Annotated in this window: 48 protein-coding genes and 1 riboswitch (1 of these 49 running past the window's edge); of the genes, 36 read left to right on the top strand and 12 right to left on the bottom strand. The window is 43.0% G+C overall.

Annotated elements, in window-relative coordinates; all coding sequences use genetic code 11:
• Positions 1 to 1,140, bottom strand: the 5' portion of a protein-coding gene (locus RB622_RS18020; protein WP_308047987.1) for a hypothetical protein. Its footprint begins 540 nt before the window's first position; the window shows 1,140 of its 1,680 coding nt (coding positions 1-1,140); the start codon lies at positions 1,138 to 1,140; the stop codon falls past the left edge of the window.
• A 110-nt stretch (positions 1,141 to 1,250) separates the two neighbouring features.
• Positions 1,251 to 2,597 carry a D-arabinono-1,4-lactone oxidase gene (locus RB622_RS18015; protein ID WP_308047986.1) on the bottom strand — a complete coding sequence of 449 codons (1,347 nt, stop codon included), beginning with the start codon at positions 2,595 to 2,597 and terminating at the stop codon, positions 1,251 to 1,253.
• A 220-nt stretch (positions 2,598 to 2,817) separates the two neighbouring features.
• On the opposite strand from RB622_RS18015, the gene RB622_RS18010 reads away from it, so the two are divergent.
• From RB622_RS18010 to RB622_RS17965, 10 genes are all read left to right on the top strand, one after another.
• Positions 2,818 to 3,981 carry a heparan-alpha-glucosaminide N-acetyltransferase domain-containing protein gene (locus tag RB622_RS18010; protein ID WP_308047985.1) on the top strand — a complete coding sequence of 388 codons (1,164 nt, stop codon included), beginning with the start codon at positions 2,818 to 2,820 and terminating at the stop codon, positions 3,979 to 3,981.
• A 151-nt stretch (positions 3,982 to 4,132) separates the two neighbouring features.
• The gene (locus RB622_RS18005; protein WP_308047984.1) at positions 4,133 to 5,254 is read left to right on the top strand and encodes an AI-2E family transporter; all 1,122 of its coding nucleotides are present in this window, start codon (positions 4,133 to 4,135) and stop codon (positions 5,252 to 5,254) included.
• Between the two features lie 139 nt (positions 5,255 to 5,393).
• Positions 5,394 to 7,334, top strand: a complete 1,941-nt coding sequence (locus RB622_RS18000) for a TonB-dependent receptor (RefSeq protein WP_308047983.1) — start codon at positions 5,394 to 5,396, stop codon at positions 7,332 to 7,334.
• 158 nt (positions 7,335 to 7,492) lie between these two features.
• Positions 7,493 to 8,245 carry an alpha/beta hydrolase gene (locus RB622_RS17995; RefSeq protein WP_308047982.1) on the top strand — a complete coding sequence of 251 codons (753 nt, stop codon included), beginning with the start codon at positions 7,493 to 7,495 and terminating at the stop codon, positions 8,243 to 8,245.
• Between the two features lie 129 nt (positions 8,246 to 8,374).
• Complete coding sequence (locus RB622_RS17990) at positions 8,375 to 9,151, top strand: hypothetical protein (RefSeq protein ID WP_308047980.1); 777 nt, start codon at positions 8,375 to 8,377, stop codon at positions 9,149 to 9,151.
• Between the two features lie 69 nt (positions 9,152 to 9,220).
• On the top strand, positions 9,221 to 9,754 hold the full coding sequence (locus RB622_RS17985) for a sigma-70 family RNA polymerase sigma factor (protein WP_308047979.1): 534 nt from the start codon (positions 9,221 to 9,223) through the stop codon (positions 9,752 to 9,754).
• A 6-nt stretch (positions 9,755 to 9,760) separates the two neighbouring features.
• Positions 9,761 to 11,332 (top strand): hypothetical protein, encoded by a 1,572-nt coding sequence (locus RB622_RS17980; protein WP_308047978.1) that lies wholly within the window; start codon positions 9,761 to 9,763, stop codon positions 11,330 to 11,332.
• A gap of 186 nt (positions 11,333 to 11,518) precedes the next feature.
• Positions 11,519 to 13,945, top strand: a complete 2,427-nt coding sequence (locus tag RB622_RS17975) for a TonB-dependent receptor (RefSeq protein ID WP_308047976.1) — start codon at positions 11,519 to 11,521, stop codon at positions 13,943 to 13,945.
• Between the two features lie 114 nt (positions 13,946 to 14,059).
• The gene (locus RB622_RS17970; RefSeq protein WP_308047975.1) at positions 14,060 to 15,205 is read left to right on the top strand and encodes a PepSY-associated TM helix domain-containing protein; all 1,146 of its coding nucleotides are present in this window, start codon (positions 14,060 to 14,062) and stop codon (positions 15,203 to 15,205) included.
• A gap of 119 nt (positions 15,206 to 15,324) precedes the next feature.
• Positions 15,325 to 15,768 (top strand): GNAT family N-acetyltransferase, encoded by a 444-nt coding sequence (locus tag RB622_RS17965; protein ID WP_308047972.1) that lies wholly within the window; start codon positions 15,325 to 15,327, stop codon positions 15,766 to 15,768.
• A gap of 48 nt (positions 15,769 to 15,816) precedes the next feature.
• Here RB622_RS17965 and RB622_RS17960 read toward each other — a convergent pair whose 3' ends face one another.
• Complete coding sequence (locus tag RB622_RS17960) at positions 15,817 to 17,124, bottom strand: AarF/UbiB family protein (protein WP_308047971.1); 1,308 nt, start codon at positions 17,122 to 17,124, stop codon at positions 15,817 to 15,819.
• A gap of 3 nt (positions 17,125 to 17,127) precedes the next feature.
• Positions 17,128 to 17,781, bottom strand: coding sequence for a TetR family transcriptional regulator C-terminal domain-containing protein (locus RB622_RS17955; protein WP_308047970.1), 654 nt, complete (start codon positions 17,779 to 17,781; stop codon positions 17,128 to 17,130).
• A 248-nt stretch (positions 17,782 to 18,029) separates the two neighbouring features.
• Between RB622_RS17955 and RB622_RS17950 the strand changes: the two genes are divergently transcribed.
• On the top strand, positions 18,030 to 18,725 hold the full coding sequence (locus RB622_RS17950) for a CPBP family intramembrane glutamic endopeptidase (RefSeq protein ID WP_308047969.1): 696 nt from the start codon (positions 18,030 to 18,032) through the stop codon (positions 18,723 to 18,725).
• A gap of 2 nt (positions 18,726 to 18,727) precedes the next feature.
• On the opposite strand, the gene RB622_RS17945 is transcribed toward RB622_RS17950, so the two are convergent.
• Positions 18,728 to 19,729, bottom strand: coding sequence for an NAD(P)H-quinone oxidoreductase (locus RB622_RS17945; protein WP_308047968.1), 1,002 nt, complete (start codon positions 19,727 to 19,729; stop codon positions 18,728 to 18,730).
• Between the two features lie 60 nt (positions 19,730 to 19,789).
• On the bottom strand, positions 19,790 to 20,158 hold the full coding sequence (locus RB622_RS17940; protein ID WP_308047967.1) for a YccF domain-containing protein: 369 nt from the start codon (positions 20,156 to 20,158) through the stop codon (positions 19,790 to 19,792).
• 88 nt (positions 20,159 to 20,246) lie between these two features.
• On the opposite strand from RB622_RS17940, the gene RB622_RS17935 reads away from it, so the two are divergent.
• Positions 20,247 to 22,136 carry a hypothetical protein gene (locus tag RB622_RS17935; protein ID WP_308047966.1) on the top strand — a complete coding sequence of 630 codons (1,890 nt, stop codon included), beginning with the start codon at positions 20,247 to 20,249 and terminating at the stop codon, positions 22,134 to 22,136.
• A 36-nt stretch (positions 22,137 to 22,172) separates the two neighbouring features.
• On the opposite strand, the gene RB622_RS17930 is transcribed toward RB622_RS17935, so the two are convergent.
• The 3 genes from RB622_RS17930 to RB622_RS17920 form a co-directional block, all read right to left on the bottom strand.
• Complete coding sequence (locus tag RB622_RS17930) at positions 22,173 to 23,891, bottom strand: GMC family oxidoreductase (RefSeq protein WP_308047965.1); 1,719 nt, start codon at positions 23,889 to 23,891, stop codon at positions 22,173 to 22,175.
• 6 nt (positions 23,892 to 23,897) lie between these two features.
• Positions 23,898 to 24,653, bottom strand: coding sequence for a glucosamine-6-phosphate deaminase (locus tag RB622_RS17925; RefSeq protein ID WP_308047964.1), 756 nt, complete (start codon positions 24,651 to 24,653; stop codon positions 23,898 to 23,900).
• Between the two features lie 308 nt (positions 24,654 to 24,961).
• On the bottom strand, positions 24,962 to 25,567 hold the full coding sequence (locus RB622_RS17920; protein ID WP_308047963.1) for a pseudouridine synthase: 606 nt from the start codon (positions 25,565 to 25,567) through the stop codon (positions 24,962 to 24,964).
• Positions 25,568 to 25,836: 269 nt separating this feature from the next.
• Between RB622_RS17920 and RB622_RS17915 the strand changes: the two genes are divergently transcribed.
• From RB622_RS17915 to RB622_RS17900, 4 genes are all read left to right on the top strand, one after another.
• Positions 25,837 to 27,180 carry a deoxyguanosinetriphosphate triphosphohydrolase gene (locus RB622_RS17915; RefSeq protein ID WP_308047962.1) on the top strand — a complete coding sequence of 448 codons (1,344 nt, stop codon included), beginning with the start codon at positions 25,837 to 25,839 and terminating at the stop codon, positions 27,178 to 27,180.
• A gap of 192 nt (positions 27,181 to 27,372) precedes the next feature.
• Complete coding sequence (locus RB622_RS17910) at positions 27,373 to 27,597, top strand: CDGSH iron-sulfur domain-containing protein (protein ID WP_308047961.1); 225 nt, start codon at positions 27,373 to 27,375, stop codon at positions 27,595 to 27,597.
• A 2-nt stretch (positions 27,598 to 27,599) separates the two neighbouring features.
• A complete protein-coding gene (locus tag RB622_RS17905) occupies positions 27,600 to 27,803 on the top strand; it encodes a hypothetical protein (RefSeq protein WP_308047960.1) in 204 nt (67 codons plus the stop codon).
• A complete protein-coding gene (locus RB622_RS17900) occupies positions 27,800 to 28,684 on the top strand; it encodes an alpha/beta hydrolase (protein ID WP_308047959.1) in 885 nt (294 codons plus the stop codon). The genes RB622_RS17905 and RB622_RS17900 overlap by 4 nt, the downstream gene beginning before the upstream one ends.
• 681 nt (positions 28,685 to 29,365) lie before the next feature.
• On the opposite strand, the gene pdeM is transcribed toward RB622_RS17900, so the two are convergent.
• Positions 29,366 to 30,010: a ligase-associated DNA damage response endonuclease PdeM gene (gene pdeM, locus RB622_RS17895; RefSeq protein WP_308047958.1), complete on the bottom strand. Its 645-nt coding sequence runs from the start codon at positions 30,008 to 30,010 to the stop codon at positions 29,366 to 29,368.
• Positions 29,997 to 32,459 (bottom strand): ligase-associated DNA damage response DEXH box helicase, encoded by a 2,463-nt coding sequence (locus tag RB622_RS17890; RefSeq protein WP_308047957.1) that lies wholly within the window; start codon positions 32,457 to 32,459, stop codon positions 29,997 to 29,999. Before RB622_RS17890 ends, pdeM begins: the two co-directional genes overlap by 14 nt.
• Before the next feature lie 290 nt (positions 32,460 to 32,749).
• Here RB622_RS17890 and RB622_RS17885 point away from each other — a divergent pair, with 290 nt between their 5' ends.
• The 19 genes from RB622_RS17885 (at position 32,750) to RB622_RS17795 (ending at position 53,676) form a co-directional block, all read left to right on the top strand.
• Positions 32,750 to 34,681: a magnesium chelatase subunit D family protein gene (locus tag RB622_RS17885; RefSeq protein ID WP_308047956.1), complete on the top strand. Its 1,932-nt coding sequence runs from the start codon at positions 32,750 to 32,752 to the stop codon at positions 34,679 to 34,681.
• 278 nt (positions 34,682 to 34,959) lie between these two features.
• On the top strand, positions 34,960 to 36,438 hold the full coding sequence (locus RB622_RS17880; protein ID WP_308047955.1) for a cobyric acid synthase: 1,479 nt from the start codon (positions 34,960 to 34,962) through the stop codon (positions 36,436 to 36,438).
• Between the two features lie 9 nt (positions 36,439 to 36,447).
• A complete protein-coding gene (locus RB622_RS17875; RefSeq protein ID WP_308047954.1) occupies positions 36,448 to 37,467 on the top strand; it encodes a pyridoxal phosphate-dependent class II aminotransferase in 1,020 nt (339 codons plus the stop codon).
• Entirely contained in the window at positions 37,449 to 38,381 is a 933-nt protein-coding gene (gene cbiB / locus RB622_RS17870) for an adenosylcobinamide-phosphate synthase CbiB (RefSeq protein WP_308047952.1), read from the top strand. Before RB622_RS17875 ends, cbiB begins: the two co-directional genes overlap by 19 nt.
• 1,128 nt (positions 38,382 to 39,509) lie before the next feature.
• Complete coding sequence (locus tag RB622_RS17865; RefSeq protein ID WP_308047951.1) at positions 39,510 to 40,067, top strand: AAA family ATPase; 558 nt, start codon at positions 39,510 to 39,512, stop codon at positions 40,065 to 40,067.
• 40 nt (positions 40,068 to 40,107) lie between these two features.
• A riboswitch (cobalamin riboswitch) is annotated at positions 40,108 to 40,395 on the top strand.
• A gap of 30 nt (positions 40,396 to 40,425) precedes the next feature.
• The gene (locus RB622_RS17860; RefSeq protein WP_308047950.1) at positions 40,426 to 41,667 is read left to right on the top strand and encodes an ABC transporter substrate-binding protein; all 1,242 of its coding nucleotides are present in this window, start codon (positions 40,426 to 40,428) and stop codon (positions 41,665 to 41,667) included.
• Positions 41,668 to 41,728: 61 nt separating this feature from the next.
• A complete protein-coding gene (locus RB622_RS17855) occupies positions 41,729 to 42,793 on the top strand; it encodes an iron ABC transporter permease (RefSeq protein WP_308047949.1) in 1,065 nt (354 codons plus the stop codon).
• A complete protein-coding gene (locus RB622_RS17850; RefSeq protein WP_308047948.1) occupies positions 42,790 to 43,821 on the top strand; it encodes an ABC transporter ATP-binding protein in 1,032 nt (343 codons plus the stop codon). Before RB622_RS17855 ends, RB622_RS17850 begins: the two co-directional genes overlap by 4 nt.
• Before the next feature lie 11 nt (positions 43,822 to 43,832).
• Positions 43,833 to 44,417, top strand: coding sequence for a cob(I)yrinic acid a,c-diamide adenosyltransferase (locus RB622_RS17845; protein ID WP_308047946.1), 585 nt, complete (start codon positions 43,833 to 43,835; stop codon positions 44,415 to 44,417).
• A complete protein-coding gene (locus RB622_RS17840; protein WP_308047945.1) occupies positions 44,414 to 44,920 on the top strand; it encodes a bifunctional adenosylcobinamide kinase/adenosylcobinamide-phosphate guanylyltransferase in 507 nt (168 codons plus the stop codon). Before RB622_RS17845 ends, RB622_RS17840 begins: the two co-directional genes overlap by 4 nt.
• A gap of 111 nt (positions 44,921 to 45,031) precedes the next feature.
• The gene (gene cobT / locus RB622_RS17835; protein ID WP_308047944.1) at positions 45,032 to 46,063 is read left to right on the top strand and encodes a nicotinate-nucleotide--dimethylbenzimidazole phosphoribosyltransferase; all 1,032 of its coding nucleotides are present in this window, start codon (positions 45,032 to 45,034) and stop codon (positions 46,061 to 46,063) included.
• A gap of 130 nt (positions 46,064 to 46,193) precedes the next feature.
• Positions 46,194 to 46,601, top strand: coding sequence for a hypothetical protein (locus RB622_RS17830; RefSeq protein WP_308047943.1), 408 nt, complete (start codon positions 46,194 to 46,196; stop codon positions 46,599 to 46,601).
• Positions 46,602 to 46,650: 49 nt separating this feature from the next.
• The gene (locus RB622_RS17825; RefSeq protein ID WP_308047942.1) at positions 46,651 to 47,049 is read left to right on the top strand and encodes a nuclear transport factor 2 family protein; all 399 of its coding nucleotides are present in this window, start codon (positions 46,651 to 46,653) and stop codon (positions 47,047 to 47,049) included.
• A 138-nt stretch (positions 47,050 to 47,187) separates the two neighbouring features.
• Positions 47,188 to 47,778 (top strand): GNAT family N-acetyltransferase, encoded by a 591-nt coding sequence (locus RB622_RS17820; RefSeq protein ID WP_308047941.1) that lies wholly within the window; start codon positions 47,188 to 47,190, stop codon positions 47,776 to 47,778.
• A gap of 111 nt (positions 47,779 to 47,889) precedes the next feature.
• Positions 47,890 to 48,783 (top strand): carbon-nitrogen hydrolase family protein, encoded by an 894-nt coding sequence (locus RB622_RS17815; protein WP_308047940.1) that lies wholly within the window; start codon positions 47,890 to 47,892, stop codon positions 48,781 to 48,783.
• Between the two features lie 32 nt (positions 48,784 to 48,815).
• Positions 48,816 to 49,607 (top strand): adenosylcobinamide-GDP ribazoletransferase, encoded by a 792-nt coding sequence (locus RB622_RS17810; RefSeq protein WP_308047939.1) that lies wholly within the window; start codon positions 48,816 to 48,818, stop codon positions 49,605 to 49,607.
• Positions 49,592 to 50,134 carry an alpha-ribazole phosphatase gene (gene cobC, locus RB622_RS17805; RefSeq protein ID WP_308047938.1) on the top strand — a complete coding sequence of 181 codons (543 nt, stop codon included), beginning with the start codon at positions 49,592 to 49,594 and terminating at the stop codon, positions 50,132 to 50,134. Before RB622_RS17810 ends, cobC begins: the two co-directional genes overlap by 16 nt.
• A gap of 561 nt (positions 50,135 to 50,695) precedes the next feature.
• Positions 50,696 to 52,123 (top strand): T9SS type A sorting domain-containing protein, encoded by a 1,428-nt coding sequence (locus tag RB622_RS17800; RefSeq protein ID WP_308047937.1) that lies wholly within the window; start codon positions 50,696 to 50,698, stop codon positions 52,121 to 52,123.
• Between the two features lie 287 nt (positions 52,124 to 52,410).
• Complete coding sequence (locus RB622_RS17795) at positions 52,411 to 53,676, top strand: site-specific integrase (protein WP_308047936.1); 1,266 nt, start codon at positions 52,411 to 52,413, stop codon at positions 53,674 to 53,676.
• A 271-nt stretch (positions 53,677 to 53,947) separates the two neighbouring features.
• Here the strand turns inward: RB622_RS17795 and RB622_RS17790 are convergent, their stop codons facing one another.
• Complete coding sequence (locus tag RB622_RS17790; RefSeq protein WP_308047935.1) at positions 53,948 to 56,389, bottom strand: ATP-binding protein; 2,442 nt, start codon at positions 56,387 to 56,389, stop codon at positions 53,948 to 53,950.
• Between the two features lie 376 nt (positions 56,390 to 56,765).
• On the opposite strand from RB622_RS17790, the gene RB622_RS17785 reads away from it, so the two are divergent.
• Complete coding sequence (locus tag RB622_RS17785) at positions 56,766 to 57,578, top strand: hypothetical protein (protein WP_308047934.1); 813 nt, start codon at positions 56,766 to 56,768, stop codon at positions 57,576 to 57,578.
• Positions 57,579 to 57,671 lie beyond the last annotated feature (93 nt).

Below are 57,671 nucleotides of genomic sequence, written 5' to 3'. Positions count from 1 at the left end.
CACCGCATTCTGATATTTCACATACGCCAACAGGTTCAGCGTTAACGTTCCAAAAAGAAATGCAAAAAAGAGCAGGTTTTGAAATCGCCCGGCTTTGAGATGGCTTAATACGAACAGATAAAACATGATAAAAATACCCGCTGAATAGATCTGAAACCGGATCGACAAAATACTTTCCGGGTTATCGCCTGAGCGCCCCAAGGCAACCATTAAAACGCAGGCCAGCAGCTTGTAAAAACATATTTCAGTAAGACTGATTGAAAAAACCCAGTTGGGTTTCCTGATCAGGTTCCAATATTTGATTACGGTGAAGACGCAGGAAGTCAATAAGATTATCCCGCCAAATGCAATCGCCATCAAATAGCCATGTGAGTCGGACAATACTTTGACGATTGAGCCCGAAAGTCCTACAAACCCCCTGAATACGATGCGTACAAACTGGGAAATAGACGGAAAATGGGATGCAGATGAAAATCGAAAATTGACAAAAAACAGGTAAATGTAAACCACTGAAAACGCGCCAAAAATCCAGCTTTCCTTCACACGTTTCTGGGTTATCAGCCAAAAAAGCGCAATTGGAATTACACTCACGCCATCCAGATTCGCAAGCGTGGCAGCAATGGCCAGCGGAATAGACCAAAGCCAGGTTTTCTTTTTTTCGGGTTGTAGAAAATAAAGGCAGTATAACGAAAAAGCGATGGACAAGTTCTGTTCAAAAGCGGTGATACTCCATAGCTGCGTAGCATATACAATGGGCGAAAACAGTACGACGGAGACCGGAAGAAACAAAAGCAGGTTTTTACCAAATGATCTGTAAATCAAGTAAAACGAATGCCCTACCAGGATGAGGTTTATGTAACCAAAAATAATCATGGTACGAAAATTGATTTTTCCATACCAAAAATCAATCACTACCCCTGCCAGTCGTGAAAAGAAGATCCGGTGGTCGTTGTGCTGCTGGATGAGACTTTTAAAAAGTCCGGAACCCTGTTCGTGGATGTAATTGATGGTAATGAGTAAGGCTTCATCATCGTTATACGGTACATTGATGGCGTTTACCCATATATATGTACCAAACGTAAACACGGGAATAAGCAATAAAATAATGTAAGGCCAGGAACGGGAGGGTAACGAATCCATGATAAGCAATTTTAAATTTTGCAAAAAAACTTCACTACCGTTATAAAAAATAACGGCACAATTCACGCTAAATTCTATTAAGTAGTTTGTTGATTTTGAGCTACTATTGACTAGCTCTGATAAATATAAGTATTCAAAAATCCGTTGCGAAGTTTTCCTTTCGGGTCAAATTCTTTTGCCAGTTTTTGAAAATCCGGCAGTTTCACGTACAGGGATTTTAACTTTTCCGGGGTCATCGTAAAGAGTTTCCCCCAGTGTGGACGCGCATGAAACGGCGCCAGTTCTTTTTCAATGACTGGCAATAACCTGCGCACCGCCGGCCAGTCCTGTTTCCACGTAAAATGTATCGCCACACTATCCTGCCCGTAACAAGGGCTCATCCAAAAACCATCCGCGGCAATAGTCCTGATTTCCGACGTTAACAAATGCGGACCAACCTGATCAGCCAAACGGGAAATAGCCATAATCGCTTCAACGGCGTTTTTTCTAGGAACAAAGTACTCTGATTGTAACTCTTTTCCGCTGCTTGGCGTGAAACCCATTTTAAAATGCGGCATTCTTTCATACCAGGGGCCTGGCACACCCATTTGCTCCGTGCAGTTCTCAGCGGATAATTCCGGAATCGGGTGCAGATTTTTCGTGGCCAGCTTCGCGCCAAAAAGTGTTGGTCCGGGCTTGTAATTTTCTCCTTTCTCAATCTTTCTCTTCACCCATACTTCTGCAATATCCCTGCTTTGCCAGTTTGTAAAAAGACTGACACTATATCCGGTTGACTCAATCTCATCAAAATGCTCTTTCAGCTGCGTCATTTGTAGATTTTCGTATACAAACTGGTTCATCTGAAAGGTCGGCTGAATGTCCAGCGTTATCTTCGTTACCACGCCAAGCGCACCCAGATTCACCACAGCCGACAGAAATTTCTCACCATCTTTTTCTCTTGAAAGTTTTACAATGTCTCCTGCCCCCGTCACCATTTCAAAGCCGGAAACAGCGGTGGCAAGATTTCCATTTTTCTCTCCCGAGCCGTGCGTCGCCGTAGCACAGGCTCCTGCCACCGAAATGTGTGGCAATGAAGCCAGATTATGCAGTGCAAGTCCTTTTTTATCCAGATACGGACTCAACTGTCCATATTTCAATCCTGCATTAACCGTAACCGTTTTTCCATCTGCATGAATCTCAATATTTTCCTCAGCCTGCACCACAGAAATAAATGCATCGGTGCTATCCGCTATTTTATTGAAACAATGACGGGTACCAAGCACTTTAAACTTAGTATGCTTCTTTACAAAATCCTGAACCTGCGCCGTGGGACCAGCCTGAAACAATTTCGTGGTACCATATTCCAGATTTCCCGCCCAGTTTTTTAATTTTTCACCGGTTGCCCAACCAGTCAAAGGAGAAAACAAGGGTGCTGTCATTAGCGCAGATGATAATTTGATAAAGGTCCTTTTCTTCATATGCAACAAAATTAGAGATAAAAAGCCCGCGAAAGCCCCTCTGAAATATGATTTCATTACAAATTAATAGAATTATCAAAAAAAGCAATTAATTTCTTATCTAACGGGAATCCCTTGAGCGGCTATTCGTCTCCCCGATCTCCCTCTTTTCAACATGCCGCTGCCACCAGTAAACTTTCCACTTTTATACTTTTGGTAATAACCGCAACCCTTTTCCGGCATGAAACGCATTGATACCATTGATTTTACCCGAGGTCTGGTTATGATTATTATGGCGCTGGACCATGTCCGGGACCTGACGCACACCACGGCATTATCCGATGATCCAACGAACCTGGATACGACGACGGCGACTCTATTTCTCACCCGATGGATCACCCATCTCTGCGCGCCAACTTTCGTGTTTCTATCCGGTGCATCGGCTTTTATCTCCCTAAAAAACAACACCAATATTGCACAGTCCAGGAAATTTCTGGTGACCAGGGGCCTATGGCTGATCGTTCTGGAATTTACAGTCATTACTTTGGGATTGTGGGCCGATATCCAATTCCGGATGATGGTTTTTCAGGTGATCGCGGCCATCGGGCTTGGGTTTATTATCCTTTCGTTTCTTTTAAAAATCCCACCAAAAACACTTGGCATCTTAGGCCTGCTCATTGTCTGTGGGCACAATCTGGTACAGGGTGTTAATTTCAACGACAATGTCACACTGCGGGTAATCTGGTCGTTTTTCTTCCGGCTGGATGTGTTCCCGGTCACGCCAAATTTCACATTCGCTGTTTTATATCCGTTTCTTCCCTGGTTTGGCATCATGCTGACGGGTTATGCCTGCGGACAAATATTTTTGCAGGGAGAGGCCAGGCGCCGCAGAACCTTATTCCTGACCGGACTTGGTTTGCTCGCTTTTTTCGTTGTGCTCCGGTTTGCTAATTTTTATGGAGACCCGTCCCCATGGAAAACCCAGAAAACTCCGCTTTTCACGTTGCTGTCTTTCATCAACATATCCAAATATCCGCCGTCCCTATTGTATGCTTCGCTTACTTTGGGAATCAGTTTTCTGGTCATGGCGCTGGCGGACGGAGCAAAAAACAAGTTTGTTTCCATCATCTCTGTGTATGGAAAAGTGCCTTTATTTTATTATCTCCTACATTGGTATCTCGCTCATTCACTGATGTTTGCTTTAATGTTTTATCAGGGATTCACCTGGAAGGACCTTCCTTTTGGTCCTTTCCAGTTCGGACGACCGGTTAATGGCTCCGGCGTTGCGCTTCCGTATGTATATATGATCTGGGCATTCGTGATCATCGTACTTTATCCGCTCTGCAAATGGTATTCGGGGTATAAATCGGCACATCGTGAAAAAAAATGGCTCCGGTACATCTGAACGTCGGCTTCTCGTATACCTTATTCAGATAAATCCAGTGGCTTCGGGCTGATCTGATTTAATAACTATTGTTTAACTTACCAATATTTCGCTTCGGCCGATCCTTTATTCAAAACCGAACCCTGATTTGTTGCTTTTTCCATAACGTCATATGAGTCCACTTGCGCCGCAGCCCTTTTATCATAAGCTTTCACATTCTCTGATCGCGCTGGCTCTGATTACGCTTGCAATCTACCTCGGACAGGACATCATTGTGCCTCTGGCCATGGCCGGACTACTGGCGGTATTGCTCCGCCCGATCGAAGGCTGGCTCCTCCGTATGGGAATCCCGAAAGTACTCGCGATTAGCGTCACCGTTACGCTGGCCATCCTGCTCGTTACCGGGCTGACAGTCGTACTTTCCATGCAGATCGCTGATTTTTCGGACGAATTGCCCAAACTGAAAAAGAATATCAACGATTTTTACCGGGAAATACGGCGCTGGATCCGCCGGGAATATAGCGTCAGTTATCGTCAGCAGGATCAATATCTTCAAAAAGCACAGACACAAACACTGGAAAATTTTCAGGGCGGCGACACACTTGGTGTTGTAACCGGACCGCTCGGCACCTTGGTTTTATTACCCATCTATATCTTTTTGCTTCTTTACTACCGCGCCATGCTTTTACACTTTATGGTCGAGGTTTTCACGCAAAAACACAAAGCCAAGGTACATGAGATATTAAGCGAGATCAAATCCATTATCCAGAGTTATATGGTTGGTTTGCTGCTGGAAACCACCTGCGTTGCCGTCCTGAACTGCATAGGTTTGCTGGTTTTAAATGTGCAGTATGCTATTTTACTGGGCATTATGGCTGCCATTTTGAATCTTGTTCCCTACATCGGCGGGTTGGTTGCGATCGTGCTGGCTGTGCTCGTCACCTTCATAAGTCATCCGGAAATCGATACCATTTTAGGCGTTGTCGGAATATTTCTGGTCGTTCAGTTTATCGACAATAACTTTCTGGTTCCCCTGGTTATTGGTTCTAAAGTAAGGATCAACGCTCTGGTTTCAATCATTGGCGTGTTGGTTGGCGGTGCTATTGCAGGCATTTCCGGCATGTTTTTATCCATACCAGCCATAGCCATGTTAAAGGTTATTTTCGACCGGGTTGAAGGGCTTGAACCCTGGGGAATCCTGCTCGGGGACCAAACCCCGGTTGAAGAAAGGGGCCATATTTTCAGATTTGTTAAAAAGAAAAAGAACGAAATTACCGACGATCCTGCCGAGTAATGACACCGTGTAACCAGATTAAACTAAAAATCCAGGAAGCATTCCCCCTTCCCGGACTACCATATATCTTAAAACCGGAGTAAATAAAGAGTCCGGACCGGCAATACTTTTGCAGTGCATTTATCAAAAATCATTGTTCATGAATTTGTCTAAACTTTACATTTCGTTCTTTCTTTTTATCGCTGTGCAAGGTGTCAAAGCACAGGAAATATCGCTTGACCCAGTTACGATCACTTCTTCACTCATTGAAAAAAGAGCCTCTGAATCTGGCAGAAATATCGCGGTAATCAAAGGGGATTATTTCCAGAATCTTCCCGTCCACAGTATTGACGATTTGTTGCGTTATGTTCCGGGTGTGGAAATTCAGGCCCGTGGACCGATGGGATCTCAAAGTGATATCGTTCTTCGTGGTGGTACCTACCAGCAGGTATTGGTGATCATGGACGGACTAAGGCTTAACGATCCGAACACAGGCCATTTCAGCAGTTATATACCGATTGCTCCTTCGGAAATTGAACGTATTGAAGTATTAAAAGGCGCGTCCTCGGCAATATATGGCTCGGAAGCAGTTGGCGGTGTGATCTACATCGTTTCAAAAACTTTTGCTGCAAAACTGGCTTCCGAAGACGAGGATGCGGTTAAAAATAAAACGATTGTTAACGCCTCCGCATCGGGTGGACAGCACGGATTTTTCGGTACCAATGTCGGCGCATTTATCCCGAGAAACAAGTTAGCGGCTTCTATCGGCGGTGTCACCAACAACGCCGATGGTGTACGCCAAAGAGGAACTAACGGCTATTTCCACAACAACACCTTATCGCTTTCGGCCAATTATGCGCTCTCACCGGCATGGAATGTTGCACTTCGTTCTTCGTTTGATCACCGGGATTTTTCAGCTCAGAATTTCTATACGACATCTAAAGCTGACACTGCTCAGGAACAGGTTAAAACCTTCTGGAACCAGATTAAAATTGGCTATAAAAAAGGTAAGTCTGCCTTCTCCTTCGACGCCGGGTATAAGTTTGTACAGGATTATTACCTTTTCAATTCGGCTTCGATCCGTAACAACAGCAAGTCGAAACTTTGGCAGGGATTACTTACCTGGCAGCAGATTTTGACGCCAACCACAACCATGGTAGCCGGTCTTAATTTCCAGAACAAAAATATTGTATCCAACGACCGTGGAGATCATTCGATCAATCAGCTCGCTCCGTTTGTAACATTTTCCCAGCGAATCGGGGAATCCTTTACCGTGACCCCGTCCATCCGTTTCGACTGGCGCGAAAATATTGGAACCGAAGCCGTGCCTCAGGTAAATATTTCTTACAAAAAAGAGCACTGGCAGCTGCGTGGCAGCGCCGGAAAAACAATTCGGGATGCTGATTTTACAGAACGTTATAATAACTACAACAAACCCATCGTAAGCAATGGAAGCAGCGTGGGCGATCCCGCATTGAAAGCCGAAACATCATTCAGTTATGAGGCCGGGGCAGACTGGTTTCTGACCAATGTGAAAATTTCAGGAACATTTTTCCAGCGCCGCCAGAATAACCTAATTGATTATACGTCAACGCCGTATGCGCAGATGCCCCGTAAGGATAATCTTTCTCCAACCGGTACCTACGGACTGGCAAAAAATGTTGCCAGCGTGAACACCACCGGTGCCGAACTGGATTTCCAATATTCAAAATCACTGACAGACAATCAAAAACTTTGGTTAACCACCGGATTAACCTGGCTTAACAGTGAAAGCAGTGAAGCAACGCCTTCTTTTTACATCTCCTCACATGCCAAATTTCTGGGGAATTTCTCGGCCTTATACCAGATTTCCAACCTCTCTTTCAGCGTGAACGGAATTTATAAAAACCGTGCAAAACGTGAAGCAACCGCGATTGACGCAACCATTACCAGAGAATATTTTGTCCTGAATGTGAGAGCCGAATATGCTGTGATCAAAAAAACGCTTTCCGTTTTTGCGCAGGCTGATAACCTTGGCGACAGAAAATACAGCGATTTGCTTGGTTCAAAAATGCCCGGCAGATGGTTAATGAGCGGCTTAAAATACAGTTTCTCAAAATAGATTAAATCCACAGATCAAAACCCGCAGCAAGATTCTCACCGAGAATTATTGCTGCGGGTTTTTCTTTATAACAAAGTAATACCAATCCATACTAAAAGTCCATTCGTACATTTGTAAAAGCAATGTAAACCAGTATCTTCCACGGAAATAATTTTCCTATGCTACGTCTCTTTTTGGTGTTTTCTATTTTTTCTGCCTTTGTTTCCTACGGACAATCTGAAAATGATACGCCTGTTATCTCAAAATCTACTACGATGAATATTTATTTTTTAAGTGGATTAGGGGCAGATAAAAGGGTTTTTAGCAAATTAAAACTGGACGAGCGTTTCAACGTTCATTACATTGACTGGATCCGGCCAAAGAAAAAAGAATCACTTCATCGCTACGCGTCCCGGTTAACGGCGCAGATGGATACGACCAAACCCTTCCAATTGGTTGGACTTTCTTTCGGCGGAATCATTGCCTCTGAGCTTTCGTCTATCGTGCACCCGGAACAAATCATCCTTATTTCCAGTACACCAACGAGCATTCCGGTTTCAAAATTCAACCGTGGACTTATCAAATTTCTACTGTTAAGTCCGTTCGCTGCGCCTGTACTCAAATCAGCCAATTCGTTTACCTACAAATTTTTCGGTGCTGACACGCCTGAGCTGAAAACACTGTTAAAACAAATTCTGCATGACACCGACAGTAAGTTTTTGAAATGGGCACTGATCTCCATGAGTGCGTGGAAGCATCCCGTTAAAGCTGATCATTTGTACCACATGCACGGCGCCACGGACAAGTTAATTCCGCTCAAAATTGTGAAGCCGGATGTGGTCATCGAAGGTGGCGGGCATTTAATGGTGTATGCCCAATATGAAGAAATTTCAAAAATCCTGAATGCACAACTAGCCTCCAAGATGCGGTAAAGGCATTTTTCTTAAATATTTCAAATTAATATTATCTCCCACCCAACCTTCCTCCTATCCCTTGTAGTTTATTTTATTGACAGGAAAAGCTTGTCTTTCTTCTCTTCTTAAACTTTACTACAAATTGTCATGAAAGGAAAATTAGCCGTAGGAATTATTTTGCTGGCGCTGATGCAGCTGGTCGCCTGTGAGAGAAACAATGTTGACGTAGCTGCCGACAAAGTAAAATCTTCAAAACTGAATGGGCTGGAAGCCTCCAAAGTTACCGGAATTAAGAGACAGGAACCGGTTATCTTCACACTTGCGGGAAACCTTACTCCCACCAATTACCGCTGGAAAGTTACGCCCACGGCATACAGCATCATCAACAAAGGCAGCGAAAGTACAGCCATTACTTTTCTTAAAGCCGGCTCGTACTCAGTCGTGGCGCAGGATAGTATCACGCTTGACTCTGTTTTTATCCGTGTGGAAATTGGCTCCGAAATCTATCAGGATGAAAGTGTAGCAATTGACCAGGATGTCAAGGAAAGTCTCACTGCTGATGAGGTCATCAGTCTCACGCCGATCATCTATGCCGACTCTGCAGCACATCTTGATTTCTCGGCTATCACAAAAAATAACTATTCGTGTTCGAATAATTCACTAACTTATTCTTTAGGTAAAAACGGTGACACATACATCATCAATTTCCTTGATGTAAATGTCCCTGCTGGCTGTTCCGGTGGCCCTACCAAAGCCAAAAACGACGTTATGCTCTATTGGCCAGTCGGTGAAAACAAAACTTACAACCTGGAAGTAACATTAAACAACACGACCTATAACGGAACTTTTGAACGAAAAGGAGCCAAATACGAATTCACCTGGCCTCATACGACAGGCGTGGTCCTGACAAAAAAGTCATTGTAAAAAAATCTGACAAACTGATCACCAAATCGCCGGCAGTTGCTCAACATTGCCGACGTCTAAAGCATAAGCTTGGATAAATTAGAGGATATATTAGCCGGTTGTAAACGCAGAGAGCGACAGAGTCAGGAAAAATTGTATCGTCAATTTTATCCTGTCCTGTTCGCTTTGTGCAAAAATTTCTTTGAGGACAAACACGATATTGTCACGGCCATAAACAATGGCATGATGAAAGTTTTCAAAAATCTCGATCAATTTGACTCGCAAAAAGGTGAATTTTTCAACTGGATGTATACAACCGTGAGGAACGCCGCACTCACCATGTTACGAGACCGCAAAACCCAGTCCTTTGTTTATGATGAAATCAAAGAAAACATGTTTTTTGAAGCGCGGGAAAATCCCTTTGAAAAATTGGAATACGACGATATTGAAATTTATCTGAATAGATTACCATTGGCAACCCGTCGGGTTTGCTGTCTTTTTTATCTGGATGGATTTTCGGTAAAGGAAATTACGGAATCATTGGCGATCAGTGAAGGCACGGTGAAATGGCATCTGAGTGAGAGTCGCAGCAGATTGAAAATTATTTTTGAAAAGTCACTTTAGAGGATTGTGAGTAAGAAAAACCTACATATCAAAAAATACCTCAACGGGAAATTATCGGAACCGGAAGTTCAGGCGGATGACGCGTGGGCGCAAATGAATGATATGTTGGATAATGATAGCCAGACACCTGTGCCCTCGGTTCCGGGTACGCATAAGTCCAATGCCGTGTTAAAAGGCGGTCTGGCTGTTATCGCAGCATTGGGTATTGCTGCTTTAATCTGGCTTTTTCTACCGGGTAATCCTCAGAAAAACAAGGCAGGTATCACCTTAGAAAAGCTTTCGCAGGACAAAAACACAGCCATCATCCCCGCACACAAAGAAGACAACAAAAATACGCTAACGAATCAAGGGACAGCCAAAGACAGTACCGACTTATCTTTATCACCAGCTGAAAACAAAATTGAAACAGATTCCACCGTTTCAATTGGTAAACAACAAGACAAATTATCATCTGACAAAAATTTAGCAATTACTACACACCCATCCACGGACTCTAAAACAGGCAAAAAAAACATCAAAAACCGGACAGATCAGGCAGGTCGTTTCGAACCTAAAACCAATAAACCCTCCGCTGTCAAATTTAAAACCCTGCTAAAAAACGAAGCTGGCATAGCCGGAAATAGCACTGCAAAGAATACCCGAAGTGAAAATCTATACCCGAAAAGCAACGTCGGAACTGATCTATACGATAAAAATCAAAACAGATCGAAAAAAGAAAAAGCAACCGGAGATAATTCCGATTATGCGGTTAGTCCGGAAAATTCTCAAACTTATAACCTCAGTAGACAAACCATTTCTAAAATCAGTAACAACCCGGATATGGCCATAAAGAGGATCGCATTTTCTGTTCAGAATTTAACGCCAAAATCTACGCAATTCAACAATTTAAGCAAAAATTTGGCAAAAACTGTAAAGTATAACGCCATTCTGCCGCAGCAAAAGGCGAGCCCTTCCAAAGAGAAAAAAGCATTATTTAAAACGCTCCACGCTGGTCTGGAATGGAATGTTACCGCTGCATTGAATAACACCCAATACATTTTCACGGCCACAGACAGTACGAATAAGCCGTACATGTTGCTGATTCCGGGCATTTGGCTAAGCAAGGATCTAACCGAAAACCAATCTCTCACACTGAGCTTTTATGCAAATCAGGCATATTTTGGCGGATTAAAACGCATTCGGCGGATTGATGCCGATTCGGTGTTTCACAATAACATCAATCTGATCAAGGCGACAGGGATCAATCTTTCTTTGCAATACAACTATCGATTCATTTCAAAACTGGGTATTTCAGCAGGCATTTCTTACAGCCCGCTTCGGAGTGCGCTGGCGCAGAATGAGGAGGAAAATTATCAGGGTAAAATTATTTCGGGCTCCAAACTTGTGCTGAAAAAAGACAACATGGATCAGTACATGAAAACGAATCTCTTCGTGGTAAAAACCGGCCTGACTTTCACACCCGGCCGGTACCAGTTCGGAATAAATCTGCTTATTCCGCTCTCAAACCTTTCCATTACGCCTACATCTTCACTAAAAACGATGAACGGACAGCTCTTCTTCCGGTTCAGGATTAAGTAAAGAAAGATCCTACCCAGCCCTATCTCTCGTTGCATCAGCCAAAAACCGGTTTCCTACCGCCCTAATATTACTATCTCAAAATATAATTATACTAATACAAGAACCATTATTTTAATTTGGATTCAATCTAATCTATCAATAGATTTGTTTCTTATTAAGACTAATTATATTTAAGTAGACTACAAAATGAAACAATTCTCCATAATATTATCCTTAACGCTGGCCGTTTGGCTAATATCCGCCCCTGCCTTCTCGCAATCCCCGGGTCGGATTAAAGGCATTATTAAGACTTCTGACGGTATTGGGGCCGAATTTGTAAATGTCGGTTTGAAAGGCATTGCAAAAGGATCAACAGCCAATGCAAAAGGAGAATTTGAAATTAAAAATATTGAAGCCGGGAAATACATCCTGATTGCCTCTTTCATCGGCCTTGAAACGAAGGAGATTGTCGTGCAGGTGAACGCAGGCCAAACGACAACTTTGGGTGATATCACGCTTGCCGAAAACGCGAAGACTTTAACCGAGGTTGTGATCAGCGCGCAAGGGAAACTGCAACGTGAATCGAGCGAATACGTTTCTAAAATCAATTTGAAAAATTTAGAAAATCCACAGGTTTATTCCACGATCACAAAAGAATTATTAAGAGAACAACTCGTTTTCAGTATCGATGACGCGCTCAAAAACGCCCCTGGTATCAGCAAAATGTGGGAAGCAACAGGCCGTAGCGGTGATGGAGGAAGTTATTACGGTTCCCGTGGCTTTATCGTGCAAAGCAAGTTGAGAAATGGAATTGCAGGAAATGTTTCTACAAAAATAGATGCGGCAAACCTTGAAAGTATCGAAGTCATTAAAGGCCCGTCGGCGACATTGTTCGGAAGTTCCCTGACTTCTTATGGCGGTTTGATCAACCGGGTTACTAAAAAACCTTATGCCAAATTCGGCGGCGAGATTGCTTATTCAACAGGAAGTTTTGGATTTAACCGGATCAGCGCGGATGTGAACACGCCTTTGGATTCCGCTAAAAACATTCTGCTGCGTGTGAATACGGCTTATAACTATGAAGGAAGTTTCCAGGACAACGGTTTCGGCAAAATGTTTGCCTTCGCTCCGAGCCTGACTTACAAGGTAAACGAGAAATTATCTTTCAATATTGATGCTGAACTTTACAGCGGACAAAATCAGGGCAATACAATATTCTTCTTCCCTTATGGTCAGACGATCGCAAGCCTGGGCGTGAACAGAGCCAACCAGATGGACATCGATTACAAACGTGCTTTTTCAAGAGGCGATCTTTCCCAGACTTCAAGAAACACGAACTTTTTCGGTCAGATGAACTACAAGATTTCCAATAACTGGACTTCGTCAACCAATTTCACTTCCACGAACAGCTACTCAGACGGAGCAAATCCATATTTCTACTTACTGAGTAAATCAACTGTAACAAAAAATCCGTCAGATATTGGCAACGGTTATATTTCCCGGGAGGATCAGTCTACCTCGAACAGTAAAGATCGCGTTGTTGAAATTCAACAAAACTTTAACGGCAATTTTGAGATTGCCGGCATGAGAAACCGCTTTCTGGGCGGGCTTGATTTTTTCCGTAACAATTCGAATCAGGTTTTCAAAAGCATAAATATTGATACCGTCGCAACGACGGGCACTATCCCAACTTATGAAAATTTCAATGATAAAACACTGGAAGCCGTTTACTTAACCGGCAATGCCCCTGTTTATCCATATAATTATGCAACCAACACATACAGCGCTTATGTATCTGATGTGCTGAATGTTACCGACAAACTAATTATTTCTGCCGCCTTGCGCATTGACCATTTCGACAACGAAGGAAATTACAGTCCAACAACGGGCAAAAAAACAGGCGGTTATAGCCAAACCGCTTTCTCTCCTAAATTTGGTTTGCTCTACATGCCAATCAAAGATGTTGTTTCGGTTTTTGCTAACTATCAAAACGGATTTACGAACAAGGTCGGAAGTAGCTTCGCAGGAAAAGCCTTCAAGCCGGAGCATGCCAATCAGGCAGAAGGAGGTGTAAAACTGAATGCGTTTAACGGAAAACTGAGCACAACGTTAAGTTATTACGACATTCAGGTTTCAAATCTGATCCGTGCCGATGTTGCCCATCCTAACTTTTCAATTCAGGACGGAACGCAGCGCAGCAAAGGTGTGGAAACGGAAATCATCGCTAACCCGCTGCGTGGTCTTAACGTGGTTGCAGGTTTCGCTTACAACGATTCGAAATTTGAGAAAGCGGATGAAGATGTTGTCGGTTTACGTCCTTCAACGGCCATGTCTCCATACACGGCAAATTTATGGCTTAGCTATCGGATCCCTTCGGGCATGGCCCGCGGACTTGGGTTTGGTTTTGGCGGAAATTATGCGAGCGACAATAAGGTTGTGAACAGCAGAAGCCAGGGCGTTTTCATTTTGCCGGAATACACCATTTTAAATGCCACGGCATTTTACGAGCAATCAAAATTCAGATTTGGGGTGAAAGTGGATAACCTCACAGATAAGAAATACTGGATCGGTTATACGACCATGAACCCACAAAAATTGAGAAGCATAACAGCCAGTCTTTCGTTCAGGTTCTAAGCGTCGACAGACTGATTATCAGGAAAAAAATATAGGTTTTACTTCCCGTATTCCGGTTTCAGCCGGGATACGGGATTCGTGTTAAAGGTTGCATACATTTCAAATTCACTCACCATGAAAAAGGTAATACATTTTCTCCACCTATGGCTCGGACTTGGTTCGGGACTGATCGTGTTTATTCTTGCTGTAACAGGCTGTATTTATGCCTTCCAGGAAGAAATACAGCAGGCAACACAATCTTATCGCTATGTAGAACCTCAGAAAAAACCTTACCTGGCTCCGTCTCAGTTCAGAACCATCGCTGAAAAAGCATTGCCAGACAAAAAGATCCACAGCGTTCAGTATGCAGATTCCAAAACCGCGGTGGTGATCACGTTTTTCAGTTTTGAACCTGAATATTATTACCTGATGTATGCCAATCCATACACGGGTGAAATATTAAAAATCAAAGATATGGACAGCGACTTTTTTCGGTTCATTCTGATGGGGCACTATTATTTATGGCTTCCTCCGAATCTTGGCCAGCCTGTCGCGGCCTCTGCCACGCTGATCTTTGTTTTGCTGCTCATCTCAGGTTTCGTGCTTTGGTGGCCGAAAAACAAGGCCGCTATCAGACAACGATTCAAGGTAAAATGGAACGCACAGTGGAGAAGAAAGAATTATGACCTGCATAATGTACTTGGGTTTTATGCTATCCCCGTCGCCATTATTATTGCCTGCACAGGCCTGATTATGGGCTTCCAGTGGTTTTCAAAAAGTGTATACTGGGCAACATCCGGTGGAAAATCATTGACTGAGTTTTACGAGCCTGAATCAAAAGGGAAACCTGTTTTGGATTCAACGACATCTGTCGTCGACTTTTTATGGAAAAAAACGGTAGCGGAAAACCCGGCCGCGGAAACCATCGAAATGCATTTCCCGGAAACCAGTAAATCGACCATTGCCGCTGTTACCAACACCATTGCCGGTACTTACTGGAAATGTGATTATATTTATTACGACCAGTATAGTCTGAAACCGGTCCCGGTTACACACAATTTCGGACGTTATCACGACGACCTGACGCTGGCAAACAAGATCATGCGGATGAATTACGACATTCACATCGGTGCCATCCTTGGTTTACCTGGAAAAATACTGGCATTTATCATCTCATTTATCACAGCAAGCCTACCCATAACCGGATTTATTATCTGGTGGGGACGCCGAAAAAAGAACAAAAAACCAAAGGTTAGATTGGGTAAAAAGGAGTTTGTTTAATTTTTTTAAACGCAGAGGTAAATGAGTTTTACACAGAGTTGTGATGAGTTTTTTTTATATTGTCTCTGCGAACTCTGCGTCAAACTCCCATTTAACTCTGCGTTTAACATCAGTAAATAATGATATTAAGAACAAACAGCGAAAACCCGGATTTCTCTAAATTAACGGAAAAGCTTGATATTGAGCTTTGTAGAATTTACAATACCAATCCGGAGGATTACGAAGATTTTAACAGGATCACGGATCTTCACACGGTCGTTGTCGCCTATGAAAATGGAGAAGCTGTTGCTTGCGGCTGTTTCAAAATTTTCGATGAGAAAACGATTGAAATTAAACGCATGTTTGTTGATGACAATCATAGAGGAAAAGGAATTGCGTCTGCTATGCTGGCAGAACTGGAAACCTGGGCGAGAGAACTTGGTTATACAAAATCAGTGCTTGAAACCGGGAAAGGGCAGCCTAATGCGATAAGACTTTATCAAAAACAGGGTTATCACATCATTGAAAATTACAACGGTAGTGATAATTTAGAGATCAGCGTTTGCTTTGCGAAAACACTGTAAAAGTGCGTAAAACCAATGATTTTACGCACTTTTAATCCTTTGCTATTGCTAAGCCAGATTTGCAAACTGGTTAATGCTAACCGTTGCTTTTAAATCGTGCAAAAGGCTGAACAATCCGAAAAAAGTACGGTTGATATAAATAAAATGCTTGGAACCACGGTTCACATTCATCTTTCTCAACTGCTTGTCATTCGCGTATTTCTCGCCCAGTGCAACCAGTTTACCAAAGAATACTTCGTCTGCAAAATCAAATGTTTCTGCCTGAAAAGGTTGGGTAAACAAGGTCAGGATTTCGTGAAAAAGCTTCGCAAAATAAACGGTTTCTTCCCCCGTATCTTTGTCCGTCAGAATTTCCAGTTCAAATAACCGGCTGCGGAAAAATTCAGGATTATTGATATTTTCCTTCTCAGCGAGTTCAAAATAAGGCGTGTAAAATGCTTCTGGAATTTCCTTCATACAGCCAAAATCGATCGCAATCAGATTTTGGTCCTTATCAACCAGAAAATTTCCCGGATGCGGATCGGCGTGAACCTTCCGCAGCTGATGCACCTGGAACATATAAAAATCCCAAAGCGCCTGCCCGATCTTATTCAAAGCTTCCTGTGAAGGCTTGCTTTTGACAAATTCAGATAAGTGAATCCCCGTCATCCAGTCCATCGTGATCACGCGCTCGCAAGAGAATTCCGCATAATATTTAGGAAAAACCAAATTGGGGATATGTGCACAGGCATCGCCTATTTCCTTGCTTTGGTCAATTTCCAGGATGTAATTGGTTTCTTCGGTAAGCTTATTTTCAACTTCCTTAAAATATTTGTCCGAATCCTTACTCTGGATATTGAACATCTTCATGGCGATCGGTTTTACCAATGCCAGATCAGACGTGATACTTTCCGCCACGCCCGGATATTGAATTTTAACCGCCAGCTCCCTGCCATTGGACGTCGCCTTATGCACCTGCCCGATACTCGCAGCGTTAATCGCATTGGGATTAAACGAATCGAATAAATCCAGCGGCGATTTCCCGAAATACCTCCTGAACGTTTTGATCACCAACGGAGCCGACAAAGGCGGAACCGAAAACTGCGACAGCGAGAATTTTTCCACGTAAGCCTGCGGCATAAAACTTTTCTCCATGCTAAGCATCTGAGCCAGTTTCAACGCACTGCCCTTTAGGTTTTTTAAGCCATCGTAGATATCTTCAGCGTTGTTGGAATTCAGGTTATCCCGTGCCGATTCAGGGTTCGTTATTTTCTCTCCGTAATATTTCAGATAATTCCCTCCGATCTTTACACCGGTGGAAATCAATTTGGAGGCACGCTGAATTTTTGAAGTAGGTATGCTGTCTATCGTCTCCATTCACTACCTCAATTTTTCTTTAATTAAAAATTTCCCAAAGTCGATCACACTTTCCAGCGGGGTCGTATCAATCAGATCAAAAGTGGCGCGGATTGATTTCTCGATGAAAAGATCCGTTTTTTCAAATGCAACGGATTCATCGTCCAGCCAGAATTTAAGTGTCACCAAAAGTTGTATCCATGCGCCTTCTTCCAGACCGTCCTGCTGCAATTTAAGGACACGTTCGCTTTTTACTTTCAGATATCCCTGACTGATTCCCGCAATAAAATCCTTGAAATGCGTTCTCAATTCTTTTAGCTTCAACAACCCGTTCAGCTTACTCTGATCACTTTTCAAGGCGAAAACAACATAACTTCTGTTCGCGGCCAGGATTTCGAAAAATGTATAATAATATGTCAGTAATTTATCCTTAAAGTCAAGCACATCTGCCTCGGTGCTTTTGTTAATAAGTTCAACCGTCATGCTGTGGAAATTCACAAAAACCGATTTCTCAATCGCTTCAATTGACGAGAAGAATACGTAAAAATCTTTCTCAACCATTCCGTTTTTCTTACAGAACAAATAAACTGACTGAGGCTTTTCGTTATTTTCCAGACAGTAATGCATGTACATTCCTGTGATACTGGCGGCTGTAACTTCTTTAATTTTTGTTGCCATCTTTTTTTGAATTAGCACATCAACACGATGATTTCCACTAAATTTAAACGAAAAAAGGATACTATTCTTATTGTCTAGTCCTGATCAGATCTAGAATTTCTGATTAAAATACAACAGATACCAACCACTTAAATCAGCAACATTATGCTGAACAAACTTACGCTAACAGACTATTAACCATACCTATGCGCTTTAAATATCTGGTAAGAATACTTTTGATATGCTGCCTATTTGCTAACACCATCGGCTTGATTTTCATTACAGAATGGGTCCAAAAAGTTTTTGTCAACTGGCAACAGGCCATCCTGCTGGGTCTTTTTATTTGGGGTATAGAATGCCTGCTTTTCGTCCGATTACTTAAACCTTATCAGTCAGAGTTTTCTTACCGTAACCTATTTTCCTGGAAGAAACTCTCCACTGCCCTCATTATGGGGCTTATCGTGTGGACAGCACTGCAATTATGGACCTCCAGTGTCTTCGGCACCGCTCCCGAATTTCCTTCGACGGAACGGGTCGTCAAATATGCGCTTATTTTCCTTTTCAACACCTTCCCGAACGCACTCATTGAAGAATTTATCTTTCGTTTTTTACCAGCACATTACGCCGAGAAAAAGGGGATTTCCCGGCAAAAACTTATTATCCTGGGCATAGCATCAGCGATCATTTTTAGTCTTGGCCATGTCTCTGTCTATATCCTTCGCGATCATACCGCATGGGCAGACTTATATGCGACCTTAATGAACGTCTTCTTCTACGGAATGGTCTATTTCTTCATTTACATCCTGACGGACAACCTGTTTTTCACCGCGCTTATTCACGCTTTTGGCAACAATCAATTGCTCCTGATTAACACGCCCGGCTTCGAACCTTTTTTCTTTTATACCTTTATTTTCATCACATTAGTCTGGTTCGCAGGCAAAACGTTCAGGAAAGGATTCAGCTAAAATCACCAGGAATTTGTCAGAATAATTTTGCCGATATGTCCGCTATGCTCCATCAGCGCGTGGGCTTGTGCAGCCTCGTTCAATGGAAATTCACGAAAAACAACGGGTTTAAATTTACCATTATTCATGAAAGGCCAAACATTTTCAAGGATTTCCTCCGTTAAAGTCGCTTTAAATGCAACATCCCGGTTGCGAAGCGTGCTACCGGTTAAGGTCAACCTGTTTCTCATGATCAGACCAAAATCAACCTCATCCAATGGCTGTCCTTCCACCTGCCGCACCTTATTCCCCTTCATGGTATTGATAAAAACCAGCCGTCCGTCAACACGTAAGAGCCTTATATTTTTAGGGATATAGTCGCCTCCGACCATATCCAGAATCAGATCCACGCCTTCGGTTTTAAGCACTTCTTCAAAATTTTCCTTTTTATAATTAATACAAAGATGGGCTCCAAGAGCAACACAGGCCTCACATTTTTCATCAGATCCCGCCGTAGCGAAGACTTTTGCTCCCAATCCTTTGGCCAGCTGAATGGCCGTAATACCAATGCCGCTGCTTCCGCCATGCACGAGAAAGTGCTCTCCCTTTTTTAGATTTCCCCTTTGAAATACGTTATGCCAAACCGTAAACACGGTTTCCGGCAAGGAGGCCGCCTCGACAAAACTAAAATGATCGGGAACCGGCAAACAATGACGCGCATGCACAACCGCAAATTCTGCATATCCGCCACCGGCCAGCAGCGCGCAAACGGCGTCTCCCTTTTTCCAGTTCTGCACCGAAGATCCGCATAGTTCAACGGTACCGGCAACTTCCAGTCCCGGAATATCCTGTGGTGCGCCCGGCGGCGGCGGATAGTTTCCCTTCCTCTGAAAAACATCCGGACGGTTTACCCCGGCCGCATAAACCCGGATCAAAACCTCGTCATGTTTAACGACGGGCACCGGCCTGTCTTCCACAACCAAAACCTCCGGCTTCCCGGGTTTTGTAATAACCACTGCTTTCATAACGGTTCTATTTCTTACATCTCATCTTAGGGTACTCGTGAAAATAAGATGATGTATCATTCAATAAATATCCTTCCCGAACGGCGTAAACGATAAACGCATCAGCTTGAAATGCTGTTTCGCGAAAGGTAAACCGATGATGGTAATCGCCAGTAAGATACCGAAGATAAGATGTGTCAATGCGATCCAGATACCTCCCAGAAAGATCCAGACGATGTTAAAAATCGTTGATAAACAGCCGCTTTCTCCCGGCACTTCACGTACCTCGCGACCAAAAGGAAGCAAAGTAAGTATGCCGATCTTAAAACACTGAATGCCAAACGGAATACCGATAATGGTTGCACAAAGGATCAGACCCGATAGAAAATATTCGAGAGCGACGATCAATCCTCCGAAAATCAGCCAGATAATGTTACCAATTAAACTCATAAGTTACCATTAGATAAGTTAGATAAATGATTCTTTTTTTTCCTATGTAAACACCGTATTCTTGTAAATTCAATAACCCGAGCCTATAATGTCTGCATCCAAACGCTACGAACGTGTTATAGAAGAAATCACAGCATTCAGGGTATTAACCTTTTTTTCAATCGTATTATTTCTACCCAAGGCCCTGATTGAAAATCCTGCCGGCGGTGTTGACCCATCCTGGAAGATCAGCATCAACATGGCTTTGCACCAGGGTTTGATTTTTGGAAAAGACTGGGTTTTCACCTATGGCCCCCTGGGGTTCCTCAGCACACGTGTACCGGCTTATATCGGGATCATGCCGATACTAATCTATGATATTTTTGTGACAGGTGTACTTATTTATATTCTCAGATACACCTTCAAATCACTAAATAATACGGTCAAATGGCTTGCCGTGCCGTATTTCCTTATGCTGATTTCTCATAATTCAGAGGCAACCTTTCAGCTTTTCACCTTATTCATATTCCTGGTTTTTCATCACTACCGGACCCAAAGCCTTATTTCCCTCGCACTTGCAGCAACAATTTCGGTGCTGATTTTTTTCATCAAGTTAAATCTGGGAATCGTAACTTCCGTCATTTTGTATGCCTATTTTATCCTGGCGATCATCCCGGATATAAAATCCTCGCTGAAAATCATTGCTTTCTGGGGTTATCACCTGGGACTTATCTTATTATTGGGCCAAATTTTCCATGTTGACCTGATCAACTACGTCAAAGGCGCGCTCAGTATCATCAACAACTACAATGACGCGATGTTCACCGTGGATTTTATAAATCTGACAGCCCGGTATGCGTATTTTAACATTGCGCTGGCCGTCATCATTGTCCTTAGCTTCGCCGTTTTCTTTATTTATTCATTGCCCCTCATTTTTAAAAGTCGTTCGGATATATTTATTCTGCTCGTGATGCTTTTTGCCTGGTATCTTGGATTCAAGCAGGGATTTACCCGATTTGGCTTTGCAGGCATGTCTTATCCATTTTTTTATGGTGCACTTTTCGTGGGGATAGCCTATCTCTTTATTGAAAATACAACTTTAAAAAGCAGGCTCGGGGATGTATTTATGGTTTTTTTGCTCATTTCCCCCTTTGTTAGCACAGGGATCGGATTTGCATTTAACAAAGTAACGCTGCCTTATCAGGATGTGATTTTTTCAAATCTTCCATTCCAGCAGCAGATTAGCGACGAAAAAAATCGGATTGAATATCATATCGATTCCAAAATCAGCCAAAATTTCAAAGGCAAAACCGTTGATTTTGTGCCCTATGAAATCTCCTATGCTTTTTTTAACGATTTAAGTTACAATCCACGACCCGCAATTCAATCGTATCAGGCGTATAACAATTACCTGACCAGCCTGAATTATGCAAAATATCTCTCGCCAACTGCCCCGGATTATGTACTTCATACCGTACCAGGCCCAACGGATGTACAGCGATACAATTTCTGGAGTGACTCTAAAACCACATGCGCCATGCTTCTGAACTACGACTACGATACGACCACAATCAGTAAGGATACGCTTCAGGTCGTAAAAAAGCGCAGTCGGAGTTTTCAACTTGTCAAATCCAATATTAAAGATCTGGCATTTAAAATCGGCGAAGAAATCCAGGTTTCCCAAGCCAACAAATTAACCTGGATTGAGATCAAGGTCAACTATTCGCTTTGGGGGAAAATCACGCGCGTGCTCGTTCAGCCGCCTGTTTTACGCGTAAAAGCTACCTTCGAAGACGGAAAAACAGAAGTTTTCAAAGCGATTATTTCTGAAATTGAAGGCGGGATATTTTTAAAGAAACTTAAGACCAACATGGAGGCGGAACAGTTTTTCAGAACGAGAGGGCAAAATAAATCCATCACCCACCTCCAATTTATCCAAAACCATGCCGGCTTTGAAGATAATATCACGGCCCATCTTTACGATGTTTCCTTTCGCTAAGCTCGCTTTTTGAAACAAATTCCGCAGTCTGTAAATCTACAAATTACCGCTTTTTATTTCCTTGACGGCATGATCCACGGCCCTGGCTGCAAGCGCCATGTATAACAACGAAGGACTTTGATTACCCGTACTGGTCATACAGGCGCCATCGGTCACGAAAACATTTTTGCAGTGATGCAGCTGGTTCCATTGATTCAGCATGGAAGTTTTGGGATCTTTTCCCATCCGGCAGCCGCCCATCTCATGAATATCCAGTCCAGGAGCCTGTTTATTGTCATGCTGGGTGATGTTTGTACATCCTGATTTTTCCAGCATTTCGGCACTTTCTTTCAGAAAATCTTTGATCATTTTTTCGTCATTATCGTCATAACCAACCGAGGTCACCAGCAGCGGAATTCCCCATGCGTCCTTTTGGTCCTTACTGAGCGTCACCTGATTTGATGCCTTTGGAATCGTTTCTCCCTGCATGTACATATACACTTTCCAGCCCCCCGGCCTGCTCATATCTTCTTTAAAACCTTTGCCAAAGGTCTGTTCCGATGCTCCGTTTCCTCTCGTCCGGTAAGCGCCCATGAACGTTGTAAATCCGCCTACATAATCGGTATCCTGCTTGTGCAGATTTCGGTAATTGGCCAGGATAGGCTCCGTCGGGTTTCTGCCAGCATAATATTTATCCTCAAAACCATCCATATCTGCCCCGACCGAAGCCCGGTAATTGTGAAAAGCGATATATTTCCCAAGCACGCCAGAATCATTGCCGAGGCCATCGGGGAAACGTTCTGATTTGGAATTGAGTAAAATGAGATTGCTGTTCAGCGCCGAAGCGTTCAGGAAGATCACTTTGGCTTTGTATTCAATAACCGCTTTCGTTTGAGCATCAATCACTTTAACACCACTTGCCTTACCGGTTTTTGCATCATAAATAATAGAATGCACCACGGAATGCGGTCTGACGGTGAGATTTCCGGTTTTCTCAGCCCATGGCAACGTGGAACTTACGGAGCTGAAATAACCTCCATAAGGGCAGCCGCGCATGCACAGGTTCCGGGCCTGACAAGAACCCCTGCCCTGCTGCAGGTGAATTGCATTGGGCTTCGTCAAATGGGCCCATCTGGCGTGCACCACAAACCGGTCTTTGTAATGTTCCCTGATCTTATCCCTTATTTCTGTCTGCACACAATTCAGTTCGAAAGGGGGCAAATATTCACCATCCGGCATGGATTCAATCCCGTCTTTATTGCCGCATACGCCAATAAATTCCTCCACATGACTATACCAGGGCGCCACATCTTTATAACCAAGCGGCCAACCAATACCGTAACCAAAACGCTCTGGAGCCGTAAATTCAAATTCACTCCAACGCTGACAAGCTCTGCCCCAGGTCAGTGATTTTCCCCCGACCTGATAACCCCGGATCCAGTCAAAGGGTTTTTCCTGGATGTACGGATGATCCTTATCCTGCACGAAAAAATGTTTGGTATCATCGCCAAAACCGGCTGCTTTGCTGATCAGCGGGTTTTCATCCAAAAATTTTTTCGTCAAATTACCACGGTGCTCAAAATCCCAGGGATTCAGGTGTGCCGTTGGATAATCCTTGTTATGTTCCACATTTCTTCCGCGCTCCAAAACGAGGGTTTTTAATCCTTTTTCACAAAGCTCTTTCGCAGCCCAGCCACCGCTAATACCGGAACCGATTACGATCGCATCAAAAATATTTTCCGAAACAGTCTGGAAAGTTTCTATCTGAACAGCCATAGTCTTTTATTTTTGATCACGAATTAGAGAAGTCGGCGTTGTCAATTTGGAAGCTGCATCCTGGTCCGAAAAAACAATGGCGTTGGAATGCAGCTGGATGATCGTGCCCGGAATCTCGCTGGTTACTTTCTCTTCCAAAATATTCACCAGAATATCGGCTTTTTTGGAGCCTGAAATAATTAAAATAGCCGTTTTAGCTTCCGTAAAATGCTGTAAACCTAACGTGAGGCCACCCGTTAACGCCGTGTCTTTTTGAAAATATTTCTGCGCTACTTTTACCGTAAGCGGATCCAGTTCTGCACGGTGGGCATATAGGTTGAAATCTGTTCCCGGCTCGTTCAATCCAATATGTCCGTTCATACCCAAACCAACCATCATGATGTCAATCGGGCCGTTTTTAAGAATGTAGTCATTCATTCTGGCACATTCATCATCGACATGATCGGCAAGACCGTTGAAGAAAACAATCTTATCCGGTTTGATGTTCAACGGTAGGAAAAAATGGGAATTCAGATAATGCCTGCAACTTCCTTCATCGTTTTCATCCATGCCTATCCACTCGTCCAGTCCCACAAAACGGCATTGAGCAAAATTCACAGCGCCTTGCAGGCCATATGCAACCAGATATTTCAGGACCAGCGTTGGGGAGTCTCCCGAAGGAAAACATACTAAGGAATCCGGTTTCAAACGGATCTGTTCCACAATCAGATCTGCTGCTGCCTTCGAGCTGGTTTCCTTATCGGGATATATATTCAGTTTCATAAAGTTCTTTTTTCAAACAAAGAACTTTATGGAGTTTTATTACTAATAAACCTTATCACGATTTCTATTGCAGTGCTATAAAAAATCCATCAGCCCACAAAAATCCCGGAGGGATGGTATTATTGTAGAAAAGGCCGGAATTTTTATATCATATAGGACTTTGGGGCGGCGTTGTCAATTCGATTCCAGAAATGGTTATGTCACCCTTTCAGGGTTATGACCTGACTGTTTGCTGGCATTTTCTAGAATACTATCATCTCTTCGGGATTATCCATAAGTTTAAACAACTTCAGTATCTCCGATGACAATTACCGCCAGTTATCAATTTTAAGTCTCTGGAAAAACTCTGCTTCTTCCAACTCCCGGACTTCCCCCGGTTTCAGACCGTCAAGCAGCATATCTTCAATGGAGATGCGGATCAGTCTCTTGCAGCGGTGACCGGCCGTATGAACCATTTTTCGCACCTGATGATATTTACCTTCCGTCAGCGTAATGCTCAGCCAGCTATGCGGAACGTCGTCCCTTTCCGTATAACGATTGATCAGACCTTCTGGTTTTTCTACAATTTCCACTTCACAGGGTGTTGTCGTCCAGAATACATTTCCCTTAATCAGGATCGGAATACCGCTTCGAAGCCGATCCAATGTTTCTTCACTGACCACATTTTTCACATGTACAATGTAAGTTCTTTTGTGCTGTACTTCTCCCTGGAACAATAGCCGCGTAACTTTTTTGTTGGTTGTCAATAACAGCAGGCCTTCCGAGTGACTATCGAGCCGACCAATCGCGTGTGTTCCCTCCGGAAAATCATAGTCAAGATCGCCAAGCAAACCCACGCTGTCGGGGCTGACAAATTGCGAAACCATATTGGCAGGCTTGTTCAGAATAAAATAACGACGTTTCGATTGGGTCATGAATCCTCAAAGTACTTCGGCAGATCCTCCCGCCCTATTTTCACGCAAAGATTGTTCATTTTTATAAGAAAATACGGCATTAAGTTTATGCCAATGATTTCAAAACAGCCGTGATTCGTACTGATCATAAATGCATATGACCTGATCCGATCTACTGAGTCGGGTATTTTAACGTCATCCTTAACCTTTCCATTTACAACTGAATACCAGTTCTAATTCGTATTATTGCGAATGGCAGGCCACATTTTCATCGCATTATTTATTGCAAAATGAATTGGGAAACATTACTCTCGGCAAAACGCTGGGGAAGCGAAGACAAAAACATCGAAGACCAGGCGGAAGCCAGATCTGAATTTCAACGTGATTACGACCGGTTAATCTTTTCCTCCCCATTCCGGAGGCTTCAGAATAAAACCCAGGTATTTCCCTTACCCGGAAGTATTTTCGTTCACAACCGGTTAACACACAGCCTGGAAGTTGCCAGCGTAGGCCGTTCTCTTGGACGAATTTTCTATAACCGGCTAAAAAAGAGCCGCCCCGGTCTGGATGATGAACTTCCGCTGATCAGTGAGATCGGAAACATTGTCGCGGCGGCATGTCTGGCGCATGATCTGGGGAACCCGGCTTTTGGGCATTCGGGCGAAGCAGCCATTTCATATTATTTTACCCATGGCGCAGGAGCTGTTTACAAGGATAAAGTAACCGGAGCACAGTGGCAGGACCTTACCAATTTTGAGGGTAACGCCAATGCCTTCCGCATCCTGACACATCCGTACGCGGGAAAAGGTTATGGTAGTTTTGCCTTAACGTATTCGACGCTTGCATCCATTGCAAAATATCCCTGCGAATCGCTGGCGGGTCATGACAAGTCGAAGATTTACAGAAAAAAGTATGGTTTTTTTCAATCTGAACAGGCCGGTTTTGTAAAAATTGCGACAGCATTGGGTTTAACAAAAGTTGAAAATGAGCGCCTGATTTATAAGCGGCATCCGATCGTATACCTGGTGGAAGCTGCGGATGATATTTGTTATAACATTATCGACCTCGAAGACGCACACAGGCTCAAAATCCTTTCATACCATGAAGTCGAAGCACTGCTTTTGCCGCTTTCCAATGATCCGCAGATAGAAGAGCGGCTGGCAGATATTGATGATGATGATGCGAAAATAAGTTTGCTGCGTGCCAAAGCCATCAATACGCTGATCGGCGTCTGCTCCGAGCTTTTTTATAAGGAACAGGAATCAATCCTGGCAGGTGATTTCAATAACAGTCTGATTGACCGGATCGATGAGCCTTTGCGCACGGTCATGAAAAATATCGAGACGATTTCAATCAGGAAAATCTACAATTATTCTTCCGTGGTACAGATCGAAGTGGCGGGCTACAAGGTGATGGGCGGACTTTTGGAAGAATTTATTCCGGCTTATCTGAATAATAATTCGCATTATTCCAAAAAGCTGGTCGAGCTGATTCCCAAACAATTTATCACGAACACGACGGACGAATATTCAAAAATCCAGACCGTTTTAGATTTTGTCTCCGGCATGACAGATCTTTACGCCGTCGAGTTATTCCGAAAAATCAAAGGAATTTCGTTCCCTTCCATCGGCTAAGCGGCCATGTAAATCTGGGCAAAAAACCGAAAAATTCAGCCGTTAAGTGCATTTTCCAGAGCATTTAAAAGATAGACCGGAACAACACCGGCCCTTTATTCAAGCGTAAATTAGATTTGTACTCATGCTAAATTAGCTTGCCAGTATGCCTCCAACCAATGGGATTACTACCTTTGGGCAAAATTATTCACCATGACAAAAGTAAAGCTTACCGTTAACAACAACGGCTCTCTGAAAGTTGACGGAGATTTTGAAATCGTAGATGCACAGGGAAATGCATACGGATTGGAAGGAAGAACAGTGCTTTCCGTCTGCCGCTGCGGACTTTCTGCTAACAAACCATTCTGCGACGGTTCTCATAAAGGACATTTTGAGCACAATGCGGTTGCATTTGACCTGCCTCCGAAAAAAGTTTAGATATGAAGCCTGAACCCGGGCGCAAGAAAAGTCCGGGTATAGGGAAGTTTCGAGAGGAGTCAACACTGGGCCTGCCCTTTTCAAAACTTGACTCCTCTTTCCCTCGCAAAAACCCGCTCACGATTGCCTCTTCTCCATTGCCGCAATCCACAGACAATATTTCCACGTATGTCTTTCAATCATTTCATGAAAGGCATTTATCGTGAATTCAGAAACCCGGGTATCCCGCATCATTCTTTTTATACTGTTCGGAGCCGCGCTTCTTACACTTTCGGGCTGTGCATTTACAGGCAGCCGAGCGCATAAAAACATTACGTATGCCGGGGATTCAGGTAAAATTCAGGATCAGCAACTTAATATCTTTGAACCCAGGAGGCCAAAATCACCCACGGATGTTTTAATTTTCATCCACGGTGGAAACTGGAATTCCGGTAAAAAGTCCCAATACAACCTGTTTGGCAGAAACTGGACGAAGAAAGATATCGTCGCGGTCATCCCCGATTATCCTTTAAGCCCGACCGCCACGTACAAAGAAATGGCGGAGTATACCGCGAGATCTGTAAAATGGGTCAAAGAAAATATTCAGCATTACAGTGGAGATCCGGATCGAATTTTTATTTCAGGTCACTCAGCAGGTGGACATCTGGCCGCACTTGTCGCCATTGACGAACAGTATTTCAATAAACTGGGCATAGAAAATCCGGTTAAAGGGCTCATCCTGATTGACGCGGCAGGATTGGACATGTATGGTTATTTACTGGAAGAAAAATTCCCAAACGACAACACCTATCTGAAGACCTTTACTTCCGGACAAAAAATATGGAAAGAAGCATCTCCGCTTTATCATTTGCATAATAACATGCCTCCAATGACTATTTTCCTGGGCGGCAAAACATATCCTTCCATTGCAGTCAGCAACGATAAATTCATTAAATCCCTCCAAGAATTCGCGCCAGGCACACCTTTTCAAATTCTGAAAAACAAAAAACACATTCCCATGATCACCCAGTTTTTCAACCCCTGGAATAAAAGGTATAGTCAAATTCATACGTTCATGGAAAATGTCAGCAAAAAACAGAAGTTGTAAAACATTGACCGGCGATATTTATCTAAATTCAGGAGACGCACAGAGCGATGCGATGTGGCTTAATGATTATTTTATTCCCAACGCAATTATCCCAGTCCCAAGAAGTTTTCTCTTCACGCCAATAAAATCTTACCTTAAAAATTATTATAAGTATCAAATTATTTGTATATTTGTGATACTATTAGTATCATCAACAAACGTTATAGAATACGGATATGTCGGAAAGACTTCATGAGAAGCTTCAGATGCTCGCTGATGCGGTCAAGTACGACGTATTCTGTTCTTCCAGTGAAAGCGAACGAATCATAACAAGGGATTAGGAGAAGCAACCGGCAGCGGAATTTATTAGAGTCAGGAAAAAATAGCAGAAATAACCTTAAACTTTTCAGATGATATTCATTCCGGGATTGCTGTTAAGGAAATTTTTCATGATTCTGAGACTTTGTATCAGGCGCTGTGCCAAGATTATTGCAAATATGTGAAAATTCGATCGTAGTTCCGGGCGTTGTTATATCACCCTTTCAGGGTTTTGAATTACCAGTCAGCAGATTGTTTCCAGCATACTTTCGACCCTTCGGGTTTAGTTCCAAAAGAAGCAATGGGTATGGAAATCTCCTCCGCATTGTCGGGGATTAATCCCGAAAGCAATGACACATGGCTTGATTAAATTCGCCGATGCTGTCATCCCACGACAAAAACACGCTCCTCCGTTAACATATAGATCTTCCTTCCCGCAATCAGATTCACACCAAACCCGCCTGTAAAAACGCCGAAACTTGGTAAAATCGCCTGGCATTTATCCACAACAAAACAAGGCAGCCTGAAACTTTGCCGCCCCTTTCCGTAGGATGTAAAAACAGGATGAACGTGCCCTGCAAAAACAAATTTCGACGGATCCAATTCTACCTTCGGATGGTGCGTAAAAATGAAATGATCTTCTTCAAAATCATTTTTATAAACATCAATATTATTTTCCAGGAACAGACTTACAGGTAAAACATCATGGTTTCCGATCACGATGATCATTTCAATAAAATGATATTTAGCACGCCATGCCGAAAACATTTCCCACTCTGCATTGTACTTGTTATGAAAAAGATCGCCCAGAAAAATAATTCGGGACGCTTTTGTATTGTCTGCCAATTCGTCCAGCCTTTCAAAATTATTCTCTGCTGCAATCTGCGGGACAGCTATCCCCTCTTTTCTAAAATGTGTAATTTTCCCAAGGTGTAAATCGCCAATGAGTAACGTTCGCTTTTCTTGCCAGAAAATGGCTTTTTGGGTCAATAAATCAAAATGGTTGTTTCTTATTTCAATCTGCGTCACGATACTGTTTGAGCATTTTCTGGATCCGGTCTTCCAGTTTTTCGGAAGTAAGCTGCTCGCGGAGCCGGTCTACCATGATAGGGAACGAAAAAGGCGTAGGTTTTTTCGTTTTTTTAACCACTATTTTTTGTGTCGCAATCCGGTCAAGCGCCTTCCGCATCCTGACTTCTTCCAATTGATAAGTCAAAACTTCCTGGTACGCCTGATTGACCAGTAAATTATTATTTTCATATTTGGTCATCACCGTAAACAGCAGCGAGCTCGAAGCCTGCACCTGCTTTGCTTTCATGTATTTTCCGGGATAACCCTGAAACATCAATCCCGCGATCGCCGCAATTTCACGAAATTTGCGTTTCGCCATCTCCGTCGCATTGACGCTTTTATAAATATCATCCACCAGGTGACGGGTTGAAAACAGATCAACGTCCTGCATTATTTTTTGTAAATCGACATATTGGTCGCTCAACAGCTCAAAACCGTAATCATTCATCGTCACGGAGAAGCTGATCGGGCTTAATTTACTGATGCGATACGCCAGAATAATCGACATCCCTTCGTGTACCAATCGTCCTTCAAAGGGAAAAATAAAGATGTGATGCCCTTCCCTTGTCTCACATTGTTCAATTAACAATTCAGAAGTTTGCGGAATTATCGACATTTCCGTTTGCAGTTCCAGCAGTGGTTTTAACTTCGACAATTCCCTTTCTTTGTGTGGGTTATCCATCGCGTCGGATAATCTGTCGCGGATAAAAGCGGATAATTGAGAAGATAACGGCATTCTCCCACCCGCCCATCGAACCAAAAAGCCTCTTTTCCCCTCTGCTTTTTTAACGGTAACTGTCATTTCATGAATTCTGACAAATTCGACACTCAGCCCCGCAAAGACAAAAACGTCTCCCGCTTTCATGCGCGTCACAAAAGATTCCTCCACAGAACCCAGGTATTTCCCCTGCTGTAATTTCACTTTCAACGAAGTCTCGGAGACAATCGTACCCATGCTCAGCATGTGACGGTGCGCAACCCGCCGACTCGTTACCACATAACGGCCATCAATTCTTTCCACCTTTTTATACTCATCATAAACCACCAGCGACGAACTTCCGGTCGTAATATACCCCAGCAACCACTCCCACTCCTGACGATTAATAAACTGATAACCATAACAATTGCGAACTTCCTCAAACAATTGCTGCTCTTCAAAACCACCTCCCACCGCCAGGGTGATCATCCATTGTGCCAACACATCAAAAGCCTGGATAACCGGTCGGCGGTCTTCGATCAGGTTTTTTTCAACGCCATCACGAAGCGAAACCGCTTCAATGAGTTCAAGCGCGTTGGTTGGGCAAAAATAAATTTTGCTGGCTGCACCAGGCTGATGTCCGCTTCTGCCCGCACGTTGAATAAACCGCGCTATACTTTTGGGGCTTCCCACCTGAATAACCGTATCCACCGGACGGAAATCTACGCCCAGGTCAAGACTTGCCGTACAAATGACCAGTTTCAATTTCTCTTCATGCAAAGCCTCTTCCACCCAATCACGGATTTCGCGGTCGAGCGAGGCGTGATGCAAAGCCATAATGCCAGCAAATTCAGGATACTTTTCAATAATAATCCGGTACCAGATTTCAGTCTGCGAGCGGGTGTTGGTAAAAAGCAGGGTCGTTTTACTTTTCCGCACAATTTCAACAACATAATCGATAAGCTTCGTCCCCATGTAACCTGCCCAGGGGAGCGTTTCAACTTTTTCAGGGAGAATGCTTTCAACAAGGATTTTCTTTCGCGTTTCTGCCTTGATGATAACCGTATCTTCCTCCGCAGCATCCATCCCGACCAATACCTGTTTCGCCTCTTCGAGATTGCCAATCGTTGCGGATATACCCCAGGTTTGCAGGTCAGGATTAATCGTTCTTAGCCGGGCGAGGGCAAGTTCGGTCTGGGTTCCCCGTTTGCTGCCCATGAGTTCGTGCCATTCATCCACAACAACCGTGTGGAGATTTTTAAAAATTTCTGCACTATTCTTCTGGGTAAATAAAATATGAAAGCTTTCAGGCGTAATCAGCAACGCTTCCGGCATTTGCTTTTTCTGGCTGGCTCTTTCATGCGTGCTTGTATCACCCGAGCGCACACCGACGTGCAGGTTCAGATTCATTTCCAAAGCGGCCATTTCCATATTCCTGAAAAGGTCCTTCGAAAGCGCACGAAGAGGCGTGATCCACAAAACCTGTAAACCGTTGCTTCTTTTGGCAGGCTGCCTGGGCAAAGAATTGATATATCGAATAAGGATCGGGATCCACAACGCGTACGTTTTCCCACTGCCCGTCGGCGCATTCACCAGTCCGCTTTTCCCCGAAAGGTAAGCTGCCGCCGCTTCCTTTTGAAAAGCGGCCCATTTCCAGTTTTTATATTTAAACCACTGCTCAACAGTGATATGTCCGCGGGATTTTGTCAAAGGACTTCTTGTTGAAATTTCTGTGATTTAATTTCCAGTGTACTTCCCGGTCATTTTAAAATATGATACCAATTCTGCTCCTCAATAAGGTCTAAAACTGATTTTCTAAAGTATTAATTAAATCCATGAAACAGTATATTTCGTCATGACTAAATGTGACTACCGGGCTTGTCATGAAAACATTTCTTAAAACGGTCAGATCACTTTAAATAACAAAGTTTCCCTAATTTTACCTTCCCTTCACGCGATCATCCGTTTGCAAGGAAGGTAATTTTAATTTGGTCTTCTCTATGAAATACCCGTTTGCAGCCCTTGTCGGACAGGAAAAATTAAAGCGCGCGCTTTTGTTGTGCGCTATCAATCCTTCCATCGGAGGTTTACTGATCAGAGGAGAAAAAGGTACGGCAAAAAGTACAGCCGCCAGAGGATTGGCTGAAATTATGCCGCCAATTCCTAAAAATGAGGTTTTGAAAAATATTCAGGAAAATGATTCGCAGGATATCTGCGGAGAATGTCCTGTTGATATTGATGAAATTCCGGTACCGTTTGTGAACCTTCCGCTGGGCGCAACCGAAGACCGCGTATTGGGCAGCCTGGATCTGGAAGGGATTTTATCAGAAAAAAAGAAAAGATTACAACCCGGGCTATTGGCTACGGCACATCGCGGCATTTTATACATTGATGAAGTAAATCTACTGCCGGATCATCTCGTAGATGTTTTACTGGACGTTGCCGCCATGGGTGTAAACACAATCCAGCGCGACGGACTGTCGGAAAGTCATCCTGCAAAATTCACTTTAATCGGCACCATGAACCCGGAAGAAGGAAATCTTCGTCCGCAATTCCTGGATCGTTTTGGACTGATGGTGGATGTGGAAGCGCCCCGTGATGTGGCTGAAAGAACGGAGGTTGTTCGCAGAAGAATTACTTTTGAAAATAACCCCGACGCATTTTCAGCGCAGTGGATTAATAACCAGAAAGCGTTACAAAATCAGATCAAAACCGCTCAGAAATTACTGCCGGACGTAGTCTTGCCGGACGGTTTGCTCACATTAATCAGCCAGCTTTGTGCAGAACTGAACGTAACAAGTTTACGGGCAGATATTGTAATGTACAAAACGGCAATAACCCTGGCAGCGCTGGACAAACGAACGACGGTAACTTCGGAAGATGTACGGCAGGCGGCAGCGCTTGCATTGGTACACCGCCAAAGGAAAAAGCCGTTTGAAGGAAATAGCAAAGGGGATAACCGGCTTGACGAACTGATGCAGCAAGAGCAGCCGGAATTACAAAATAAGCCTCAGCCTCAAAACCAGCCTGAATCAGAGGAAGAGCCACAGATGAAGAGTCTGTTGCCTCAGGATGATCAGGACGAAAATCAGGAATTACCGTCGTCAAAACAAGAGCAGGTTTTTGGCATAAACCCTGAACTAGAAGCGCCTAATTTCAAATGGGATATAAATCCTGTCGCGCATCAAATGCCGGAAGGACGGCGCAGTCAGGCAATCCATACCAATCGTGGCCCTGAACTCAGGGCCATACCAGACCAGTCACCGAGCGACATCGCTGTGATAGCAACCGTACAATCCGCGATCATCCGCGATCAGGAGGGTTTTCAGATCACCCGAAACGATCTCCACCAGAAAGTTCGGAAAGGGAAAACCGGGAATTTAATTCTTTTTGTTGTGGACGCTTCGGGATCGATGGCCGCCAGCAGCCGTATGGAAGCCGTGAAAGGAAGCGTTCTGAGTCTTTTGACCGATGCTTATCAACGCAGAGATATGGTGGGTGTGATTTCCTTCCGCGGCGTGGAGGCGCAGTTACTTTTAGAACCTACTTACAGCGTCGAGCAAGCGGAACAGGCCATGCAGCATCTGCCCACCGGCGGCCGAACACCCTTGCCTCATGCATTGCAATTGGCCGCGCAGGTGATCAGTAAATTAAATCCGGACAAGGATTTAAAACCACTTTTGGTTGTTTTAAGCGATGGAAAAGCCAACGTTCCGCTTCCCGGAGGTGGCGATGCCTGGCAGCAAACGCTCCAATTATCAGGACAATTGTTTCAGGCGAACATTCCTGCTCTGGTGCTCGACACGGAAAACGACTATCTTCGTTTTGGAAGAGCAGCGGAAATGGCGAAGGTGATGGGTGCTGAATGCCTATCACTTGAAGCATTGTCTTCTGAAAATATTACGGTGACTGTATCCGGGAGAATTGCATAAAGGTAAAAAGGATAATAGGAGTTAACAACAAGAATCACAGCTGCTAAAATCCCGAAGGGATGACAGTATTATAGCCGTGTAAAAATCAGAGAGAAATTTAAACCCGGAACGGGTGACAGAGCCGAGTACAGGTAAGTAACATCTGCCACCCGTTCCGGGTTAAGACTTCGCCTACTCTGACCTTTTGGCTATAATACTATCATCCCTTCGGGATTTTGAAACGCAATCATGTTATTGGAATCTAAAAGAACAGTAAATTTTAAGAATAACCTTATCTAATGTCCAAACCCCGCGTCCTCACCAAACCAATCATGTTCGTCGGCACCGCTTCCGATGTCGGGAAAAGTGTTATTTGCGCAGGATTTTGCAGAATTTTCAAACAGGATGGTTATTATCCGGCTCCGTTTAAGGCACAGAATATGTCGTTGAACAGTTATGTCACGCCGGAGGGTCTGGAATTGGGCAGAGCGCAGGCCGTTCAGGCGGAAGCTGCCGGTATTCCTTGCCACACGGATATGAATCCTGTTTTATTAAAACCGACCAATGACCAGTCCTCCCAGGTTATCCTGAATGGAAAACCCGTCGGCAATCAGTCTGCTTTTGAATATTTTAAAACAAATGACAGAAAGGAATTATTTCAGGCGGTCACCCAGGCATACGACAGATTATCGGCACGATACGCACCCATCGTTATGGAGGGCGCGGGTAGTATTTCCGAGTTAAATCTAAAAAAAAGAGATATTACAAATTTGCGGATGGCGCTTCACGCCGACGCGGCCACGTATTTGATTGGTGATATCGATCGGGGTGGTATTTTCGGCAGCGTGTATGGAACCATCGCTTTGTTAACACCGGAAGAACGCCAGTGCATTAAAGGGATTATCGTCAATAAATTCCGGGGCGATGCCCGGCTTTTCGAAGACGGAAAGAAAATGCTGGAAGAATTAACCGGAGTTCCGGTGGTTGGTGTGCTGCCCTTTTTTAAAGACATTCATATCGAGGAAGAGGATTCCGTTTCGCTTCAAAATAAGTTTAATACGACAACGGAAGGCAAGATTAATGTGGCCGTGATCTTGTTAAAACGACTATCCAATTTCACTGATTTTGACAGACTGGAAAAAGATCCGCGGGTTCACTTGTTTTACACAAATCAACCGGAAGAAATTGCCAAAGCAGATATCATCATCATTCCGGGAAGTAAAAATACCCTTGACGATTTGTTGACCATTAAGAATAACGGTGCGGCAAAGGCTATCATCACCGCCCATAAAACCGGCAAAAGAGTCGTCGGTATTTGTGGTGGTTATCAAATGATGGGCGAAAGTATTGCAGATCCTGATCAGGTGGAAGGATCTCTGGAATCCATGCCCGGACTTGGTTTATTACCCGTAAAAACAATTTTAAAACCTGTAAAAACCACCGTACAGCAAGTGTTCAGCTTCCGTGGCCAGCCTGAAATGTGTACGGGTTATGAAATCCATATGGGCGAGACAACTTCTTACTTGAACGCTTCCGTGGCCATGTTAGCAAACGGAAAGCCGGATGGTTATTATCTGAACGAAAACTGCTGGGGAACTTACCTGCATGGAATTCTGGATAATGAGACGGTTGTTGAAGCTTTGCTTGCCGGATTTTTGACCGAAACCAAACGCCAGGTTTTTGACTATGCACAATTCAAAGAATTACAATACGACCGTCTGGCAGCGCATATCCGTACCCATGTGGACATGGAAATGATTTACAGCAGTCTGGAATAAGAGAAAATTATGCTACAAGGCCATGGCGACGACGCCTACCGTTACCCCAATCCAATAATCGCAGATTTCAGTACCAATGTCTGGTATGGTGGCGAACCGTTGGGTTTGAAAGATTATATCTTTGACCAGTGGGCAACGATTAACCGTTATCCTGAGGTGATGGCTGAAAGTCTGACCGAAATGGTGGCAGCGCATCATCAGTTAAAATCCGGGCAGGTTTTAATTAATAACGGTACCACCGAGACTATTTATTTGGTTGCCCAGGCTTTTGCCGGTAAAAAAACGACGATTGTAACACCGGCTTTTTCCGAGTATGAAGATGCCTGCACGTTATATCAGCACCGTTTAACTTTTTTGCCCTGGGCGGCAATCGCGCAGCAACCGGCTCTTTCAACAGACCTGGTTTTTATCTGTAACCCCAATAATCCAACCGGCGAAGTTTTTCCTGATCTTGAAAACTGGGTTAAAAATAATCCGCAAACGCTGTTTGTGGTTGACGAAGCCTTTATTGATTTCACATTTCAAATTAGTTCTTCAATTTCGCTGATAAACCGTTATCCCAATCTGCTGATCATGCACTCGCTCACCAAAGCATATGCGATTCCGGGATTACGTCTGGGTTATGTTGTTGCTTCCGAGGTTTTGATTTCCCAATTGAAAACCATGAAACAACCCTGGACGGTTAACACCATTGCCTTACAGGCGGGGAAATTTATTTTCGAAAACTACCGGCAGATCCAAATACCGTTACAAAAATTATTAGCTGATAAGGAGAAATTCAATGAAATGCTCAGCCAAAATTCCACACTCAAAATTCACCAAAGCACAACACACTTTTTCCTGGCCGAAACCCTGAAAAATGATGCGGCAAAACTTAAACAGTTTTTGATTGAAAAACACGGTTTACTGATTCGGGACGCGAGCAATTTCAGAGACTTAACCAAACAGCATTTTCGCATCGCAACGCTTTCTCCCGAAAAAAATAATTTACTCATCGACGCGTTGACCGAATGGAAAAATCTTCTCTAATCATCATCCCTTTAATCCTGGGCTATATGTTGGATCTGATCATCGGCGACCCCGATCATTGGCCCCACCCGGTCAGAGTTTTTGGAAATGCCATTGCAGCCGGTGATAAGTGGCTGAACAAAAATTCGTTTCGCTTTTTCAAGGGAATGTCTCTGGCGGTAATCTTGTCCCTGGCAACATATCTGTTTTTCTATGCACTTAATTATCTCCTCTTGTCCATCAATTCCTGGTTGTTTATCGTCGTCAACAGCATCTGGCTATGGTATGGATTGGCCAATAACGCATTAATCACAGAGGGCCGTAATGTATTCAGGGTATTAGAAAAAGAAGGACTGGAAGCCGGGAGAAAACAATTATCCCGCATTGTGGGCAGAGATACGTCTCAATTAACGGCCCAGCAAATCAGGATTGCAGTACTGGAAACCATGTCAGAAAACCTTAGCGACGGCGTTATTGCGCCATTATTTTTTTATGCTATCGGAGGAATTCCCGCGATGATGATGTACAAGATGATCAACACGATGGATTCGATGATTGGTTACAGAAGCGAGAAATATGAACAATTTGGAAAGTTTGCCGCCAGACTGGACGATGTTGTGAATTTCATTCCGGCACGTATTACGGCGCTCTTCATGATTCTCGTGACAGGCAGTTATACTGGTCTTCAATTCATTCTGAAATATGGAAATCTGCATAAAAGCCCGAATGCCGGTTATCCGGAATCAGCGCTCGCAGGCATTATGGATTGCCGTTTTGGTGGCCCTAATGTGTATCATGGTGTTTTGGTCGAAAAACCTTTTATTGGGAAAAATGACAGAATCATTGAAGCAAAAGAAATTGAGAAAGCTGTCTTGATTAATCATAAAACCTGTTTTTTAATGGTTTTGGTGACTGTTCTTTGTTATTTTCTTTGAAATCAAATTTTTCGATTACTGTGTTTATCTCTGGTCAGGCAAAGTAAACCTTAACGATAAGAAATCCCTAGCAAACGAACACGAGGCGTTCCAAAGGAACGCTTTCCCCGGCAAACACCACTTTTGCGCTACCAACCAAATGTGCCGATGGCACAAGTAAAAAATTTCCCTAATAAATTGTACCTCTTAGAGAGGTCGCCATTGTGGCTACAAACCAATTGCGCCTGTCTTGAACGATTCAATCATACCACAATCCTTATGCCATAGGCAGATTTCGTGGGTAGAAATGAGCGAATAAACGACAATTTCCTCGTTCCCATAGGAGAACGTTGCGTGAAAATCTACCACTGCCGTCGGCAAACAATTACACCTGTCTTAAACGATTCTATAAAAACTACAATCCATCTGCCTTAGGCAGATTTCGTGGGTAGAAATGAGCGAATAAGCGACAATTCCCTCGTTCCCATAGGAACGTTGCGTGAAAATCTACCACTGCCGTCGGCAAACAATTGCGCCTATCTTGAACGATTCAATAAAAACTACAATCCATCTGCCATAGGCAGATTTCGTGGGTAGAAATGAGCGAATAAGTGACAATTCCCTCGTTCCCATAGGAACGTTGCGTGAAAATCTACCACTGCCGTCGGCAAACAATTACACCTGTCTTGAACGATTCAATCATACCACAATCCTTATGCCATAGGCAGATTTCGTGGGTAGAAATGAGCGAATAAGTGACAATTCCCTCGTTCCCATAGGAACGTTGCGTGAAAATCTACCACTGCCGTCGGCAAACAATTACACCTATCTTGAACGATTCAATAAAAACTACAATCCATCTGCCATAGGCAGATTTCGTGGGTAGAAATGAGCGAATAAATGACAATTCCCTCGTTCCCATAGGAACGTTTCGTGAAAATCTACCACTGCCGTCGGCAAACAATTGAACCTGTCTTGAACGATTCAATCATACCACAATCCCTATGCCGTAGGCAGATTTCGTGGGTAGGAATTCGGGAATACATGACAAATCATTCGTTCCTTCGGAACGTTTCGTAAAAAATTCATCATTTTAATCACCAACCCAATACACCGAAAACACAATTCATTTGGTAATTTTGTCCCGCTATGAATTCAATTGTTATCTCCGGCGGCCCGGGATCCGGGAAAACCACCTTACTTGACGCGTTAAAAGAGGAAGGATTTAACTGTTCTGATGAAATTTCACGTCAGCTTATTCAGGAGCAGGTTGCCTTGAAAACCGATTGCCTTCCCTGGAAAGATCTTGCGGCTTTTGCTGATCTGGCACTCGAACGCATGATCCTTGAATTTGAAAAGGCCGCCCTATCCAACCAATTTACCTTCTTCGACCGGGGAATTCCTGACATCGTCGCCTATTTAAAAGTTGGTCAGCTCGAAATAAGTGACCGGCAGCAAAGAGCGCTCGAAACCTATTCTTACCATCAATACGTTTTCATGGCCCCGCCCTGGGAAAGTATTTACGTCAATGATGCCGAACGCTGGCAAACCTTCGAAGAGGCTTCAAAACTTTATGAGGCGCTTGCTCAAACCTATCTTTCGGCAGGTTATCAAATCATCCAGCTTCCGCTTTGCCCGGTGGAAAAGAGAGTTGCGTTTATTCTGGAAAAATTAAAACAAGCAACGCCTCTTCAAACCCTACACTAGATTTATTTCATCAAATCATCAACCCCGACACAAATCTTAGTAGTTTTGCAGTCATCAGGGTAGTAATCGGGTTTAAATTATCCGCTTACTTTAAAAGGGAATACCGGTGTAAGTCCGGAACAGTCTCCGCTGCTGTAAGTTCATCAAAACATCCATGACAATTGCCACTGGGCAGAACAATGTTTGAATTCTTGAATGATAGAATGAGCGAATGATGGCCACAAGCCAGCTATTCAATCGTTCCCTCATTCTATCATTCAAAATTGCCCCCGGGAAGGCGTCAGGAATGGAACGAGTCAGAAGACCTGCCTTATTAACTTAATACTCACAGCTTTCGGAAGAAAGGCTTGTAGCTAAAATGACAAAAAAACAGAAAACCTCCATTCAGGAAGTTCGCAATGACTTTGCGTGGCCTTCCCATTTATTCATTATTGCCCGTTTTGCGGCTTTATTTTTTGTTCCCTTATTGTTTTTGACAGGGTGCGGAAGCTCTTCCAATCTCACTGAAAGTGCAGAAACAGCCTCATCCGGCAAGGATTATTTTTCTGAAAAAATCCAGATCCATCATGCCAAAGGTTTTACGATTGAATATCATGACAATTACAAGGTTATCAATATTTTAAGCCCTTTTGAAAAAAGTACCGACACCGCTAAATACGTTTTACTTCAACGCGGCACAAAAAAGCCGAAAGGTTATCCAAACAGCCAGTTTATTGAAATCCCGATCAGAAGTCTGGTAGCGATGTCTTCCATGCATATCGGTTTGGTTGGCGTTTTAGGAGAGGAAAAAATTGTAACCGGCTTAGGTAACCTGAAATACGTTTCCAATCCTGAAATCATCAGGCAAATTGACGCGGGTAAAATAGTAGAAGTTGGAAAAGACCAGGGATTGAATGAAGAGAAACTGATCACGATGCATCCGGATTTGGTCATGACTACCGGCAGCCCCGTTTCGAAAATGGAACGTTATACTACGCTAAACGCAGCGGGAATCCCTGTGCTGATCAACTCCGAATGGGTAGAAACAACACCGTTGGGCCGCGCCGAATGGGTTAAACTTCTGGCCGTGCTTCTGAACCGTGAAGATTTCGTCAACAAAAAATTTGCGAAGATGGAAGAAGAATACAAAAGGCTGGCGGCTTTAACCCGCAATGTAAAAACGAAACCAAGCATTATTACCGGAATGAATTCCAAAGATTCCTGGTTTGTGCCCAATGGGAATAGTTACATGGCCCAGTTTTTCCGAGACGCCGGCGCCGCTTATCACTGGAACAATACCAAGGCTACCGGAAGTCTGCCACTGAACTTTGAGGCCGTTTATCCCGTGGCACTTACGGCAGATTTCTGGCTAAATGTCGGGATCAGCAATTATGATAACAAAAAGGAGATACTGGCTAAAGATCCGCGTTATACTGATTTTAAAGCTTATCAATCAGGACAGATTTACAGTTATAATAAACGCGTCAACAGCCGTGGATCCAACGATTACTGGGAGTCCGGCGCAGCAAACCCTCAGATTGTCTTATCCGATTTGATCAAAATATTGCATCCTGAATTGTTGCCAGAGCACGAATTGGTATATTACAGGCAGGTGAAATAGATCGTCAGCTTTCGGCTTTGAAGTTTTAATTCGCAGCTACCTTTTTGTAATTCATTTACTCATGCCTCTTTTTATCCGGTCTTCTTCTGGTTCCCGTCAGCTGATCATTATTGGTCTGGTGGTTCTGGCTGTCCTTTTTTTCCTGTTGGATATCATGCTGGGCTCAGTTCGGATTCCTTTTGACGAGGTGGCAAGAATTGTGTTCCTGGGAGAATCAGATACCACTGCCTGGTTATTTATTGTCGAAAAGATTCGTCTGCCCAAAGCAATCACGGCGATCATCGTCGGTTGTGGCTTATCGGTCAGCGGCCTCCAAATGCAGACTTTATTCCGAAATCCACTGGCAGGACCGTCAGAACTGGGGATTACCGCAGGAGCCGGACTGGGTGTTGCAGCGGTCATGCTTACGAGTGGAAGCAGCGCGAGTATTTACGCAATCAGGCAGCTTGGGGTTTCAGGAAGCTGGCTTATTGTGGTTATGGCATCCCTCGGTGCAGCACTTGTTTTGTCCATGGTCTTGCTCATTGCCGGTCGCATTAAAGACAATGTCATTTTGCTCATCGTCGGGGTTATGGTTGGCACCATAACCGTTTCGGTCATTAGCATCTGGCAATATTTCAGCCAGCCCGAACAGTTGCAGGAATATATACTCTGGACTTTCGGTTCGCTCGGTGGCGTTGTTCAATACCATTTGTACGTACTTTCAGGCGTTGTCGCTGTTGGCTTGCTTATCGCCTTTTCTTCGTCCAAGGCGTTAAATGCCATGTTATTGGGCGAAAATTATGCCCGCAGCATGGGCCTGACCGTTGGCAGAACACGCCTGATTATCATGGCAAGCACCAGTCTGCTAACAGGCAGTATCACCGCATTTTGCGGACCGATCGGTTTTGTTGGCATTGCCATTCCACATATCACCCGTTCTTTACTAGGCACTTCGGATCACCGGATTTTAATCCCCTGTACTTGCCTGGTAGGAACCGTGCTCATGCTAATTTGTGACATTATTGCACAAATGCCGGGTTCACAAACTGTTTTACCGATTAACGTGGTGACTTCATTATTAGGGGCACCGGTCGTGATTTGGGTCATCGTCAGCCGTAATAACTTACGTTCTTCGTTCTCATGAATCCACAACCGCTACTCACAGCCCGCGATCTGACCATTGGTTATAAGCTCGGAAAGAGAGAAAATAAAATCATATCCCGGTCGCTGAATCTCGATTTATGGTCGGGACAACTGGTTTGTCTGTTAGGTCCTAATGGTGCGGGGAAATCTACCTTGATGCGTACCTTATCTGGATTACAGCCGGTTTTATCCGGGGAAGTTATCATGGACGGACAATCGCTATCCAGTTTAAAACCGGTTGATCTCGCTCAAAAATTAAGTCTGGTATTAACCGAAAGAATCGAAGCAGGAAATTTAACCGTCAACGAACTGGTAGCACTCGGCCGCACGCCTTATACGGGCTGGCTTGGAACGCTGACGGATTTGGATAGGGAAAAAATCAGCTGGGCGATGGAAGCGACCGATACCATTCGTTACACTGGCCGCCGCATGAATGAACTGAGTGATGGTGAAAGGCAAAAGGTAATGCTTGCCCGTGCATTGGCCCAGGATACCAATCTGATTTTGCTTGACGAACCCACGGCCCATCTGGATTTACCAAACCGGGTGGAAATGATGCGCCTCCTCCATCATTTATCGAGGCAAACCAACAAGGCTATTTTACTCTCCACCCACGAACTTGACCTCGCTTTGCAAGCCGCCGATAAACTCTGGTTAATGAAACCGGATGGAAAACTGCTCACCGGAACACCCGAAGATCTCGTTTTAAATGGCAGCTTCGAAGCCGCTTTCATCAAAAACGGCTTTCATTTTGACAGAAATACGGGCACGTTCAACATTCATAAAGAAGCCTCCTCCACATCAATCCATCTGACGGGAGACCCCAATCTTGTTTTCTGGACAAAACGTGCTTTGCAACGTGAAGATTTCGTTGTAACCGATAACGGCGTATTAGCTTATACCATTGAAGTGTCCGGGCAAACAGGAATTCCGGTCTGGACATTTCGGAATAATTCAGTAACAACGCAATATTCCAATATCAGCGACCTACTCATGGCGCTGCAAACCATTAAAATCAATAAAATTTAACGTTTCTTACAGTGAAAATATATACAAAAAAAGGCGATAAGGGTACCACAGGATTATTTGGCGGAAGCCGTGTCTCGAAAGATGACGTGCGTATCGAATGCATCGGAACCCTCGATGAGGCCAATTCTACCATCGGTTTACTGCGTGTTAAACTGGGCAATGACCATGCATGGCAGCCAAATTTGCATAAAATCCAAAAAGATCTCATGGACATGATGTCGCACTTGGCACGTCCTTCCGATGCAAAAAAGGAAAATAAAAACCCCATGCCCGAAGACGGAGCAGAGTTTTGTGAAACCTGGATTGACACGCTTGAATCCGAAATGACCTCCCCATCGGATTATTTTCTGTTACCGGGCGGCAATGAAGTTTCGGCTTTGTGCCATCTGGCCCGCACGCAAATGCGCAGAGGCGAACGCAGACTTGTTTCCCTGATAAAAACGGATACGGTTCATGAAGCAATTCCGGCCTATATCAACCGCTTATCCGACCTGTTTTTTACATTGGCGAGGGCTGAAATGGACAAAGCCGGTGTAGCGGAAGAAAAATGGCAGTTATTCCTTTACAAACGTTTCAAAACACCAGAAGAAAAATGATCATCTACATCACCGGAGGCGCGCGCAGCGGGAAAAGTCGCTTTGCGCAGGAAAAAGCACTGCAACTTTCTGATACCCCGGTTTATGTTGCAACGGCCCACATCTGGGACGATAACTTCGCTGAGCGCGTGCAGCTGCACAAAAACGAGCGGGGCCCCGAATGGACAACCTATGAATCCGAGACTAATATCCATAAACTTCCAATCGAAAATAAGGTTGTCGTGATCGACTGTGTTACGCTTTGGCTAACCAATTTGTTCGTCGCTTTTGACCATGATATTGATCAGTCACTGGCCGCTTTCAAGGAAGAAATTGATGCGATAACACAGCGCTCAGGCACTTTTATCATCATTTCAAACGAAATTGGAATGGGCATCCATGCAGATACCGAAATTGGCAGAAAGTTCACAGATTTACAAGGCTGGGCAAATCAATATGTAGCCAGCAAGGCAGAGGAGGCCATTTTTATGGTTTCCGGCTTGCCACTTCATTTAAAGAAATAATTTTAAGGTTACACAGAGCGGGCGCCGCGCGGATTAACAGAGTGTCACGGAGAATTAAATAGCCAAAAAATAAATCTCTGTGTCCCTCTTCTTTTCTCTGAGAAACTCTGTGTGACCTTTACATATCATAAAGCGATGACGTTATCCGAACAAATACAACATAAAATTAATCATAAAACAAAGCCGCTTGGTGCGCTTGGAAAACTCGAAGATGTGGCTTTGCAAATTGCCACGATCCAGGAAACAATAACCCCGGCATTGGTGAAACCACACATCGTCGTTTTTGCCGCAAGCCATGGAATCGCCAGCGAAGGGGTGAGTGCTTACCCTTCCGAAGTTACCTTTCAAATGGTATTGAATTTCCTCAACGGAGGTGCTGCGATTAATGTTTTTACCAAGCAAAACGGCATAGCACTCGTGCTGGTAGATGCAGGTGTGGATCATGATTTTGAACCCAATGAAAAACTGATCGATGCCAAGATAAACCACGGCACCAAAAGTTTCCTGCAGCAACCGGCCATGACGACCGAAGAATGCCAGGCGGCGATTGAAAAAGGAAAACAGATTGTGAGAGAAATCCGTAAAACCGGTTCCAATATTATCGGTTTTGGTGAAATGGGTATCGGAAATACTTCATCGGCTTCGGTAATCATGAGCAAACTATTGCAAATTCCGCTTTCCGATTGCGTAGGAAAAGGAACAGGCGTCAATCCCGATCAGTATCGGAAGAAAATTGATATCCTTCAGCAGGCGATTACAAATCATTCAGCAGTCGGTACAGCTCCGTTACAGGTTTTACAAACTTTTGGCGGTTTTGAAATTGCGATGATGTGTGGGGCATTTTTGGCAGCTGCCGAAGAAAAAATGGTTTTGCTGGTCGACGGCTTCATAGCTTCGGCCGCATTTTTGTGCGCTTTTAAGATAAATTCTACCATAAAAGACTCTGCAATTTTTTGCCACCAGTCCGAAGAAAAAGGACATGCGCTCTTGTTGGAACATTTGCAGGTGAAAGCTTTGTTAAACCTGGACATGCGTCTGGGCGAAGGAACAGGCTGCGCGGTGGCTTATCCGCTGCTACAAAGTGCTGTCGCATTTTTAAACGAAATGGCAAGTTTCGAAAGCGCAGGCGTGTCGGATAAATGAGTTTTATTTAAATTATATAGGTTGCACAGAGATACACGGAGTTTTAAAGAGATACACAGCGACGATTAAGAAGCGCTGTGTATCTCTTTTACCTCTGTGGCCCGCTGTGTAAACCCACAAACCCAATACCATGGACGGAAAGAAAGTTAAGTATATCATCGCCGCAGCCATCGCTTTATTAATTGGCTACATTATCTATGATTCCAGTTCACAACCTACCGTGAATGATCTGAAAGGCAATTTCAAGGAAGTTGCACTGTATAGAAACCCCAATAATACCGGCCCTATTTTACGAATTTATGCCGTTACGGTTCAGGGAGAACCTTGGGACGAAATACAAAAATATGGAGATTTAATGCCTTACACCAAATATGGAAATACAAAAGTTTACTTCTTTCAGGAAGGAAAACCGGCACCCGCCACATTGGTTTCGGGAGACAATAATTTTGACTCAGAATTTCAGCAGAACTGCATCGCCAAATATGAAAAAGATGGCAACGGCCAGGTTTCTTTGACCAAAAATCCTTTTAATCAATAACGCAAAACTTAACTTTGCGAAAACGTTTTGATCCACTGATTTCAATAAAATGACTGCGCTAGACACCGTAAAGCAATATTATAATTTCTTCAACAAAAAAAACTGGGAAGGTATGCTTTCCTTATTACACCCCGAAGTGCGTCATGAACCTAACCAGGGCGAAGTAAGGGTTGGCATTGAAAAGTTCACCGAATTCATGCAGATGATGGATGATTCATATGAAGAAACTTTAACCGACATGGTATTTTTCACCGAACCAACCGATAAACGTGTGTCTGTTGAGTTTGTCGTGAACGGGATTTACAAAAAGGGTGATGAAGGTTTCCCGGAGGCTCACGGACAAAAATATGTGTTGCCTGCCGCAGCATTTTTAGAAGTGACCGGTGGAAAAATAAATAGGGTGACTACGTATTATAATCTTGAACTTTGGATCAAACTGGTTTCCTGAGCGGCGGTCGGATTTCAGCAATCGGCTGTCAGATGCCGGATAGTAACAGCACTTTAACCATTTTTATTTAGAATTTCAAGAACTCATAACGAGCTAAAAGCCGACTGCCAATAGCTGACAGCCGATAGCCCCAAAACTATGTCTCTTTCATTTATTACCAAACAAGGCAGTGGAATTGAATCCGTTTTCGAGGATCTGGCCAAATTGCGGATAGCAGTTTTCCGGGATTACCCCTATTTGTATGAGGGTTCTCTGGCATATGAAATGGAATATCTGAAGACGTACGCCTTCGCCGAACGCTCCTTTTTATTTGCCATTTATGACGGAGAAAAAATGGTGGGTGCGACAACCTGCATCCCCTTACGCGACGAAACAGCCGATATCCGGGAGCCGTTTGAAAAAGCCGGTTTCAACATCGACAACATTTTTTACTTTGGTGAAAGTATATTATTGAGCAGCTATCGCGGACAGGGCTTAGGCCACCGGTTCTTTGATGCGCGTGAAGAATATGCGAGCAGTTTTGGCACCTTTAGGACAGCCTGCTTTTGTTCGGTTGAAAGGATCAATCACCCTGCTCAACCTGTTGACTACCGCCCGAATGATGCCTTCTGGATCAAAAGAGGGTATAAAGAAGTACCGGATTTGAAAACAACAATGGAATGGCCGGATCTTGGCGAAACCATCTCGACACCCAAAACGATGATTTTTTGGATGAAAGAAATTGAATAAGAAATCAGTTTCGGTCTGACATAAGCGTGCAGCGCACCGGAATACTTGCGGTCCGCCGCGGTAGAAATAGTAACCTTCCTGATTTAACAACCATAGCACCATTTTCCCAATATGATCATTGCCTCCGCCAGTTACCCGATTACTGAACATGCCCATTTTAATACTTGGCGTACACATGTTGAACAATGGGTAATGGACGCCGTAAAGCAAAAAGCCGGGCTTTTACTGTTTCCAGAATATGGCGCGATGGAGCTGGTGAGTGTTTTTTCTGACGATATCCGGCATGATATCCGCCGCCAGGTTATTGAACTTGATTTTTTGAAAAATGAATTTTGCAGTGTCTTTTCTGATCTTGCAAAAAAATATAAGGTCATCATTGTGGCCCCCAGTATTCCGGTCATCGAAGCAGGGAAAAATGTGAACCGGGTTTATGTTTTTTCCGAAAAAGGCTTGTCAGGTCATCAGGATAAATTTTTCATGACCCGCTTTGAAAACGAAGAATGGGGAATCCAAAGCGGCACCAAAAACCTAACCCTTTTCGAGGCTTCCTGGGGCACTTTTGGCATACAAATTTGCTACGATGTTGAGTTTGCGCTCGGCTCACACCTGTTAAGTTCAAACGGCGCCTCGCTGATTTTGGCGCCAAGCTGTACAGAAACCATTCGGGGAGCAACGCGTGTCCACATTGGCGCCAGGGCACGTGCCCTGGAAAATCAGGTTTACACTGTTGTTTCCCAAACGGTAGGCAATGCACTGTGGTCTCCGGCTGTGGATATTAACTACGGTTTTTCGGCATGCTATGCAACGCCTGACACGGATATGCCCGAAGAAGGCATTATTGCTACGCTAGCACCCCAAAAAGAGGGCTGGCTTATTCAGGAGCTTGATTTTACAAAAATACAAAATGTACGTGATGCCGGTCAGGTTTTTAACTTTCAGGATCATCAGCATTTGCATATGAGCTTTAAAAACGAAGAAATCGCGATCATCCGCCAGTCCGTATAATTCGGTCGTAACCCGGCAACAAACGAAAATCTATGAAGCAGGAATTACGATTATTTTTCACCGCGTTGCAATTCTACACCCGGCTCCCCGCTCCTTCCTGGGTCGGTTATAACCCAGAAGATATGAACAAAGCCACGCGTTATCTACCCTTCATTGGATGGATTGTTGGCTCAGTTTCTGCCGTTTCCCTATTCCTTGGCATGTATTGTATCAATATTCCCACCGGAATCCTCCTTTCCATGATTTCGTCCATTCTGCTCACCGGAGCCTTTCACGAAGATGGTTTTGCTGATGCCTGCGATGGCTTCGGCGGCGGCTGGACAAAGGAAAAAATCCTCGAAATCATGAAAGACAGCCGTGTCGGGACTTACGCAGTCGTCAGTCTCATGCTGCTCCTTGGATTAAAATTTTCGCTGCTCCATGCATTAACCGAACTCTTACCAGGCCAGTTTCCTGCAATCCTACTGGTTTTTGTCAGTGCACATGCACTAAGCAGATTTATGGCTGTAACGATGATTTTCACACATCAATATGTCCGGTTTACGGACGACAGCAAAGCCAAACCAGTTGCAGAAGTTGGCAGTAAAACCACCTTATTCATTGCAGCTATTATCGCAATCATTCCATTAATCAGCCTGTTCCTTTTGCTCAATCAACCCTCGTTATTATTATCCTTGCCCATACTTTACGGGATCAAAATGCTTTTGGCGCGCTATTTCACAAAATGGATTGGCGGATATACAGGCGATTGTCTGGGCACAACGCAGCAGGTTTGTGAAATCGGTTTTTACTTGTTCACCGCCCTTTTATGGAAATTTATTTAATCCGGCATACCACGCCCTCCCTGTCTCCCGGCCTGATTTACGGACGTTTTGAAGTTCCGCTTATGGATACCTTTCCCGGGGAATTTGAGATTATTAAAAGCCAGTTACCTCAAAAATTTAATGCCGTTTATTCCAGTCCTTCCACACGTTGCACCTTGCTAGCGCAACGAATCACCCCTGATTTCATTACGGACGAGCGCCTCACCGAGCTTGACTTCGGGGACTGGGAAGGACAAACCTGGGATACCGTTAATGAAACCGATCTGCAAGTATGGATGGATGATTTTGTCAATGTCGTCGTTCCCGGGGGAGAAAGCATGGTACAAATGAATGCACGTATCCTGTCTTTTTGGGATGAATTATTGACATCATCGGCTCAAAAAATAGCAGTCGTGACACATGGAGGCGTTATCCGGTTAATTTTGGCCTATTTGCAAAACGTTGCACTTGTCAACGCTTTTGAGATCAAAGTCGGTTATGGGGAAGTCGTGAAGTTATCGATACCCACAAGTCCAGACAGCAACTAATGGTTGGATCTTAAGCATTTCACCCGTCCGGGTATTTTTTAAACTTCAAGTACAAAACGGATATTTACCTCAAACAGGTCACATGTTATGATCTGATTGTTCCCCTTTGCTATCACATCGTCACCTTCCAAAATTCTTTAAAAATATGTCCTGATTTTTCAGGCATGAACGTCAAAACCAACTACTCAAAATGCCTCCGATCAGGTTAATTGAAATATAACTTTTACAACAATAAAATCCAACCAGACAATACTATTTTCCATTTACCTATTCGCATAGAAATTCTCGTTTTTGTCAAATTAGTTATTATTCAACAAAACAAATAAAAATAACCAATCACCTTACTTACAATAGATTAAAACTTATTTGAAGCACAGATACGATATATTTCGAACAGTACCTAGTATTAATTATATTTACATTCTACAAATAATATATATAAATATACCAATATGACCATACCCTAAAATTATTCAAATATTTAACCAAAAACTTAAACTATTTCTATATATACATAGTATCTTGAGTTAACATTTTGACCCAGTTCTAAACTTATGTACTATGAAAACATCCTACCTCTTGAGCATTGTTTGCATTGTATGCCTTGCTCAATTCAATCAACTTAGTGCGCAATGTTCATTTGTAAATCCCGGAGTTGAACTAAACAATGTTACGACCAACCCAACGACTTGCACGGTCAACGTGAATCTGTCTTTTACGATCGATAAAAACAACGGAAACAAATACACCTACGTCCATCTCTGGACGCCCAGCCAATACCCAAATATTGATTACAAGAAAGCCCCAACAGCCGCCGACCTTGGAGCGGTCCTGGCAACGCTGGCGATCGACATGGATGGGACAGCCGCACTACTGCCCACTTACAGTGCCGACCCAAGTATAATTCCTCTTTTCACCGGATTAACCATCTCAGAACAGCATATTAGCGGAGACCTTTACAAAATCACAATTAACAACATTCAATTCCCGGTTCCTGGGGCATGTACTTCGCTTCCCGTTCTTAAAGGAGACGTCTGGTCCACACAGTCACAAAGCAACAACCCTCCTGTACACTGTTTTGCCAAAGGTTTCAACCTCGCCATCGCCGACCCGAAGGCCAGCGGACTTATAAACTGCAACGCACCGGCGGGACCCAGGACCTATGATCTTGACATCACCACGACCAGCCTAACCGCTTTTGATATTACTTACAAACTTTATCTGGACGACGGTGTGTTAATCAACGGAGAAGCAACATTTGGCCCGGGTGACAATTTATTTTTAACAAGTCCTACCACCAGTATTTCATCCACGCTTCCCGTTGACATCAATGCGGCAAACTACACGTATTTACCAGCAGAAAGTTTGCGATCCATCTGGGTAGAAGTCACAAGCCCCAGTCTACCCAATGCCATTATTGCCGAACTGAAAAACAATTGCGTCACACCACTGCCAGTCAAATTAACCCAATTTAAGGGTGATCTGTTGGACAACGCCATTTCCCTCTCCTGGGCAACGACGGAGGAATCAGGAAGCAGTCATTTCGATATTCAACGCAGCGGTGATTTGCAGGAATTTATGACCATTGGGAAGGTGATGGCAAAGGGAAGCTCGACAACAAAATTAAATTACAACTTTCTGGACACTTCGCCGACACAGGGAAACAATTACTACCGGTTGAGGCAGGTCGATAAAGATGGCAGCTTTGAAAACTCCCGGATCATCTCGGTTGCCAACAATACAAACAGTGTTGCCTTTGAAATTCTGGGCAATCCAGTCGTCAACCGCGAGCTAAAATTCCTGTTAAAAGGAGACAGCCAGCAAAACATTCGCCTGTTTGATATGAGCGGCCGGACTATCCCGTTCAGTCTGATCAATACGGGCAATATTTACACGGTGAAACCCGTAGGTAATCTTTCCTCTGGCTTATATATATTGTCATTACAAAACCAGGGCAATATAAGATCAAAGAAAGTGTTGGTTCCGTAAGTACCGAACCGCATATTTCAGGATGAATTAAAAATAAAAAAGCACTTAACGATTTCTCGTTAAGTGCTTCTAATTCAGGGCTCCCGAAGTTGGGCTCGAACCAACGACCCTCTGATTAACAGTCGTGCGATCTCTACTAATCGATTGTTGTTGATACTTATCCTTTCTAATACAACTATCTCTACACCAATTATTTAATAAAATTTTTATCATCCTTTGTATCCGGTATTTATCGGTGTTCACAAAGTTTGTTTGTGAAATTGTTTGCAAATTAAATCTTAAAATTTATGAGTTTATCCAAAGCAACCGCGAAAATTGTCCTTGACAAACGTAGAGAAAAGCAAGACGGAAAATATCCGTTAAAATTGAGAGTTACATATCTTAGGAAGTACAAAGATTACATTATAGCCATCGATTTATCGATCGAAGATTATGAGCGTATAACTACCTCAAAAAAATTGCCAGATTTATTAAGAGAAACAAAAAATCGTATTCAGATTGAAGAAGGCAAGGCGAACCAAGTTATCAGAGACCTTCCAGAATTTACATTTAAGATGTTTAAAGCTCACTACTATGGCAACATTCCAAAATCTACATCTGGCGACATATATACCCTGATGGAAAATTATGTAGCTAAACTAGCTGATTCTGGCCGTGTCTCAACGGCTCAATCATATCATACCGCACTAAATTCATTAAAAGCTTATCAAAAGAGGCTTCGATTTGACGATGTGACAGTTGATTTTTTAAAAAAATATGAACGTGATGCGAAAAATAAAGGCACAAAAGATACAACGATAGGAATATACCTTAGAAGCTTTCGAACAATTGTAAATCAAGCAATTGATTTGGGTTACATACGCAGAGAAGATTACCCTTTTAGGAAAGGAAAATATGTAATTCCTGCTGGTCAAAACATAAAAAAAGCTCTTACCCAAAATCAAATAGACAGTATAATAGAGTTTAAAAGAGTTCGTGGAAGCAATGAAGATATGGCAATCGATATTTGGTTGTTCTCTTACTTCTGCAATGGTTTAAATATTAAGGATATTTGTCGACTCCGATATGCAAATATCGAAAACAAAACAATGAGAGTGATTCGGGCAAAGACTGAATTAACTTCCAGAAATAACCAGAAACAAATTATAATTCCCCTACATGATTTTGCTAAACTGACGATTGATAAATGGGGCAATAAGAATAATGCTCCGGAAAATCACATATTCCCTTTTTTACCTTTGAATGCATCCCCTTTAAGGGAAAGAATGAGTGTCCAGAATGTCACTAAACTGGTAAATAAATATATGAAAAAAGTAGGTGAAACGCTTAACATCAAAATCCCATTGACAACTTATGTAGCTAGACACAGTTTCAGTACCATCATGATGCAAAACGATGCACCGCTAGTATTGATTTCAAGAAGTCTCGGACATAATAGTCTTAAAACCACTGAAAATTACTTAGGAAGCCACGAAAATGATGTAATGACCAAATATTCAAACCTCCTGACAAAAGTTGACGTAAGCGAAAAATTCAAATTGCCGACAGAATAACATGCAGCAGCCCATAGTGCGACGTAAGTTGATCTACTCCATTACTTCGCCAAGCAACTTAATATCTTTTTTTGCCCATGAACAATGTTGAAGTTTCATAGGAATATCTACTTAAATCACTTTTTACTTCTTACAATTGAAAATGCCATCCAGTTATAATGGATGGCATTTTATTTAGTTAAAAATAAGGACGTTAAATTAATATAAAATAAGATTTTTTGTAGAGACGAAAAAAAACGAATGATCGAAAGAGAATTTTAACGAAAAATCATTAAACCTCCGATAACGCATGTTGAAATTCAACACTATATCCTTCAACCTTAGATGACAAAATAGTTTTCAGCGCATTCCAATAAACTACATTCACCTGATTCTTAACACCCGAAAGAATCTCTTTGCATAGTGTGTATTCAAAGTCAATCCATTTTTCATCAGACAAGATCTCAGTTCTGGCTGAATTAAGGTTAATATCCCTGTTTCCATTTATGTTAATATTAAGCTGTACACATACAGGCCAATTAACCTTTGCACGCTGGTATGTATCGCCGTTCCAGAAATCAAAGAGCGACATCGGCAATTCAATACCATGAAGTGCCAGTTTAGATCGTGAGTTTTTAATGTCTGTAACAGACTCTTTGATTTTGATTTCACCGGGTTTTGACTTAATATCTATGCTTTCGTACTGGGAAGAAATCTTGTTTGGCTCAATTTTAAGCTTTGATTTGAACCGATGTATTGAGCCATTAATTTCGAACTCACGAGATGTCTCATTTAATCCATCGACAGGAATTCCATTACTTTCAATTATGGTAGCTTCGCAATATCCAAAGATTCCTTTTGAACCGTTCAAAATTATCGGAAATGTAACTAAATTGAAATTTGGAGACTCTTGATGTTTAAAATCTTCGATACTAGCTTCTGTCGCTGAAATTGGCCTATGTTCCATAGTCAGAGAGCCTACCTTTATTTTAATCGGAAATGGAGGAAACGGAACGGTTCGTTTTACAAAATCAACGATTTGAGAATCCGTTAACGAGGACCAGGGATTATCCTTTCGAAGAGTAAGAGTTGTGGAAGTCCCAGGCATATTCTTGTTGCCCCTTTGTATAAAAAATATGCTGTCTTGACCTTCAATTCTTAATGTTAAGGGATCGGAATAATGATGATTTTCATTAACACGACGCGTCTCGACCTCAATGACATCGCTTACCATGAAACAAGAAAGTATTCCAATTCCAAACCTGGATGTAGGAATATATTCCGATCTCAACGTTGACTTTAACTCCAGAAAGTCGGATGATTTATAATAAGATTTGCCAATTTTAGAATAAAAATTATCTATGATATTTTCATCCATACCCATTCCATTATCTAAAACTGATAATTTCGTCTCTTGATCGGTTCTGGTAAAAGTAACAACAAGCTCCGGATTATGACTATTACCCCAAAACTCCTCCAACTTGGCTCTCAACAAACATGTATCAATTGAATTTTGCAACAGCTCTCGAAGTGCAATATTTGTTTGCCCATACAATTTTGTTCCCATTAATAAGTCAATAATTTGCTTCTTGCTAAGGGTGAAAGTTGTATCTCGATAAAGATATTTCGGCTTTCCATTTAAATCAATCTCCGCTTTAATTCTTGAAGAATCGACCTTAGGTGCCAGCGGAATCCGATAATAATCTGGAAATGGCACTAAATTTCCATCATGTAAATTCGATAAGACAGAGGAACATGATTTAAGCTCGTAATCTATTGTCGAACAAAATTTCCTAATTGAAGACTCGATAGCTGGGTGGGAACATGTTGCCTTGAAACCAATAAATTTTTCGGTTATAGTCCAATTATCAATAGCTCTATGCTTTTGCCACTCTTTTATTGAAGTTGGGCTTGATATGAATAAGTTCGACAGAAGCACCTGGGGGGTTCTCTTCGCGTCAAAATCTAAAATGTCTGCTAAGCGTAATACCACTCCTAAAAATGGGACACAAATATAAGTTCCTTGACCCATAGGAATCGCATGGTCTAAATCTAACAGCTTAATACTGTCTTCATTATGGCTTCTACAAAGGAGGGCTAGTTGAGGGGTTAAGTCAGTGCCATGGTATTGGAATATTCCATCCCAATCCTCAGCAATAATCTCGATTGCTCTTTCCGCGTGAGTTATTCTAATATATTCTGATATGAGGTAGCGCATCACTAATTCCGCTTTTGCGTAATTTTTTTGAGCTCTTAATTCATCTACCTCTTTCTTTTTGTCTTCCCTACCATTTACAAATCGCTGAAATTTTTCGTATTCCTCTCGCTGGCCATCTGTGAAATCTTGCATATCAATACCTAGCCAAGCTCTTATTACCGCCTCCGATGGTGCCATGCCTATATCATGAAAGAAGACAGCTAAAATTAGCAACATCAGTTCGGGATTTGATAAATGGCTAATTGTACTATCAGGAATTAAAAATTCCATGAGGCGCAGTACTTTAAACAAATGTTCCGAATCGTGCAACGTAAATTCTCCCATATGTCTCAAAACAAGTTTGTGACGATGATAGGAATATGTAATGGCTTCTTCTGTAATGGCTAAAATTTTGCTTCCATCTGTCTCAGAATTATTTCGGCAGCGTTCAGCAAAGGTATTATAAAGTTTGGATGTCCTGAGCCTGTTCATCACTTCATCTTTATACTGATCTTGGGGGCTTATTTCTGTATTCATCGATATTAATTTTTATCTCTAAAAAAGATAATGTTAATAAATTCTGATTCACAATGCAATTCAAAAAGTTCAGAGCTTATGACCTTCAACCTTAAAATTGCAAACTCAATCTAAGATCTACACTACGGCTTCACACAGGATTGAACACCGCATCGATGCGCTGGCTGTTTTTGGAGCCAATCTTGAGTATTGCCAAATAGGCTTTCGGTATTTCAAAACTTCCCATGTTCCTTGGCTTCTAATTACGGCTGAAAGTATAGATTAAATACAAAATCTTTGTCGTTTAGCTACTCATTGGATATCTTATCAGGAAGTGTAAGCTTTCAGGTTTTCATTACTATAAATTGTATCCCTCAATAACTTTAAATTGAAGTTTATGTCACAAGAACTCAGTACTCAAAATTTAGATCCATTATTTGAAGTAAGGAAACACCTCTATGACGATTTATATGAAAGTTGGCGATATCGATGCTCGCGTTCCGTGGAATTCATAGACGAGCAATTTGACCTAGAACTTACTATTTATATGGAAATAATGTTCAATCGAATACTTAACGCAACTTTAAACCGATTGAGCGATGAATCTGAAAATATAGCAAGAGCCAAATATTATGGATATCAATTAAGAGAAATACTTAGCCATGTTCAGAATGGAAAAAACCTAAGCTATAACTATGATTTCGTTAGACAACAATTCCTGAATTTCGAGCAGAATGTCAAAAGTCGACTAAATCTTGATATTGAGTTTTCAGACAATCCAAAACCTAATATCATATCAAAACCTACATCTACAATCTCGAAGATTAACGATATACAGGAGCTTATTACATTAGATGAGCAAAAGAAATTTGCTCGTTCTCAATTACAATTCTTAATAGAGGTAAGGAAAGATGAGCCAATAATGACAGAAAAAGATTACGAATTACTTTTAATATATGTTGATGAGATGTTAACTAAGAAAACAATTCCAGAAGTTACAACGCCATTACTTCATATAAATCAGAGGAAGGTAACTGGAATCTATGTTCAAGAAGCCTTTTCAAAAATTAACTACCAATGTTTCAAGGGTAAACAAGAATGGATTATTGACTCTTACATGTCCATATTTAAACTCACTCACAGAGAATCTAAAGTTAAAAATTGGACGAACAAGGCTTCGAAGCGAGACTGTAAAATGAACTCTGTCTAAAAGTTTTAACTTTAAGACAGAACATGGAAAAGACGGAATTCGAACAGATGCGCGATAAGGCGCTCGAACAGTTGATGAAAGGACAATCATTAA

The organism is Dyadobacter sp. LHD-138, from assembly GCF_030929615.1.
Lineage (GTDB): Bacteria > Bacteroidota > Bacteroidia > Cytophagales > Spirosomataceae > Dyadobacter.
This window is presented reverse-complemented; position numbering and strand designations above follow the sequence as displayed.

Coding starts and splice junctions, on each gene's coding strand:
- RB622_RS18015 (WP_308047986.1), bottom strand. CDS start 2,597: ATGAAGAAAAGGACCTTTATCAAATTATCATCTGCGCTAATGACAGCA.
- RB622_RS18010 (WP_308047985.1), top strand. CDS start 2,818: ATGAAACGCATTGATACCATTGATTTTACCCGAGGTCTGGTTATGATT.
- RB622_RS18005 (WP_308047984.1), top strand. CDS start 4,133: ATGAGTCCACTTGCGCCGCAGCCCTTTTATCATAAGCTTTCACATTCT.
- RB622_RS18000 (WP_308047983.1), top strand. CDS start 5,394: ATGAATTTGTCTAAACTTTACATTTCGTTCTTTCTTTTTATCGCTGTG.
- RB622_RS17995 (WP_308047982.1), top strand. CDS start 7,493: ATGCTACGTCTCTTTTTGGTGTTTTCTATTTTTTCTGCCTTTGTTTCC.
- RB622_RS17990 (WP_308047980.1), top strand. CDS start 8,375: ATGAAAGGAAAATTAGCCGTAGGAATTATTTTGCTGGCGCTGATGCAG.
- RB622_RS17975 (WP_308047976.1), top strand. CDS start 11,519: ATGAAACAATTCTCCATAATATTATCCTTAACGCTGGCCGTTTGGCTA.
- RB622_RS17970 (WP_308047975.1), top strand. CDS start 14,060: ATGAAAAAGGTAATACATTTTCTCCACCTATGGCTCGGACTTGGTTCG.
- RB622_RS17965 (WP_308047972.1), top strand. CDS start 15,325: ATGATATTAAGAACAAACAGCGAAAACCCGGATTTCTCTAAATTAACG.
- RB622_RS17960 (WP_308047971.1), bottom strand. CDS start 17,124: ATGGAGACGATAGACAGCATACCTACTTCAAAAATTCAGCGTGCCTCC.
- RB622_RS17955 (WP_308047970.1), bottom strand. CDS start 17,781: ATGGCAACAAAAATTAAAGAAGTTACAGCCGCCAGTATCACAGGAATG.
- RB622_RS17945 (WP_308047968.1), bottom strand. CDS start 19,729: ATGAAAGCAGTGGTTATTACAAAACCCGGGAAGCCGGAGGTTTTGGTT.
- RB622_RS17940 (WP_308047967.1), bottom strand. CDS start 20,158: ATGAGTTTAATTGGTAACATTATCTGGCTGATTTTCGGAGGATTGATC.
- RB622_RS17935 (WP_308047966.1), top strand. CDS start 20,247: ATGTCTGCATCCAAACGCTACGAACGTGTTATAGAAGAAATCACAGCA.
- RB622_RS17930 (WP_308047965.1), bottom strand. CDS start 23,891: ATGGCTGTTCAGATAGAAACTTTCCAGACTGTTTCGGAAAATATTTTT.
- RB622_RS17925 (WP_308047964.1), bottom strand. CDS start 24,653: ATGAAACTGAATATATATCCCGATAAGGAAACCAGCTCGAAGGCAGCA.
- RB622_RS17920 (WP_308047963.1), bottom strand. CDS start 25,567: ATGACCCAATCGAAACGTCGTTATTTTATTCTGAACAAGCCTGCCAAT.
- RB622_RS17915 (WP_308047962.1), top strand. CDS start 25,837: ATGAATTGGGAAACATTACTCTCGGCAAAACGCTGGGGAAGCGAAGAC.
- RB622_RS17910 (WP_308047961.1), top strand. CDS start 27,373: ATGACAAAAGTAAAGCTTACCGTTAACAACAACGGCTCTCTGAAAGTT.
- RB622_RS17905 (WP_308047960.1), top strand. CDS start 27,600: ATGAAGCCTGAACCCGGGCGCAAGAAAAGTCCGGGTATAGGGAAGTTT.
- RB622_RS17885 (WP_308047956.1), top strand. CDS start 32,750: ATGAAATACCCGTTTGCAGCCCTTGTCGGACAGGAAAAATTAAAGCGC.
- RB622_RS17880 (WP_308047955.1), top strand. CDS start 34,960: ATGTCCAAACCCCGCGTCCTCACCAAACCAATCATGTTCGTCGGCACC.
- RB622_RS17875 (WP_308047954.1), top strand. CDS start 36,448: ATGCTACAAGGCCATGGCGACGACGCCTACCGTTACCCCAATCCAATA.
- cbiB (WP_308047952.1), top strand. CDS start 37,449: ATGGAAAAATCTTCTCTAATCATCATCCCTTTAATCCTGGGCTATATG.
- RB622_RS17865 (WP_308047951.1), top strand. CDS start 39,510: ATGAATTCAATTGTTATCTCCGGCGGCCCGGGATCCGGGAAAACCACC.
- RB622_RS17860 (WP_308047950.1), top strand. CDS start 40,426: ATGACAAAAAAACAGAAAACCTCCATTCAGGAAGTTCGCAATGACTTT.
- RB622_RS17855 (WP_308047949.1), top strand. CDS start 41,729: ATGCCTCTTTTTATCCGGTCTTCTTCTGGTTCCCGTCAGCTGATCATT.
- RB622_RS17850 (WP_308047948.1), top strand. CDS start 42,790: ATGAATCCACAACCGCTACTCACAGCCCGCGATCTGACCATTGGTTAT.
- RB622_RS17840 (WP_308047945.1), top strand. CDS start 44,414: ATGATCATCTACATCACCGGAGGCGCGCGCAGCGGGAAAAGTCGCTTT.
- RB622_RS17830 (WP_308047943.1), top strand. CDS start 46,194: ATGGACGGAAAGAAAGTTAAGTATATCATCGCCGCAGCCATCGCTTTA.
- RB622_RS17825 (WP_308047942.1), top strand. CDS start 46,651: ATGACTGCGCTAGACACCGTAAAGCAATATTATAATTTCTTCAACAAA.
- RB622_RS17820 (WP_308047941.1), top strand. CDS start 47,188: ATGTCTCTTTCATTTATTACCAAACAAGGCAGTGGAATTGAATCCGTT.
- RB622_RS17815 (WP_308047940.1), top strand. CDS start 47,890: ATGATCATTGCCTCCGCCAGTTACCCGATTACTGAACATGCCCATTTT.
- RB622_RS17810 (WP_308047939.1), top strand. CDS start 48,816: ATGAAGCAGGAATTACGATTATTTTTCACCGCGTTGCAATTCTACACC.
- cobC (WP_308047938.1), top strand. CDS start 49,592: ATGGAAATTTATTTAATCCGGCATACCACGCCCTCCCTGTCTCCCGGC.
- RB622_RS17800 (WP_308047937.1), top strand. CDS start 50,696: ATGAAAACATCCTACCTCTTGAGCATTGTTTGCATTGTATGCCTTGCT.
- RB622_RS17795 (WP_308047936.1), top strand. CDS start 52,411: ATGAGTTTATCCAAAGCAACCGCGAAAATTGTCCTTGACAAACGTAGA.
- RB622_RS17790 (WP_308047935.1), bottom strand. CDS start 56,389: ATGAATACAGAAATAAGCCCCCAAGATCAGTATAAAGATGAAGTGATG.
- RB622_RS17785 (WP_308047934.1), top strand. CDS start 56,766: ATGTCACAAGAACTCAGTACTCAAAATTTAGATCCATTATTTGAAGTA.